Source organism: Fulvivirga ulvae (assembly GCF_021389975.1).
Lineage (GTDB): Bacteria > Bacteroidota > Bacteroidia > Cytophagales > Cyclobacteriaceae > Fulvivirga > Fulvivirga ulvae.
Genome location: NZ_CP089981.1, coordinates 4,977,768 through 5,035,438, shown reverse-complemented (window position 1 = coordinate 5,035,438; position 57,671 = coordinate 4,977,768). Strand labels below are relative to the sequence as shown.

Below are 57,671 nucleotides of genomic sequence, written 5' to 3'. Positions count from 1 at the left end.
TACCTTATTGAACGCAATGTTCACCTGCCGACCGCCTGGTTTGGCAAAGCCTGGTGTTTACAGAATCAGGAGATGTATAAAAAGGCAGCTGAAACATACTCCAAGGTTATTGAACTGAACCCAAAGCATGCCATGTCTTACTACTACAGAGGAATGAATGAAATTAGTTACTCCGATAGTACCGCGGCCTGCCATGATTTTGCCAAAGCACTTGAACTTGGATATGAAAAGGCAGCGATTTTATATAGATATCATTGTGAATAAGAGTAACTGCTTAATATTTCTCTGGCTGCAATATCCAGTTTTAAGTTTTGGTTCTTTGGTCGTTTCTGAATCACCCCGAATAAACACGACAGGCAAACTGTAACAGGTTTGACATGAATATCAGATAAAAAAATTAAGCTAAAAAGCAGTGGAGCAAACGGATCGGAGATAAAATTCACAACGTAAAGTTTACCGTGAAAATAAGTAAATCACGCCTATTACTGTTTTAATCCTGATTTTGCTGATAGCTGTCGAAGAGTCAGTGTCCTCCCGATAATTCCGCTTGATCAAAAAAAAGGACTCCACCGAAGCAGAGCCCTTTTTACCATGAAAAACCCCGATTAATTGTCTTTGTCGTTATCAGTAGTATATATACGCTGATTGCACTTTTCTCTTATAATATCATAGGCCTTCAAATCACCAAGCTCACCAGCCTTACTCAGATCAAGGCATCCCTGTTGCAGCTGCCCAAACTCCAACCTGAGCACGCCACGGAGGTAATAAGCATCCACGTTTTTCGGATTAAGTTCTATTATTTTCGAGCAGTCATTGATCGCATCCTGATAAGCCTCTAATTGTTGTTTGGCCTGCCCTCTTCTGTAGTAGGCATCCAGATTGTTAGGATCCATCTCTATGGTTGAAGAATAGTCTTCAATCGCTCCATAGTAATCCTGGAGACGGTATTTGATATTGCCTCTGGCAAAATAGGCCTCTGAATATTTAGTGTTCTTTTCAATGGCCGTATTGAAGTCCTTCATTGCTCCATGAATATCTTCAAAGGCCTCTTTGATTTTTCCTCGCATGTAGTATGCCTGGGCATAGTTGGGATCAATTTCAATGGCTTTATTGTAGTTGATAACAGCCTGCATATATTCGCGCTGTTCATAAAGCTTTTTTCCTTTGTCCGTAAATTCAGCGGCTGTTTGTCCGTACGAGGTAACTGAAAGGATCAGACCAACGGCCACAATCATAATTTTTCTCATTTTAGAATCTTATTGGTTTTTCAGGGGTAACAAAATCCAACCAAAAAGAATGCTAAAAATTTAAAATAAATGTAAATCAGTGAAATTGAGTAAAAATAGAAGGTGCTGACGACAGCGCCTCAGAAAAAAACCTTTTATCAAGTCCCAATTTGGGATTTTTTGTCTCTAAATAGGATACAATAGTTTCAGTAGCTATGTTTCCAACAAGATCATCCTTAGCCATAGGGCATCCGCCATATCCATTGATAGCACCATCAAAACGACGACAACCTGCCATATATGCGGCATCAATTTTTTCCAGTGCTGTATCTGGGTTAGAGTGCAAATGCGCCCCAAATTCAATTTTAGGGTATGCTTTTATAAGATTGTCATAAAGATAGGTGATGTTTTCCCGATTTGAGACCCCTATTGTATCAGCCAGAGAAACTATGTTTATTCCCATTGAAGACAGGATATCTGTAAACTTACCTACTATTTCCACATCATAGGGATCTCCGTAAGGATTGCCAAAGCCCATGGAAATATACGACACCAGTTGTTTGTTATACTTTATGCATATTTCCTGTATTTCGTTCAGGGTATTCAGTGCTTCTACGATAGATTTATTGGTATTTCTTTGCTGAAAAGTTTCTGAGATTGAAAAAGGAAAACCCAGATACGTGATAGCAGAATGCTGGGCGGCATCGTGAGCTCCCCTGGCGTTGGCTACTATGGCCAACAGTTTCGACTTTGTACTGGTCAAATCAAGCTCTCCTAATACCATAGCGGTATCTTTCATTTGGGGAATAGCTTTTGGAGATACAAAGCTTCCAAAATCAATGGTATCGAACCCGACTTTCAAAAGTTTATTTATATATTCAACCTTTAGTTCTGTTGGTATAAATTCTTTGATACCTTGCATGGCATCTCTGGGGCACTCAATTATTTTCATGTCTGTTTCAAAGTGAATATGCAAATGTATTGGTTCAACCTATAAAAGACAAAAACGTATCATTGAACGGTCAAATTGTTGATTTATCCTACATAATTAAAAAAGAATAGTTTTTAATTTTTAGATTGAGTATCCAAAACTGCTAAAACATTAACTAACATGCCATTAACAGCTTTAACTGGTTCACTGGGGGTGAAACGAGCTGCCCATTTATTGCGCAGGGCCACCTTTGGAGCGACTAAGCAGCAAATCGATTATTTTGCAAATCTAACCGCATCTCAAGCCGTAACACAACTTTTTGCTACTGATTTACCTGACCCAATATTGCCCATTGACCCTGCTACAGGACAAGAGTGGGTGGAAAGTGGTGTTGTAGAAGGAGCAAACAGCGGGGACGATGAGCTTAGAGCGTACTTCAAAGCCTGGTTTATCGGACAGATGATGAGCACCGATATTGCTGACAGCCACGAACTGGCCTATGCACTTAGGGAGAAAATCACGCTGTTTCTTCATACACATTTTACTACAATGGAGGAAAAAGTAGACGACAGCCGTGCACTTTATTTTCAAAATGCCCTTTTCAGGCTGTTTGCTTTTGACAAAGAGGATGAAAATGTGGTAATAGTCGATGAAGACACCGGAAGCTCTCAAAACGAAATAGCTCCAAGAAACTTCAAAGAACTAACTAAGAAAATTTGCATTGACAATGCCATGCTCATTTTTCTGGATGGTCGCCAGAATGTGAAAGGCAGTGTAAATGAAAACTATGCCCGTGAAATGTTTGAACTCTATACCATTGGCCGTGGACTTGAAGCCCGGGTAAACGGCATGACCCCTCCCGGGCCGGATGATTATTTTACATTTACGGAGCAGGATGTTCAGTCTGCGGCAAAAGTGCTTTCTGGATTTGATAGAGATGAAAATTTTGAAACTATCGATCAGTATACGGGCATTCCGAGAGGCCGGATCAAGGGCGGTGTAATCGCTACCCAACATGCTGAGGGCGTAAAACAATTCAGCGATTACTTCTCCGGATTTAATGATGGTAAAGTAACTCCCGATCCAACCCTTTTTCAGGGCGGACCTACAGAGGAAAGTGCCATCGATGAAATCAGCCAATTAATAGACATGATCTACAGCAGAGAAGAAACAGCACGGCATATCTGTCGCAGACTGTATCGCTTCTTTGTCTACTATGATATTGATGAAACGTTGGATGATGACGTCATAGCTCAAATGACAGCCACATTCACTGCCAATGACTTTAAAATACAGCCTGTACTGGAGGAGCTTTTTCAAAGTGAGCATTTCTATGACAACGTTTCCGGCGTTGAGGATGACAAATTTGGAGGCATCATCAAATCACCTCTTGACCTGATTCTGGGTACGCTTAAATTTTTGGAGATAAAGCTCCCATCATACCAGGCAAATCTTGAGAGTTTCTACATGATGACTGCTAGCTTGACAGACCTCATGGGACGCCAGGGAATGACATTTTATGAGCCCTATGAGGTTGCCGGCTATGTGGCATACCATCAATACCCGGTTTATAACAGAAACTGGATATCTACCAATTACCTTACTCAACGCTATGATTACATACGGCAGTTGATGAATCAAAATGAGGGCTTGCCAGCCTTTGATATCCTGGAATTTGTGAAGCTGAACTTCAATGCTCAGGCCACTGATGCAAAGCAGTTCATTACCACACTGGCTCCTTATATTTTCCCGTTTGCGGAGAATCTTGACTATGAAGTAGATGGTGGCGACCTGACCAAAGAGCGCATCAGATACTTTTTACAAGTATTTATACAATTTGATGACTATCAGAATACTGCAGCCGTAAACCAGGCCAATGCTGACTGGGGTAGTCTGTATGCAGATCCATCAAAATACCTTGAAGCCGGGGAATACCTTAGAAGGCTTTTTAATGCAATGATGCAGTCTCCTGAATACCAACTATTTTAAACCATGAAAAGAAGAAAATTCCTAAAACAGCTCCCCATGCTGGCGGGTGCTTCGCTGGCGTTGAATAATGTACCTATCCGTGTAATGGGTGAGTCGAGCCATTTCCTCAGGCTTGCAGATCAAAGCAACAGCGACCGGGTAATGGTGATTATTCAGCTTCATGGGGGAAATGACGGCTTAAACTCTGTTATTCCTGTAGAGCAATATGATCTGTATTACAGCAGAAGGGCCAATATTGCCATTCCGGCAAAAAACAGTGTAAGAAGATATATTCCGCTTGACTCTACCTTACCCTCTGCAGATCAGGTGGGTCTGCACCCGGATATGATTGGCGCAAAAGACCTGTATGACAGGGGCCGGATGGCTATTGTACAGGGTGTCTCCTACCCTAATAACAACGGATCTCATTTCAGAGGCCGTGACATATGGCATATGGGTGGAGGCTTTGATGATTACTATTCTTCTGGTTGGGTAGGCAGGTACCTGCAGAACAATTATTTACCCAAAGTCTATCCGAATGATTTTCCTAATGCTGATATGCCCGACCCCCTGGCTATAGAGGTAGGCAGCGACGTATCGCTAATGTTTCACCAACATGGCAACATACCGACCTCTATTTCAATACCAGGAGGACCTCAGGGGTTCGCGGACCTCGTAGAAAGTCTTGAAGGGTTTGAAGATAAGCTCATTGACCCACGAGGTAAACCACCTGTAGGTCTTGACAACTCTCCTTATGGTAAAGAACTCAACTGGATACTGGGTCTCGAAGACAAATCTGAAGATTATGCTGCCAGACTTCTGGAAGTGTGGAACAATGCCAGCGAAACCTCAGTGACGTATCCTGAAATTTACCCTTTCAATGCTCCCTCTGGCAGCCTGACCAACCGGTTAACACCTCAGTTACAGGTAGTTGCAAGGCTAATTGCCGGAGGTGCAAAAACAAAAGTCTACCTGGTGAGAATAGGTGGTTTTGACACCCACGCCGATCAGGTTGAGAGTTATGACCCTACTATGGGCTTACATGCTGCTTTGATGTATCATATCTCTTCTGCGATGAAGGCTTTTCAGGCCGATCTCAGATCCCGGGGTATTGAAGACCGTGTATTATCCCTGACCACTTCAGAGTTTGGACGAAGAATAGATTCTAACGGCAGCTATGGTACTGACCATGGTAAGGGTGGGCCGATGTTTATTTTCGGTAAGCATGTAAAACCGGGAGTATTGGGCACCAACCATGACTTATCTACCGGACGTGGAAATATAGATATGCAGCATGACTACAGACAGGTGTACGCAACTCTCCTGAAGGACTGGATGCAAGTGGATGAGGATGTGGTTAATAATGATATTTTCTTCGGAAACTTTATTGACGGGCCAAAAGAAGATGGCACCGGCAACTACGAACCGTTACAGTTAATTTCGGAAGAGGTAACAGGTACGGAGGCTTTCTTTAAAGACCGCTTCAGGCTTAATAACGCTTATCCCAATCCTGCATCAGGATCTACTCATATTTCCTTTTACATAAATACGGAAAACCAGGTAAATATTAAACTTATAGACCAGAAGGGACAGCTGGTGAAGTGGTTAATGCAGGAAAGAAAAGGTCCCGGAGAGCATAAGTTCAAAGCTAACCTTGCCGGTATCAAGCCAGGGATCTATTTTTACCAGATAGAATCGGGTATATTAAAAGACACTAAAAAACTGATTATAAGAGAGTAATAAGTCAAATGAAAAACCTAACCACTCTGATTTTGAGTACTGTACTGATCTTGGGATACCATGTTGCAGATGCTCAAAATAAAAGAAAAAGAGATAAAATGTATCCCGCTTACAACACTTCCAGGCCTAAAAAGGAAGATCGCTTTTTGCAAACTCAATGGTGGCTTGGCTTCAGAGCCGGTGCAAACCTAACGGAAGCTAATCCTATAAGACGTTTTTCAGGGTTCAGTCCTATCAATTATAACCAGGAGCTTACCGAGAAAACTTACAGTGGTTTTGAGCTGCCTGGTGCCCATGCAGGAATTGAGATCACCTTTTATCACAGAGGGTTTTCTTTTAGTCTGCAGCCCAACTATCGCAGGCAAAGGTTTTCTTACTATAACGAGTTTACCTGGGACGATGCTGAAAACGGTGATAACCAGCTTGATTTGAAGTATGACCAGGATCATCAACTGGATTATATTGAAATACCCTTTTTCGTCAAATATGACCTTACCAGAGGCAATCTAAGGCCTTTCATTCAAATTGGCGGCTACTATGCCAGACTGGCCAATGCGAACAAGGCAGTGGAAATTACAGGAACTGATTATGCCTCAGGAGACGCCGGTCCTTTTAATACTGAAAATATAGTAATAGGTGCCAAAGACCTCTTCATCAAAACTTCGGTTGGAGTCGCCGGTGGTGTAGGTGTGAGCTACGACTTCTGGAATATGAGGTTGGTACTGGATGCTACATATCGCTATGGTATGAATAACATTACCAATGCCAAAAACAGGTATTCGAAAAATGAATTGGCTGGGATTGGAGATGCGCTTGATGATGTTGAAATGCGAAATATCTCATTCGGCCTCGGTTTTCTGTTCCCTCTGAGGTTTATCAACAAACAGTTTGATGCAAATTAATCTTTCACCAACCATGAAGAATAAACTTAATGCATATATTGCCTTCATTTTTATAATGATGGCACTCCTTTCATCGTGCGATATTTCAGACAATGAGATCGCGCCTGATGCTTCATTTTTCAGAATTTATGACAATGACCTGTTTCAGGCATCTTTTATTCCAATAGATGTAAAGCAGACCGGAGACGGCGGTTATCTGATCTTAGGAGCCACAAGGCTGGATGACTCTGATTTTCTGGGTGTATACCTTTTAAAGGCAGATGAAAACGGACAATTTGTTTCCGAACAAAACCTTTCCTCTCAGTTTGTACATCCTGTCAACAGCCTGATAGAACTTGAAGACAAATTCTATTTTGTGGCCATGGAAGCCACCAGCCTCCAGGCACATTTGTTTACGCTGAACAGCGCAGGCCAGTTGACAGACACTGCTGCTATTGGTGGCAATGTGTACTATCCTTTATATGCTGCTGCCGATGAAAACAGCATCATACTCCACAGCTATGACAATGGAGATAAGCGATCAGTGCTATCGCTGGTCAGCACGTTAGGACAGGTGATGAACCAAATTGACTTTAGCATTGGCGCCGGGGATGAAGTAGAGGCGCCTATTATTGAACACTTTACCAGAACAGGCAGGCAACTCCCCTTCTCAGCGGGTAAAATGGACAACGGTTTATATTTCTTTAATGGGTTTTACAACTACACCATGTCGCTGGTATTCACTAATTTTTCCAGTGAAGACCCCAATGGCGTTACCCAGGGCCAGCATGATAATGGAGGGATAAGCGCTGTTTCGCACATAGCGGGAAATAACTTTGCTATTGCCAGGTTCAATTACGGGGATAATTATATTCTACCCAAAGTAGAGCTTAATGTAACCGGAACCACCTCGTCTTTTGATCTTGCAGGAAATTCGTTTCCTGAGCTTGTTCCTGACGCACCTGTAATAGTGAAGAAAATGAGCATTGATGGCAAGGATGTATCCTTATATGGCAGTCATACCAAAGCGGGTAAGATCATTTTAATGGCCTATAGTGCCAGTTCAGGTGAACTTTTGGGTACAAAACATCTTGGTTATGCCAACCCGTTTGAAATTGCAGGTTTTAATGCCACTGAAGACAATGGACTAATCGTAGCAGGCGCTACGTCAGTGGCAGACCGGTTTACACGTATTTGCCTCTTCAAGTTAACTGAGGATGAACTTGTTGAGCTTGTAAACTAAATCAATTCCGGAAGGCTCAACCTGATCCTTCCGGAACTTCTTACCATCTCTTTATCTCAATATTCTTGTGAAAACCTGTTTTAAGCTCGTTGAAAGGTAAAAAGACATTTAAAACACTACTTTCAAAAGAAGCAGATATATTTCTGAAATCTATTTCGGGTGACAATGGACACGTAGCTACTACATGAGGAACCATTACCGGCGAATCATTCCTCCCCATAAACTCAAGGTTATGATATACCATTAAGTTCTGATCTATGATCTCCACTTTTACTTTTTCTATATCTACTCCGGGAATGCGGGCCTTTATTAAATAGTGATCAGATTTCTTTTCGAGCTTCACCTTAGGTTCACTGATGCCCCCATTAAGAGTATTCACTATATCTGCCGTCTGTAGTACTCTTCTAACCCATTTTTTATCTTTATCATATTTCATAAAAATCTCCTTTCCATTTGGTGTTATAACAACAACCTTCATACCATTATCCGGGCGTTAGTTCTCGCATGCCATAATGACCTGATATAAGAAAGTTATTAGACAGAGTGACAGGAATTTTAAGTTTGCAAGTTGAGCTTTAGCGGGACGGTATCAACTAAACTTCTTACGGAGTACTACCCCCTGACAGGGTATCTGCTGCCTGTTCATGGAGCCACTGAAATGAAGTTTCGCAAACGAGATAGCACATTAACTTATACTTCTGGTTAAATACATTACCTTCTGCCTGTACTCCTGAATAGTTAAGGCTTTACCAAACTTTTGGAAGTTTAGTAAAGCCGGTATTTAGTACTGTCGGTAGATTTTTCGCAAGTTTAATCAAAATAGCTCCTTGGCTATATTCAATACTGAATTTGATTTACCCATCGAATAGTAATGCAATACGGGGACTCCAAATTTCACCAGTTCTTTTGACTGTTTTATAGTCCACTCTATGCCTACCTGACGCACTTGCTTGTCATCCTTGCATTTTTCTACAGCATCTGCCAGCTCTTCAGGCAAATCAATGTAGAAAATTCGTGGTAGTACATTTAACTGTCTCTTGGTAGTGAGCGGTTTTAATCCCGGAATAATAGGTACATTGATACCCATTTCCCTGCATTTTTTTACAAACTCAAAATACTTCTTGTTATCAAAAAACATCTGTGTTACAATATAATCAGCCCCCATGTCTACCTTCATTTTAAGGTATTTCATGTCTGTTTTCAGGTTGGGAGCTGCAAAGTGCTTCTCCGGATACCCTGCCACACCTATACAAAAATCAGTAGGATTGGCATTTAGCAAGTCCTCGTCAAGGTATTTCCCTTTGTTCATGTCCACCACCTGACCCAGCAGATCTGAGGCGTATTTATGTCCGCCGTTTTCCGCCACAAATACAGATTCCGTTTTTATTGCATCCCCCTGAAGTAATAACACATTATCAATACCTAAAAAGTTAAGGTCAATCAATGCATTCTCCGTCTCTTCTTTGTTGAAGCCTCCACATATGATGTGGGGAACGGTATCAACATTATATTTATTCTTGATAGCCGCACATATACCTACTGTTCCGGGGCGTTTTCTGATCGATTTTTTTTCGAGCAGACCGTTTTCCCTTTTCTTGTAAACAAACTCCTCTCTGTGGTACGTCACATCTATAAAAGGAGGTTTAAATTCCATAAGGGGATCAATATGATTGTAAAGGTTATCAATATTCTCTCCTTTTAACGGAGGCAGTATTTCAAATGAAAAAAGTGTTTTTTTTGCGTTCGAAAGATGTTCTGTTATCTTCATATTCGTTCTGGGATATTCCGGTAAATGCGGAAACTGTAAAAAATTTTCAAATCATAATTTTTAATAGGCTAGGTTCGGCCCAAGCCATTTTTCAATTTGTTCGGTTGACATACCCTTTCTCAGTGCATAATCCTCCACCTGGTCCTTTTCAATTTTACCCAATCCGAAGTATTTTGAGTCGGGATGGGAAAAGTAAAACCCGCTCACGGCAGCTGCCGGGTACATAGCATAAGAATCGGTAAGGGATATCGCCGTATTTTTTTCTACCTGCAACAGGTTAAACAGCAATGGCTTTTCCGTATGGTCAGGGCATGCAGGGTAACCCGGTGCCGGCCTGATACCGGCATATTTCTCTCTTATAAGTTCCTCGTTTGAAAGACTTTCCTCAGGTGAGTATCCCCAAAGGTCTGTCCTGATCTTGGCATGCATGAGCTCAGCAAAGGCCTCTGCAAGCCGGTCAGCTATGGCCTTAACCATGATCTCGTTATAGTCGTCATGGGCCTTTTTGTATTTTTCAATAAGCGGCTCTATGCCAATACCTGTAGTAACGGCAAAGCCTCCGATATAATCCGTAATGCCTGTATCTTCCGGAGCTACAAAATCAGCCAGGCACAAATTAGGGATTCCTTTACCTTTTTTGCCCTGCTGTCTTAAAAAATGAAATGTTTCCACATGCTCACCCTCAGCAAAAACCTTCACATCATCCCCAACTCTTTTGGCTTCGTAAAGGCCTATAACACCATTAGCATGGAGCAAATTGCCCGCAATGATCTCATCGAGCAACTGATTGGCATCATCATACAGCTTCCTGGCTTCGGTACCAATAACTTTGTCATCAAATATCTTGGGAAACTTGCCTTTCAGCATCCAGGTCTGGAAAAACGGAGTCCAGTCTATGTATTCCCTGATTTCGGCCAGTGGATAATCATTAAACACTTTGTTGCCCAACTCCCTGGGTTTAACCGGCTTGTACGCTGTCCAATTTATGGGTGTCTGGTTTGCACGGGCTTCGGCCAGACTGATATAAGTTTTGTCTGATTTGCGGGAGGCATGTCCTTCTCTCAGCTCTTTATACTCCTGTTTAATTCTCTTATGAAAGGCGTCGCGCGTGTTTTTGCTTATTAGTTCTCCGACTACAGGCACACTTCGCGAAGCATCGAGAACATGAACTACAGAGCCACTGTAATTTTCATCAATCTTCACCGCCGTATGTACGCGTGAGGTCGTGGCTCCTCCTATAAGTAAAGGAAGTTTCAGTTTTTTCTTCTCCATTTCCTGGGCTACATATACCATCTCATCCAGAGATGGGGTGATCAATCCGCTAAGGCCAATAGCGACCACATTTTCTTTAATAGCTGTTTCCAGAATTTTTTCTGCAGGCACCATAACTCCAAGGTCTACGATCTGGTAATTGTTGCAAGCTAAAACCACACCTACAATGTTTTTCCCGATATCATGAACGTCACCTTTTACAGTGGCCAATAGTATCTTGGCGGCTGATTCAGTAGATTTGTTGCGCCTTTTCTCTTCCTCCATGAATGGCTCGAGATAAGCTACCGCTTTTTTCATAACACGGGCGCTTTTCACTACCTGAGGCAGAAACATTTTACCAGCGCCAAAGAGATCCCCCACTATATTCATACCATCCATTAAGGGGCCCTCTATTACCTGCAATGGCTGACCATATTTCATCCGCGCCTCTTCGGTATCTGCATCTATAAACTCGATTATTCCCTTTACCAAAGCATGTGATATACGCTCTTCAACAGTACCCTGCCTCCAGGCATCATCGCGCTGTTTCTTTTTCGCTCCGCCTTTTACTTTTTCTGCAAAATCCAGCAGTCTTTCGGTAGCATCATCACGCCTGTCCAGCAGCACATCTTCTACATACTCCAGCAGGTCTTTAGGAATTTCATCGTATACTTCGAGCATGGTCGGGTTTACTATGCCCATGTCCATACCATTTTTTATCGCGTGATACAAAAAGGCCGAATGCATGGCCTCCCTAACTGCGTTATTTCCTCTGAAAGAAAAGGAAACATTACTTACCCCACCGCTCACATGGACCCCGGGCAGATTTTCCCTGATCCATTTAGTGGCATTGAAGAAGTCCAGTGCATTTTTCCTGTGCTCTTCCATACCGGTGGCCACCGGGAAAATGTTCGGATCAAAAATAATATCCTGCGGAGGAAATTTAACTTTGTTGACAAGGATGTCATATGATCGCTTACAGATATCTATTCTTCGCTGATAGTTATCGGCCTGACCATCCTCATCGAAAGCCATAACCACCACCGCAGCTCCATACTGCTTGATCTTTTTAGCCTGTCTTGTAAATTCTTCCTCCCCTCCTTTCAGGCTTATGGAATTGACTATGCCTTTACCCTGAATGCATTTAAGGCCTGCCTCAATAATGTGCCACTTCGAGGAGTCAATCATGATCGGGATCTTCGATATCTCCGGCTCTGAGGCTATCAGGTTTAGAAATTTGGTCATTGCCTCTTCCCCATCTAGCATCCCCTCGTCCATATTGACATCCAATACCTGTGCACCACCTTCTACCTGGTCACGCGCTACTTCAAGTGCTTCTTCATAGTTATCTTCCTGTATTAATTTCAGAAATTTCCTGGAACCCGTTACGTTGGTTCGCTCACCGATGTTAATAAAATTAGCATCCGGTGTAACAATCAAAGGCTCTAACCCACTTAATCTTAAATACGGTATCTTCTTTCCGTTGATATTCATCAATTAAAAAATGTTATAAACAAAAAAAGCTCTCCCGATAAATCGGAAGAGCTTCTATATATTTTAATGTATCTCGATAGCTTTACCAACTTATCTGCCCTCACACAAGTGTGAAGATGGATTTAGCACCTTTTTCCTAATGATCAGGAACGGTTGCTAAGGCTTCGCCGGGCCATATCCCTCAGCCTTTCTTGATAAGAATATTAAAAGAACAAACTTTGTACAAATGTAGAATATTTTTTTTAACAACAAATTTAAATGTTCATTTTAGTGACCTAAAAAATATTAAGCATTATGAACACTAACACGGAAGTGATCAGGAAGTTTTACGATGCCTTTAAGGCAGGTGATGCTGAAGCCATGGCCTCATGCTATCATGCTGATATTCAGTTTGAAGATCCCGTTTTCAGGAAGTTAAAGGGTGACGAAGCCGGAGATATGTGGAGAATGTTGCTATCTGGCGCCAAAAATCTTCACATCGAATATTTTGAGGCTGTTGCAGATGGAGATGAAGGATCTGCCCGATGGCATGCTACTTACACATTTTCAAAAACCGGCAGAACAGTAAACAACAAGATCAAAGCACGCTTCAAGTTTAAAGACGGAAAGATCATAGTACATAAAGACAGTTTTAACTTCTGGAAATGGAGCAGTATGGCGCTAGGTCCGGTGGGTACATTTTTGGGCTTCACTCCTTTCCTGAGAAACAAAGTGTCCGCACAAACATTAAAATTGTTAAAATCTTACAGGGAAAAACGAAAATAAATATACCCCTCTACTCCTCTAACCCGGCTCACGCCCCAGAGCTGTTTGTTTTATTCTAAACTTTCCTATATTAGCATCGGCCGCATGCTTTGCCGCTGTTCCGCACGAGGTTCAACACTTCGCTATCCTATCGTGATAGCTTGCCTAATAATTATTAAAAAACAAATTTTAAGAAATGCGTATCTGGAAAAAACTTACCCACGGTGAAATTCAGGAGCGGGTATTTGGTGCTCTAAAACAAAATGTAAATTATTACGAAGCCAATATTCTGGGCATACCTGCCTCACACCTCGATGACAAGGTATTTTATCAGGATGCGCCATTTCTGGATCACGCTCCTTACCTGTCAACCCTGATCCATAATCCTAACCACATTGGCTGCCACACGCTGGGTAAGTCTGAAAGTTTCTTTAAAGGCACTCAGGAGATCGAAAAGGAGCTGGTGAGAATATGCTCAGAGGAAATACTTAAAGGTGCCCCGGATAGCTTTGATGGTTATGTGGCATCAGGTGGTACAGAGGCCAACATGCAGGCAATATGGGTTTACAGAAATTACTTTAAAGAAGAGCTGGGTGCCCGGCAGGAAGAAATCTGCATCTTATGCTCAGAAGACAGCCACTACTCTACCAGCAAAGCGGCGAATGTGCTTAACATCGGCATTGCTTATGTGAAGGTGGATGATAACAACCGATCGCTGAGTAAAGAAGAGATAAAACAGGCTATTAAAACTCAGCAGGATAAGGGGCATAAATATTTCATCGTAATCGCTAATATGATGACCACTATGTTCGGGTCTGTTGATGATGTAAATCTGTATACTGAAACCCTTGACCAGTTGGGCAGCAAATATAAGCTCCATATCGATGGTGCCTATGGTGGTTTTTTCTTTCCCTTTTCAACGGATATTCACCTTTTGAATTTTTCAAACCCTAAAGTTGATTCCATCACACTGGATGCGCACAAAATGCTACAGGCTCCATATGGAACAGGTATCTTTCTTTGTAGAAAAGGACTGATTTCGTACGCTAACACCAAAGAGGCCAGCTATGTGGAAGGTGAAGATTACACTTTGATAGGAAGCCGCAGTGGTGCGAATGCCATCGCAGTATGGATGATTTTGATGACCTATGGCCCTTATGGCTGGAAAGAGAAGATCCTTGTTTTGCTAAACCGGGCAGACTGGCTGTGCAACCGGCTAAATGAAAAGGGCATTGCACATTATCGTCAGCAGGGCTCCAATATTGTGACCATTAAAAGCAGTGACATCAAAGCTGAAGTAGCTAAAAAATATGGCCTGGTACCTGATAATCATAAAAAACCGAAATGGTTTAAAGTGGTGATCATGGAGCATGTTACCATCGAAAAACTGGAGCCTTTGGTCGGTGAATTATAACAGGCTAATTGCATTTGCCGGTTTCCACGAGTTCACAAAATAAAGCTGTTCTTAAGCTGTTATCATTTTCTTTTGTATAATCGCTGATATTTTTCGGAAACCAACTTAACCTAAGCTTATGCAAATAGTCGACCTGTCCAAAACCATTGAATATAACCGCAATGACCCATGGTTTATGCGGATCAAGATCAAGCACAAACCACATAACAAAGCTCATTGGCTGATACGCCTGTTTCTTGGCCTGCCCAAACGGCTGTTTCCAGATAAATTTAACGGCTGGGCTGATGATACCATAAAAAACATGGGTGTTCACTCTGCCACGCATATCGATGCCCCGTGGCATTATAGCCCGATCTGCAATGGTGAACGCGCAAAAACCATCGATGAGGTGCCTTTGGATTGGTGCTATGGTCCGGGTGTCGTTATCAATATGACCCATAAAGAGGATAATGACCCTATTACTGCTGAGGACATCAGCAGGCAGGTGGAGAAGGACAACCTTAACATCAGCCAGGGTACCATTGCTCTTATCCGGACTGACAGGGACAAGTATATGGGCACAAAGGAGTTTCCTGATCGCGGTACAGGTATGAGTGCCGAAGCTACCAGGTGGCTGATTGGCAAAGGGGTAAAAGTAATGGGAATTGACCAGTGGGGCTGGGATCTGCCTTTGAAGTACATGGTGAAACGGGCTAAAGAAGAAAATAATTCCAGGCTCTTTTGGGAGGGACACCTTGTAGGGCAAGACAAGGAATATTGCCATATGGAGCAGTTAACCAACCTTAAATCACTACCTCTCCAAGGCTTTAAGGTGGCAGTATTTCCTTTGAAGATCAAAGGTGCATCTGCCGCTCCTGCAAGGGTGGTTGCCATGATTGATTAGAATCCTTTTCCCGGTGTTTTGATTATAGCTTCACTCCTATGATCAAAACATCATCGGTCTGTTCATTTCTGCCGCACCATTCGCTAAAGGTGTGCTCTATCACACGCTTTTGATCTGATGCCCTCATGTGATGATTGTTAAACAGAAGTTCGCGAAAGCGTTTGCTCATAAAGCGTTTGAAGTCACCTCCCCCATATTGATCCCTGAAACCATCGGTAAACATGTAGAAATCAGAGATCTTGGCAAGCTCAAACTTATGGTTTCGGAACTTATGATCGGGCCTGGTCAGCATTCCACCAATGGAAACCCTGTCAGCTTCAACTTTCCTCATTTCTCCATTTTCAATTAATAACAGCGGATGTTTGGCTCCGGCAAATTCTAATACCTGCTGCTCCTTGTCAATTACGCATATGGAAATATCCATGCCATCGCGGTTATCGGTTTGTTGCTGCCTCAGGGCATAGACAATCCTTTGTTGCAGGTAATCCAGTATTTTGGCGGGTTCAAAAATAAAGTTGAGTTCGATGGCTTCCAGCAGCAGGTTATAGCCTATCATGCTCATAAATGCCCCGGGTACACCATGACCTGTACAGTCTACTGCAGCAATAAAAACCCTTTCCCTGATCTTGGTTACAAAGTAGAAATCCCCGCTCACCAAATCCCTGGGTTTGAAGAAAAGGAAATGGTCGGGCATCATCTCCCGCATTTCTTCTTTCAAAGGGAGTATAGATTGTTGTATAGTCTGAGCGTATTTGGTCTGCTCATTGATCAGACGCACCGACTCTTTCAGATCGTTATGTAACCTGAGCAATTGGGAATGCTGATAGGTGATCTGGTTGTTTTTCTTCTGTATGCTCTTTTGATATTTTTCATTCTCTTTTCTGAAAATAGCAGAGATAACGGCCAGAAGGATGATCGTGATCATAATATTGATCACATAGGCCAGTTTTAGCTGTTCTGTCTGGTAAAATGACTCATGATCGAAATTATACATCTCTACGGTAATGATGCACAAACCTCCGAGTGCAATGAGCAGGTAAACGTATACCGTACGGTCAAAGAACAGCACTGCAAGCCCTGAGCAGGCAAATATGATCAGTTGTGATCCTCTTTCGCTGCCCCAGTACAACGTAAGTGAGCTCAAATAAAAGAATGGGATAAGCAGACAAAGCAACCGTGCAGCATCGTACTTTTTCAATTTATTGAGCAATATAGGGATGGGAAAAAGCAATGCCCCAACAAGTTGAACGGACCACTCTTCGGGAACCTGCATGATCAGGCTCTTGATAATGATGACCAGAAACAGGATCTCCCCTGTGAGCAGTATTCCGTTAATCAGCCGAACCTTCCGTACTTCAAAGGGAGACAGGTTCTCATCAACACCAATATTTACCAGATGCTCCCTGACGGAAGATATTTTATTTTTTAAATTCATTTATAACATTTCAGGGTTCGGATAAGGTAATCAGGGGCTTTAACTAATCCATAAAAAAATCGTAAGTACCTACAAGCTGTTCAATTTCGATAAATATAATTAGTCAGCTAAATTATAAAACTTAAATAATTATCCATGACAACAGATCAAATAGAATCTTTAAAATATCCTATTGGCAAATTTCAATGGCCTGAAAACATATCTCCCAATCAGCTAAAGGACTGTATTGAGCAAATAGAGGCTCTTCCTGCAAGGCTCCGCCAACTTGTAAATAAACTTTCAAACGATCAGCTGGATACCCCATACCGCCCGGAAGGCTGGACAGTCAGACAGGTTATTCATCATATTCCCGATAGCCATGTTAATGGGTATGTACGGTTTAAATGGGCGCTAACTGAGGATAGACCGGTGATCAAGGTGTACGAAGAGCAGCACTGGGCGGAGTTAACGGATTCCAAATCAGCACCTGTTGAACATTCACTACTGCTACTTGAAGCCCTTCACTCTAAGTGGACATACCTGCTGAAAGGCTTGTCAGTTGAAGATTTTGGCAGGGAGTATATTCACCCAGAAACCGGACGTGGTATATCCCTGGCCGCAGGTACGGCCCTTTATGCATGGCACGGTGAGCATCATTGTATGCATATTAAACGACTTTTGGAGGTGAATGGGTGGTAGGTGTCGGTATTCAGTATCAGTAAGTGGTAATCGGTGTATTTGGCTGATAAATTATTTTTTAGAATGGCAACTTACAGAGCTAAATTGCGGCTTTACCAAACTTCATAAAGTATCTAACTCAGTTTCCTGCATAGGCAGAACTGTTCGCAGCAACTACTTAGGTAGATCCTTCCTGCCGTCAGGACGACTGCGGGGGTGGACTGTAGAGTGGCTTTGGCTGTTCGTCAATGATTAGAGTTGACCTGTTTAAACTAAAACTTATTTACTGTTCACTGCTTATCAGTTTAAACACTCCTATAATCCCCTCAAGGGGATAGCAGTGCCGTGGAAATATTTAAAATTTCGATTCTTTAATACACTTTCTTTCCACCGTTTACTGTTTACCAACCGTTTTTCCGATTATCAAATCCTGAGCACCGATTACTCCTCTTTCACCAACAAATCCACTTTAGTATTGGATATTTAAATCCACTAAAATTAGATTTACGGTATGCTAATTAATCTTAATGATCAGGATGATTTCACCATTGAAAGGTTGAGGTTGCTGATTGGTTCTGAGGATGATACGGTAAATACGCAATTTCGGGTAACGGATGGCGGCATGCTGTTTCTTTCCAGGGTTACGGGGAATCGGGACCTTGAGGGGGTCAGGTTTTGTTTGGAAACCAATGCGCGTGGGAATGGTTATGTGGGTGAAGTGGCTGCCAGGGATGATGTTTGGGTGAACAGGGTGTACGAGGTAATCAAAAGGAACTGGCCAGAGCCGGTTGCGCCTTATATTGATAATTTTTGAGGAGCTGTTTAAACATTGGGTTTTTCTTTTAGAGTCCGATAACTTGTCTTGAATGGCGTAGAACTCACTTTAAGAGATATGTTAGCTCAGACTCCTGCTGTTGGTGGGTGATTTGGGGCAGCTTTTCATAGATTAGGAAAGCTTAGTAAGGCAATGCTTGAAATCAGGAATTCAAATCTATTGTTTTACCCCAGTTTGCCGATTGCTTTTGCCGATTGCCGTTAACAGGTGTCTATCAAACAAAGATTTGAAACGTTGATATCTCCCCGGAAAATTCAGTTTGATTCGTTGGGCTTGGGTCAGCTTTCTATAGGTTTGGCAAGCTTTACTAGTCTTGAAAAGCTTAGTAAAGCTGTGCTGCTCCATTGCTGGAACCTTTTCGACGATATTTATACTTTTGCATTTCCCAATCTTTTTGCTTTGAAATAGTAAAACGGCAAAAATGCTTATTACTCTTATTTGCCAACTGCTTTTGCCGATTGCCGTTAACAGGTGTCTATCAAACAAAGATTCGAAACGTTGGTATCTACCCGGAATTTCAATTTGATCTGTGGGCTTGGGTCAGCTTTCTATAGGTTTGGCAAGCTTTACTGGTCTTGAAAAGCTTAGTAAAGCCTGCTGCTCCATTGCTGAAGCTTTTTCGACAATAATTATACTTTTGGGTTATCCAATTTTCTTTCTTTGAAGTAGTAAAACAATAAAGCGCTGAGGCCAATTAAAAGGCCGAGGAACTCCCGGCTTTCTTCTATGTATGGTTTGGTTGCTTTCATTTCCTGGGCCAGCTCCTGTGGTGTGCCATGTTGCAGCCAGTCCAGCACTCCGGGGATGTAGAAAAAGCTGTAGATCAGTCCGGCTACAATGGATATGAGGATTAAACGTACCGGATAAATCTTGAAAAGGTATAATATTGGGATAAGCGCTACGTACCCGTAGATCACTATCCAGAGCCATGGGTCGGGATCGTTGTATTGTAATGCAGCAAATACAAGAAATGTCAATGCCAGAATAATGCTCGTGATTTTCATGTGTAATAGGTCTATTTTCAATCTCCAGATAAACTTAGTCACCCTTGCTTTACAGCCGGTATATTAACGGACTCTAAGTTTATGCTCATTTCATGTATTTAAATCTCAAAATTCGACTTTGTAAACCAGCACCGGGATTATTCCCAGTTGTTTTTTGACCTCTGCTTTTTGTTTCCGGAAGTCATAATATCGAAAACCGTCATTTTCAACAGATAACATATTTTGGATATCGATGGCAAACATTCTGCTATAGCCGGCTTTTTCCTTTTTAAAGCTCACCCTGAAATCCATTCTGAAATAATCACCCAGTTGATCTGAAAAAGCCCTGTTTTCCTCAAATATAGTTTCTCCATTGGCCTGTGACATCGGCTCTGAAATTGGGGTTGAACGCAGGCCTCCCGCGTAAAATAGACGGCCATTAAGTCCGGTAACCCTAACGGCCTCTGCACCCTTCTCTTTGGTATATTCCTTACCGGCGGTAAAGCTGAAGGTATAATTATTATTGAACCTCGAATCTCGCTCTACACCGTCGCTGCCCTCATAGGTGGACTCAAACAAGGAGCCACTTGCGATGTAGTAAAACCCGTTGCTCATTGGCTTTTCATAGGAAAGGTTTAACCCGTAGATCTCTCCACTGCCCTGATTACTTAAGGGCTCAAGGATATAATCATTTAAATGGTTTACTAATGAAAAAGAGCTCTGACGAGCAGCGCTGACAGGGATGTCATACAGCCGCTCGTAAAACAACTGGGTGGTTAGCAAGGATTTGATAAATATGTGGTTATAACCCAGGCCGGTGTGGTGTGATTTGCTCATTTCCAGGTGCTTGTTGCCTGAAGAAAAATAAACCTCAGGATTTTGCAAACGGGCTTGATGGCTATAATTGAGACTAATAGTGCCCTGCGATGTGACGTTGTAGTTTACTACCGCGGAAGGCAGCCACGACGTACTGTTATTAAAAGTGTAATACATGTGCCTGAGGCCTATCTGAGAAGTCCATTTCGGAGCCAGCAGCGTATTCGCCTGAATATAGGGTTGGAACAGTAACCCGTCTGCACTTTCATCCATTAACCTGCCGCGTCCTGTATATATCTCTTCTGCAAAAACCTCATGGGTAGTATAATTAGCTGTAATCCCTGTCACTAAGCGGGTATGCCCAAGGGTTGAAGCAAACTCTGCATTGGATGAAAGCTGGTAGCTCTCTGTTTCAAAATGCTCTGCATCTAAGTCTGTTCCTTGCCGGGTTAAGCCCCTGGAGGTACGCTCATTTTGAAATGCAGAAAAGGCCGTACCTAAAGACAATGATGATCGCTGCCCTATTGACAGGATTTCTTTAAAACCAAAGGCTCCGGTTGCCGATGAGTAGTCAACCGCAGTACTGTCCTTGTCAATTTCCCATTCTTTGGGTTCGTCAATACCTTCAAACTCGTTTTTGGACTTTCCTCCATAACCAAAAACAGACAGCCTGCCTCCTTTCTTCTGATCAAAGGAGATATGAAAGGCGGCATCATGATAGTTGATCTCTTCACCTCCAAAGTCAACGCCCAATTGGCTGAGTAAGCCCACTGTAGAATATCTGTAATTGACGAGAAATGAGGACTTGTCCTGCTTCAAAGGTCCTTCGGCGGCCAAGTCTAAGCCTATCAGACTGGCCTGGCCGGTATAGTGGTTTTCCTTTTTATCTCCACTTCGAAAATTCATACCCATAACACCAGACATTACATTTCCATATTGCGCTCCAAAGGGTGCTGTAATGAACGCCGTTGCTCCCAGCATTTGTGCACTCAGTACGTTCACTCCTCCTCCATTTGAAGTTGGCCGGTCACTTAGAGTTCCTGCATTTGAAAGGTGATTGGGGTTAAGCACGTCCAGTCCCTCTACACGCCATAGTAGCCCATTAGGTGATTTTCCATTGATGATGATGTTATTGTTCTGATCATTTTGTGGCACTACTCCGGGGAACGAGATCATTACCCGTGCCGGGTCAAGATAGTTGGCAGCAAAGCGTGTAGTTTGCTCGATAGATATACTTCGTTTTCCGACAGCATCAACATCAGCTATAAATGGCTGACTACTTACGGTTACCGCCTCCAGCTCATTGTAAGCGGGGGCCAGCTCCATTTCGATGTAGGCAGGCTTCCCTCCTTCCACCACCAGATCAACGTACTTGCGGTCATAGCCAATATGGCTAATTACCAAAACGTACCTGCCAACAGGTACACTTTCTATTTCGAAGGCTCCCTGCTCATTCGTAGCAGTTCCCAGCAATGGATCTGTATCCTTTAGATATACCTGCACACCTTCTACAGGCTGCCTGGATATCTGATCAAAAACACAGCCCCTTACCTGTTGCCTTGGCTTCTGAGCGCGTAGCAAAAAACCTGAAACCATCAGTAAAAGTAAGAGGTACGTTCTCAACAAAAGCATTCCCGGTTTATGCAATGATCTCCTGCAGGTTGTTGTAGCTGGTTTTTACATTTTCAAAAGGGTCTCCTTCTATTCTGTCCTGCTCAACAAAAAAGTGCTTCAGGCCTGCTTTGTCTCTATTGGCAAATATTTGATCAAAATCAATCACTCCGGTACCTACTGCCGTAAACTCACCGGCTTCATTCATGTCCTTTACATGAAAGAGTGGGAAACGTCCCTCGTTTTCTTTGAACAATTGTATGGGATCAACACCCGCCTTCCGGGTCCAATACAGGTCCAGTTCCATTTTTATCAGTTCTTTATCTGTTTCTGAAAGTAAAATATCATAAGGCACTTCGCCCTGAAGTGTTTCAAATTCAAAGGCATGGTTGTGGTAACAAAGCTGAATACCGTTTTCTTTGGCAATCTCACCGCATTTGTTGAGCAATGCGGCAGTTTCTTTATAGGCATCCAGGGTTTCCCTTTCGAAATCAAAAAGGTAGGCGCACACCATAAATTTTTGCCCCACTTCAAGTGCGTCTTCTACGGCCTGCTCCCAGCCATTGGTCAGAGAGCCTTGTTTCTCTGGTGCCTGTTTCCCGCTGAGGTAGTGGCCACTTACAGCTTTTAACCCATTATCATCCAGCAGCTTTCTGAACTCTTTGGCAGATAAACCATAGTACTGCCGCTCTCCATATCCGGCTGATTCCACTTCCTTATAACCCATAGCCGCTATTCTGCCAAGCGTGGCTGCCGGATCTTCCGCCATCCGGTCGCGCAGGGTGTAAAGCTGAATACCTGTAGCTGGAGCCGCCTGGGACAGACAGGAAGGTATGACCATCAGGCCAACGCCTGCCAATGCACTGTATTTTATGAAGCTTCTTCTGGTATGGTTTTTCATCTTTGTTTGGTTTTGGGCTGCCTCTTACTGCCTTGCCGGATGGCAAGGCAGTATGGAACAACAGTTTCTGATTATGATATAGTTTTTATTTCATGGTAAGCCACTCCGGCACACATCCTATCCCTTGGTTAAGCCTTTGAACTTACAATTCCTTGATCTTAATGTTTCTGAACCACACTTTATCACCGTGGTCCTGCAGCGAAATATGGCCTTTTTTAGCTTTACCGAAGGCTGGCATATCCTTGAACTTACTGCCTTTAATCATTTCTTCCCATTCGGGTGTGTGCATCCGGAACTCCACCAGTTTATAACCATTCAGCCAATGCTCCACATGGCCATCTTTTGAAACGATCCTGGCATGGTTCCACTCCCCTCCCGGATTAACGGTAACGAACCGGGTGGCTATCATATCGTAAAGATCACCAGCCCTATGCATTTCAATACGTCCGTCGGGATGCTTGAGGTTATCAAGGATCTGCATCTCAGGTCCCGTCTGCCATACATACTCGTAATCGTCGTTTTCAACTACATTATAGATGACACCGCTATTACCTCCTTCTTCAACTTTCCAGTCCAGCATCAGTTCATAATCCTGATATTCCTTATCGGTGATGATATCTCCTCCACCTACTACCTGCCAGTCTTTTTTCTTCGAATTGTCAAGGTAAAGTGTACCATTGCCGGCTTTCCATGCTGAGCCAATCTTATCTTCTTTGAAGGTTCTCCATCCTGCTGTAGTCTTGCCATCAAAAAGCAGTTTCCATCCTTCGCTTTTCTCTTTTTCTGTTAACTGATTATGGGTCACTGGTTTTACCGGGTTTACAAAGCCGGGTTTATCCTGCGGGATATTGTTCATGGTGTACCAGCCTTCTGTAGTCCACAATGATTGCTTTTCATTGCTTGTGAATGGATTGACTATTCTGAAATGGACGACATGGTTAGCTTCCATTCCTTCAAGTTCGAGGAATATTTTTGTTCTGTCGTCAGACATATGCAGCGATTTAATATTCAACGTTTTGAGGTCAAGCTTAGGGCCTCCGTAATCTTCGGTAGGTTTGTAATACCATTGTTTGACCACATAATCATGAATATTCTGTCCCTGATCTGCCGCAATAGGCTGGGTAAACTCTACTTCAATACCGTTAGTCCTGGCTCTGATGGCCAACGGCTCAAATGCAGTTTTTCCGTTGTAGTGAAGCCTTTGTAAACCATGCCACAGCTTATCATTTTGCTGCCAGTTGCCGGGGTTACCAATGCCTCCGATATAAAGGTCACCATCAGGCCCCCACGTCAGGCGATTAACACCGGCTTCGAGTCCCTGAATAAACCTGAATACTGCTCCCTGATATTTTCCTTCTACCTGCTCTACGAACACTCTTTTCACACCTCCGTGAGTAACTTCTCCATGGATCATCTGGCCTTTGTAAGGGCCAAGATCGAGGTATGATGGTGTACTTGGTGAGTTGCCTATCTCATCCTGTGGGAGCCAAACCAAAGGTAATGTTTCCTGCAGATTGGCGGTACCTTCGAAATCGACAGCCCTGGAGCCATACCATGCACCTTCCTTTACATGTACAATCTTACTGGAAGGCAGCCAGTCTCCCTGATTATCGGCCACGAACAATTCTCCGTCAACACCAATGCCTATGCCATTGGGCGTTCTCAGTCCGTGGGCAATAAACTCTATGGAACCATCATCTTTTGATATTTTGATTACCTTGCCCCTGTCTGGGATCTGAGGGTGTGCACTGGCTCCTCCGGGCATAATGGCAATGGCCAGGGCGGCATAGAAATGGCCATCTTTGTATTCAAGACCAAAGGCAAACTCATGGAAGTTGGCTGATACTTTCCAATCATCGCTTACCGTCTGGTATTCATCGATCATCTCGTCGCCATTATGGTCTATAAGTTTGGTGAGTTCGTGCTTTTGAAGTACATATATCTCATCGTCAACTACTTTCAGGCCCAGTGGTTCGGCAAGTCCCGAGGCTATTTGTTTCACTTTCATTTGGGCAGGGTCTCCGGTGGCTACGCCTTCAACAATGTAGACAGGACCTACGGAGTCCCAGGTACATACAACAAGGCGGCCATCGGAAAGGAAGTCCATACCTCCGACACGAGGCTCAAAATCATCCGGACGTGCCTGGAACAGGTCAAATGCAGGGTGTACATCAACCAAAGGCTTCTGATCGCCAGGTATGCTCTTTTTCAGTTTTTCAGGTGCTATATAGGGTATCACTTCTTTAAACATATCATTGCGATGCTTTAGTGCGGAAGCGGGCACGACTGAAAATTTGTTATCTCCATATTTGGCCCACTGGAATGACAGTACTGCATTCCCTTTACCCTGGTTATACTCTATTTTCAGCTTGTTGGGCCCTTTTTGCAGGTAAACCTCTCCATCTTTAGCTTCAGGGTCATGAAAACCTGAATTATCTATAACCAGTTTGTCGTTTATATAAAGTTTTGAACCGTCATCAGAGACTAACCTGAATACATAGTTGGAAGTTTCTGCTACATCAACAAAGCCTTTGAATTCGATGTAAACATCTTCCCGAAGCTCTCCCATATCGCTGGCATTGTCGAAATGAATAGCGGGAACAACTCCTGAAGCCACAGGAGCAGTGGTTTTTACCAACTCATCAAACCCTGTGTTGTAATCATTCCAGATATAGGCATTTGCAGCCAGGCCGTCATTTAGCTCTTCTCCTCCGGCTTTAAAGGCTTCGTTCTGCTCATTGAGCTGTAGTTTTATTGATGCCACTCCCAACATAAGATCTTCTTCTTTGGCCTCTTGTTGTTCTTTGGGTGGCTCATTATCCAGAGAAAGGACATATGCCATCATTTTTTTGGCGTCAACCTCCTGCAAGTCAGGGTGGGCCGTCATGGGTACTTCACCCCAGTTGCCACTGCCTCCGTTTATTACCTTTTGGGCCAGGTCAATTGCCGAGGCCTCTGAGTTATCATATCGCTTGGCAATATCCAGGTAAGCAGGGCCTACGGTTTTTTTGGTTTCGTTATGGCAGGTTTTACAATCGCTGTTCTCGATAAGCTGCTTACCTTCCATTATCGGTCCTTCGGCCACAGCAGCTTTGGGCTCTGTTTCCTCTCCGGCCATTTCCTGATCAAATCCGGGATGGTAGTATACAGAAAGCTCGGTTTCACCATCGTTGCTAAGTACCAAAAGCCCGTCAACAGTGTGCGTAGAGCCGCTGGTATACATATCTTTCTTTTGATCAGTAACCTTAAATTCACCGGAAGTTTCATAATCCTTATCTTCCTTCATATTGGTAAGGCTGGTTTTCATGCCTACCTGTACGCCCTGGGGTACATTGGCTACCGAAAAGGTTCTTGACAGTCCATTTTGTCCTTTTTTAGAAGTATACTCAGGCACTTCTTCTACCTGAATAGCATTCCCCTGATCATCTTTCAGTTCATATTTAAAGTATACCTGACCATTTTTGAACTGGTATCCTTTAAAGTCTACTTCGGGTTTAACTTCTGCGCCATTTTTCAGAAGTACCCATTGGGTATCATTCAGCTTATTAGCATAGTAGGCATAGCCTTTGGCAGTTGGCTGCGGGCCATGTTTGGTGGTGTAGACGGCGCCATCAAAATTGACCCCTCCTTTCCATGCCTTATACAAGCCTCCATACCGGGCATCATAGGCCACATAAAGTTCATCATGCAGGGCTACTGTTATTATTCGGGGTTGTTCATCCAGTACCGAACGGAAGACCCACGGATTCCGGGGCCTTTCCCTTATCTTTTCTTCTTTGGTACATGAAATCAATGAAAATAGGGCGACAACAATTAGAAGTGTTTTCTTCATAGGTATAGTATTTTGCCACTTTTAATGGCAGTATTGTTGGTGATGGTATTTATAAATTTTGTCAGATACCAAGTATCTTGCGGTTCAGCTCGTCATTCGATTCCCCTCCTGCAAAATCATCAAATGCTTTTTGGGTAACCTCAATAATGTGGCTTTGAATAAACGGCGCTCCTTCTCTGGCTCCCTGCTCCGGGGACTTGATGCAACACTCCCACTCCATCACTGCCCATCCTCCGTAGCCGTATTGGGATAGTTTGCTAAATATTCCTGTAAAATCTACCTGACCGTCTCCCAATGACCTGAAACGTCCGGGACGATCTCCCCAGGACTGATATCCTCCATAAACACCACTTTTACCGTTGTAGTTATACTCGGCATCTTTAACATGGAACATGCGGATGAACGCATGGTAGTGATCAATAAGCTGGAGGTAGTCTAACTGCTGTAAAACAAAATGGCTTGGGTCAAACAGCAACTTCACGCGAGGGTGTTTGTTGGTGGCTTCTACAAACCGCTCGAAGGTGATGCCATCGTGCAGATCTTCACCTGCATGCACTTCGTAGCAAAGGTCTACGCCATGTTCGTCAAATACATTCAGAATAGGCTCCCATCGTTTGGCCAATTCCTTAAAACCGGCCTCCACCAACCCGTCAGGTCTTTGGGGCCATGGGTACATGAACGGCCAGAGCAAAGCTCCTGAAAAGGTCGCATGCACGTCAATACCCAGGTTCTGACTGGCTTTCGCGGCCATTTTCACCTGATCAGCAGCCCATTTTTGTCTTTCCGCAGGATTGCCTCTCAGCTCCGCAGGTGCGAATACATCAAACATGGTGTCATATGCCGGGTGCACTGCTACCAACTGCCCCTGTTGATGGGTGGAAAGCTCAGTTACCTGCATACCACATTGCTCTACAGTACCTTTAATTTCATCGGTATAGGTCTTGCTTTCGGCAGCCTTTTTCAGGTCAAAGCAGCGCTTGTCCCAGGTAGGGATCTGCACTCCTTTGTAGCCTAACTCCGATGCCCATTTACAAATGTTGTTGAGATTGTTGAATGGTGGCTCGTCATCAAGAAATTGTGCCAGAAATATTGCCGGTCCTTGTATGGTTTTCATCATTGTTGTTGGTTTTGAAGTGGTTTACATCTTAATCCACTGGTTCTTCTTTTCTGTTGATTCAACTACTTTATCTATAAAGGTCATGCCCATTACACCATCGTTCACATCAGGGAAGTCATAAATCTCCAGATCAGGTTTTTCTCCTGCGCTTACTGCCCTGATGGCAAAGGCAAAATTTCTGTAGATGTTGGCAAATGCCTCCAGATAGCCTTCGGGATGTCCGGAGGGAAGCCTTGTGTTTTTCCGTGAGGCTTCTGACAGGTACTCATTATTTACACCGGTACGCAGTATTTCTTTGGGCCTGTCTGTCCATTTTAACTGTAGTGTGTTGGCATCGGTGTGGTTCCACTCCACTCCTCCTTTTTCTCCATAAACGCGAAGTTTCAGGTTATTTTCTTCTCCGGCAGCTACCTGGCTTGCAATCAATACACCGGATGCGCCGTTGTCAAACCGAAGGAGAACGGCACCGTCATCATCCAGCTCGCGGCCATCAACTACTTTATTGAGGTCTGCACATACATTGCTTATGGCCAGTCCACTCACATATTCGGCAAGGTGAGCGGCATGCGTGCCAATATCCCCCATACAGCCACTTTTTCCAGATCGGGAAGGATCTGTCCTCCACGACGCCTGTTTTTGACCCTCTTTCTCGATATTATCGGTAAGCCAGCCCTGAGGGTATTCAACATATATTTTCCTGATTTCCCCCAGCCTGCCCTGTTTTATAAGGTTTCTGGCTTCTTTGACCATAGGATAACCGCTATAGGTGTGGGTTAGTCCGAAAAGCAGGCCTGTTTTATCCACGAGTTCTTTAAGTTCGAGGGCTTCATCCAGAGAAAAGCATAAAGGTTTGTCGGACATGACATGGAACCCGTGCTCCAGGGCCATTTTGGCTGGCCCGAAATGCAGGTGGTTGGGTGTAACTATAGATATGAAGTCCATTCGTTCTCCTTCCGGCAACCGGCTTTCTTTTTCTATCATTTGCTCCCAGCTATCATATACCCGCTGCTCATCCAGGTACAATGCCTGACCGGTTTGTTTTGACTTTTCGGGATTGCTGCTGAAAGCCCCGCAAACCAGTTCTATTTCCTGATCCAGTGCGGCAGCATTTCTATGTACTGCTCCAATAAAAGCATCTGCTCCGCCCCCTACCATACCCATTTTAATCTTGCGGTTTTTCTTTGCCATAGGCTTGTTTTAGGAATAAAAAATTAGGTAAAAAAACAGGCGTTTTTCAGCCGTTACCGGGTCAATATAAAAATTATGAGTGACTTTAAAAATGTAATTTCTGATGCAAACGTTTGCGGCAGATGATGAATTTGCAGATTTTAAAATTAAAGGTTATTATCCGGTTCAAAACCTCTAAAACTATGAATAAAACGATCCTTCCCAGGCTAAGTACCATGATGTTTTTGCAGTTTTTTGTATGGGGCGCCTGGTATGTAACTATTGGAAATTATATGACTGCCCATGGTATGGCAGACCTTACTCACTGGCCATATACCGTTAACCCTATAGCTGCCATCATTGCTCCCTTTTTCCTGGGCATGATCGCTGACAGGTATTTTGCTACAGAGCGGGTGCTGGGCGTGCTACACTTGCTGGGGGCAGCTATTATGTTCTATGTACCGCAGACTACGGATAACCCTACCCTTTTCATTACCATGCTGCTGGCCTATAATTTATGTTATATGCCTACGCTGGGACTGACTAATTCCCTTGCATTTCATAATATTCAGGACCAGGAAAGACAGTTTCCGGTAGTAAGGGTGTTTGGGACCATCGGGTGGATTGCGGCCGGTCTTTTTATTAGCTATGTTCTTATATATTTTGTAACGGACAGGTTGCCTGATACTACTCCGCTACCACTTTACACAACAGCGTTTTCCAGTGTATTGCTGGGACTTTATAGCTTCACTTTGCCTCATACGCCTCCACCGGCAAAAGGCGAAAAAACTTCATTGAGAAGTATACTGGGGATTGATGCTTACCATTATTTAAAGAGTAAATCTTTCATTGTATTCCTGATCAGTTCTTTTCTGATCAGTATTCCTTTAGCGGCTTATTACAATTTCGCTCCCATTTTTGTGAACTACACCGGTTTTGAGCGTCCTGCGGCTACCATGTCTCTTGGGCAGGTTTCCGAGGTGGTTTTTATGCTTTTGATGCCTTTGTTTTTTGTGAGGCTGGGTGTTAAAAAGATGTTGCTCCTGGGTATGGGTGCCTGGGTGTTACGCTATGCATTTTTTGCTTTTTCAGCACCTGATGGTGTATTCTGGATGGTAATAACCGGTGTTTTGCTTCATGGTATCTGCTATGATTTCTTCTTTGTTACCGGCCAGGTGTATGTGGATAAAAAATCGACGGCCAAAATCCGTGGGCAGGCTCAGGGATTTTTGGTGTTTATCACGTATGGTGTGGGTATGCTTATTGGCGCCCAGATTGCGGGTGAGGTATATAATAGTTTCCTCGGTACAGCGGAAGCTCTTACTCCGTCTCAATGGAATAATTTCTGGCTGATCCCTTGTGCTTTTGCCGGGACTATTATGTTGTTTTTCGGATTGTTGTTTAAGGATAAGGTTGATAAGAAGCAGTAGCCAGTAGGCAATCGGCAGGGGCGGTAGGAAAAATTGATGGTATCGGAGAAAAGTGGACTGCCTGAGGACAGTCCACGGTGTGGGTGGTATGGCCACACCCGGTAGCGGGCTTTAGGTTAGCTTTTGCACGAATGCCCTCTCCGACACGGAGATGGAGTTTTGACTTTTGTTATTGTTCTGTTTTTTGACGTATGATGTTTATCATACTCTATAAAATGACACGAATTACGCCTAGAACCCGTCATTCCTGAATTTTCGTGTATGCGTGTGATTTTATGCAGAAGTACATTGAAAATATCAGGAATCTCCCGGATCGTAGCAGTGCAAAAACCTTCGTCAGTACACTTAATGGAGGGATTCCAAATATTCGCTGCGCTGCATTTGGAATGACTTGGTAGGCGTTAGGCGGTGGTGAGCCTAACCCACCAGTAAAGCTGCGCCGAAAACTCCTGCACTATCGCCTAGTTTGGGCTTCACTATCGGGGTTTTGAGACCGGTGTTGAAGGTGTATTTTTCGGCTTCTTTAACGCCTTCGGTGTAAAGTATGCCTATGTTCCCTACTCCTCCTCCGAGTACAATCACGTCAGGGTCCAGTATATTGATGATGTTGGAAATGCCCAGGCCAAAGAAATGAGCGAGCCTTTCCTGAGTGGCTACAGCATGTTTGTCTCCGTCTCGCCGGGTTACGATGTCTTTTAGTTTTACGTGTGTGCCTGATATTTGCTCGTAGTATCGCTCCAGGGCCGGGCCGGAAATAACAGTTTCCACGCAGCCTGTTTTGCCACAGTAGCATTTCCCTCCGGTGGCATCCAGGAAGTTGTGCCCCCACTCTCCTGCTATACCCTGATGCCCGTTGATGACTTTGCCGTTCACCACTATGCCTCCTCCTACTCCTGTTCCCATGATCACACCGAAAACAACTTCTGCATCTGGGTTGACATCCTGCACCACTCCTAGTTTGGTTTCTGCCAGGGCAAAACAGTTTGCATCATTGGCCATTTTCACTTCAATACCTAAAACATCCTCCAAATCTTGCTTGAAGGGCTGTCCGTTAAGGCTTGTGGAATTGCTGTTTTTCAATAACCTGGTTTGTGGATCCAGATTTCCCGGGGTGCCTATGCCCAGGATTGAGGGAGAGCTTTTCACTTCAGCAGACATCAGATCGATCAGCTCTTTGATCCTGTTCAGGATGTGCTTGTACCCTTTAGAAGCCTCGGTGGCTATACGGGTGCGGCACAGCACTTCTGATATGTTGACAGAATCAATAACCACTCCTTCTATTTTAGTGCCGCCAAGGTCAATGCCCCATAGTTTGTTGTTGTCTTTTGCCATTTTTTATATAATGATAACCCTGTTCAAATATAATATCCGATACAGGAGTTACTTGTAATTTTTAATATTAAGCTTAATTCACTTTGAACAGTTTGGCTTCCCACGGTCTCATCACAGGGGTTTCATTTACACTCTGATAGTTGTTCATTTGTAATTCCAGACTCTTTCCAACTTTTTCAGTGAATGATCGCTCGTTATCTGAAAAGTTTAAAACTACAAGAAAATGTCCATCACTATCAAATCTTTCATAGGCGTATATGTTCGGATTATCCTTGAGCAAACATTTGTAATCACCATAAATTAATGTTGGATGTTCCTTTCTAAAGGCTATCATTTTACGGTAGTAATTCAGGATGGAATCATCATCATTTTGCTGAGCCTCCACATTGATATCTTTACGGTTAGGGTTTGCTTTTAACCAGGGTTCAACGGCTGAAAATCCACCATGTTCTGTGGCATCCCATTGCATTGGGGTTCTTGCATTGTCTCTGCTTTGCAGATGAACCAGCTTCATAAAATCATCCATGGGCTTACCTGCCGCTTCGGCTTCTTTCCAACTGTTCAGGGTTTCGATATCGCGATAGTCGTCGATGGAGAGGTGGGCCACATTGGTCATACCGATCTCGTCTCCCTGATAGATGTAGGTAGTGCCGCGCATAGAGAGTAAGAGGGTAGCCAATAGCTTGGCTGACTGCTTCCAATAGGCTTTATCGTTTCCAAAACGAGATACTATCCTCGGGAAATCGTGATTGCCCAGAAATATGCTTCCCCATCCTTTGCCTTTGAGCTTTTCGTCCCAGGCAGTGAATACATTCTTAAAATCTACGAGATCCCATTCCACAGGGTCATATTTCCCGCCGGGGCCGTTATCCATAAACATGTGGCCAAAGTGGAAGATCATATTCAGCTCTTCTCCCGATTCCTCCACATAGTTGATGCCATGATCAAGATCAATACCAGGGCCTTCACCCACAGTCATGATATCATATTTGGAAAGAACTTCCCGATGCATTTCTTTTAGAAACTCGTGTACCCGCGGGCCGTTGGCATAGTAGCGGTTAATAATAGTATTGAAATCTTTGATGTCCGAATCAGGAAAATCAGTCCTTTTGGACAATAGCGATACAACATCCATTCTGAATCCATCAATGCCCTTATCGAACCAGAATTTCATAATGTCATGCATTTCCTGCCGTACTTTAGGGTTTTCCCAGTTGAGGTCAGGTTGTTTCTTTGAGAAAAGGTGCAGGTAGTATTCTTCCGTGGCAGGATCATATTCCCAAACGCTGCCACCAAAGAATGAAGGCCAGTTGGTGGGCGGCTGCCCGTTTTTGGCAGGCTTCCAATAGTAATAGTCACGGTAAGGGTTATCTTTTGACTTCCTCGATTCCCGGAACCAGAAGTGCTCGTCAGAGCTATGGTTAGGCACAATATCCATCACCAGTTTCATGTTCCGTTGGTGGACACCTTTGAGCAGACTCTCAAAATCGCTCATAGTGCCGAATTCATCCATAATATCACGATAATCACTGATATCATATCCATTGTCATCATTTGGAGACTTGTAGACCGGACATACCCATATAATATCCACGCCGAGTGATTTGATATAATCCAGCTTATTTATTATTCCGGGAATGTCACCGACTCCATCGTTATTGGAATCGTTGAAACTCCGTGGGTAGATCTGGTATACTACACTTTCCTTCCACCAGGTTCTTTGCATATTACTTCAGTTATTTAATGGGATCAAAATGTGAGGCTTCATGAATCGCCTGCTCTATGTTCTTAATTTCTGTAACAAGCCTCTCCCCACTCCAGCTAAATTGGTTCTGCATGTATTTGGACAGGAGCTTGTAATTAGCCTTAACACTTTCAATGTCAAAGTAAAGTTTGCCAGTCCTTCGTATGAAAAAATCACATAGCGTATTGACGAGCTCATTTTCTATGCAATATTGACACTCTGCCTCCAACAATGCATACGGGGTTTTATCTCTTCGTTTTTTTAATATCTCCTCGGTTTGGGTACCATAATTTCCGACAAGGTAATTTGCCTCTGCCTGGTCTATTTCGTCCTCCAGCGATTGGGTGTAGCGTTTAATGGACAGGGCATCCATAAACTTTCCTCCTCCCAAAGGGATCTCATTGGTGCGACATGATCCAAGTTCTTTCGAGAGGCCTTTATCTTTGAGTTTTTTAATGGCCAGATCGGTGACCCTTTCTGCCATTTTCCTGTAGCCGGTGAGCTTCCCTCCTGCAATAGAGATCAGGCCGGTATCCGAAACAAAAATTTCGTCTTTGCGCGACAATTCAGAAGCTGATTTCCCCTCTTCGTGGATTAACGGACGCAATCCGGCCCAACTGGATCTGACATCCCTAATGTTAATATCCGAGTCAGGAAAAGCATGATTTACAGCATCAATGAGATACTCTACATCTTCCCTGTTAGTCAATACATGCTCTTTGTTGCCAAAATAATCGGTATCAGTGGTTCCGATATAGGTAATTTTTCCTCTGGGTATGGCGAAGATCATACGGCCATCCGGCACATCAAAATATACGGCTTGCTTTACGGGCAGCTTTTCATGATCGACCACAATATGTACTCCTTTAGTAAGATGGAGTCGTTTTCCTTCCAGAGAGTGATCCTTCTTTCTTATCTCGTCGACCCAGGGGCCGGTGGCACTTACCACGAGGTCGGCACTGATTTCAAAGCTATTGCCATTGAGTTTATCACTGGCTTTTACACCTGTCACCCGGTTGTTGTGGTAAGTTAACTCAAGGGCTTCTACATAGTTGAGGCATGTGGCACCAAAATGGGCTGCGGCTTTCATCACTTCTATCGTGAGCCGGGCATCGTCAGTGCGATATTCTGCATAAATGCCAGCTCCCTCCAGGTTTTTCTTATCCAGTAAGGGCTCCTTCGACAAAGCCTCTTCCCTGTCCAGCATTTTCCTTTGGTCTGCACTTTGTACATCGGCCAGCACATCGTAGACCATGAGGCCAAATGAGGTAAGCAGTTTGCCAAAATTGCCTCCTTTGATCAGGGGTAGGAGCATTTTTTCGGCTGTTACCAGATGTGGGGCCAGCCGGTGAAGTGTGGCCCGTTCCCTGCCTACTTCTCTCACAAGGGCTATTTCAAATTGCTTGAGGTATCTTAAACCTCCGTGGATCAGCTTTGTGGAGCGGCTACTGGTACCGGATGCAAAGTCTTCCTTTTCTACCAAAGCCACTCTAATGCCTCTTGAAGCAGCATCCAGAGCTATCCCCACACCGGTTATTCCTCCTCCGATAACCAGCAGGTCAAACCGGGAGGATTGCAGGTCATTTAATAAGATAGAGCGATCCAGCGCTGACAAGGTGATCATAACTACTCTTCTTCAATCCAGTTCATCGTACGTTTAACGGCCTCCTGCCATTTTTTGTATAATCTTTCACGGGTCTTGTTATCAAGCATGGGCTTAAAAACCCGGTCTATTTTCTGGAGCTTTGCCAGATCTTCCTGTTTCCACATCCCAATACCAATACCTGCCAGGTAAGCCGCACCCTGAGCCGTAGATTCGATTACTTCTGGCCTCACCACTTCCACGCCTAGTATATCTGCCTGAAATTGCATCAGATAATTATTGGCAACTGCGCCGCCATCAACTTTCAAGGATTTGAGGTCAACTTTAGAGTCTTTTTGCATGGCTTCCAGTATATCACGCGTCTGATAGGCAAGTGAATCCAGTGTTGCTTTTACCAGGTGCCGTGTATCGGTATCACGGGTAAGGCCGAAAATGGCCCCGCGCGCGTACATGTCCCAATAAGGTGCCCCCAGACCTACGAAGGCCGGTACTACAAACACATCTTCTGTTTCTTTGACTTCTTCTGCCATGGCTTCGGTTTCCATGGTATCTTTAATCAACTTCAGACCGTCACGTAGCCATTGCACTGCTGCTCCGGCCACAAACACACTACCCTCCAGTGCGTAGTGAACTTTTCCGTCAACACCATAAGCTATGGTGGTAATCAACCCGTTTTCCGACAGTTGCAACTTGTCTCCGGTATTCATGAGCATAAAACAGCCGGTGCCGTATGTATTCTTTGCCATACCTACCTCACAGCAGGCCTGACCAAACAGGGCTGCCTGCTGATCTCCCGCAATACCTGTTATGGGTATCTCCTCTCCGCCAAATTCCCATACGCCAAAATGTGCTGCTGAGGGTTTAACCTCCGGAAGCAAAGATTTGTTTACCCTGAGTAAATCTGTCAGCTCTGTATCCCACTTTAGCAGGTTGATATCGTAAAGCATTGTGCGGGAGGCGTTTGTATAATCCGTTACGTGTTGTTTGCCTTTGGTAAGGTTCCATACAAGCCAGGTGTCTACAGTGCCGAACAGCAGTTCCCCGGCATCTGCTTTATCCCGTGCTCCGGGTACATTGTCCAGTATCCACTGGATCTTGGTGGCGGAAAAATAGGAGTCAATTACCAAACCGGTCTTTTCTCTGACCATATTTTCCAGGCCTTTTTGCTTTAGTTCGTTGCATATGGAGCTGGTACGCTTATCCTGCCATACAATGGCTTTATGGATCGGCTTACCGGTGGCTTTCTCCCAGACTATGGCGGTTTCACGCTGGTTGGTAATGCCTAATGCTGCAATTTGATTTGGCTTGACCTTTTGATTGGTGATCAGTGCAGTTAATACTTCAAGCTGGGTCTCCCATATTTCCCGGGCATCGTGCTCGACCCACCCCGGCTTTGGAAAGTACTGTTTAAACTCTTGCTGCTCAATGGCCAACAATTCTCCTTTATCATTAAAAAGCACGGCCCTCGAACTGGTAGTACCCTGATCCAGGGCTATGATGTATTTGTCCGCCATAAACTATTTTATTTTTGCATTTTAACTTTTTTCTTCTGATCCTGTACTATGGCATAAACTGCCGACAAAACGGCCAGGCCTATTATTACAAAATATGCCGGTTCCATTTGCTGATCAAACAATATCCTGTATAGTACGGCACCCAATATGCCTCCTAAAACAGGAGCAATGACCGGCACCCAGGCGTAGGCCCAATCGGAGGTTCCTTTGCCTCTAATGGGCAGGAAAAAATGGGCTAATCGCGGCCCCAGATCCCTTGCCGGGTTGATGGCAAAACCGGTAGTGCCGCCAAGTCCAAGCCCAATCACCATTACCAGGCCACCTATGACTAATGGGTTCAGCCCTTCCGTGAATTTATTGGCTCCTACGAACAGTATCCCCATCACCAGGATCATGGTTGCGATCATTTCACTTACAAAGTTGGCTGCGTAGGAGCGAATGGCCGGGGCTGTACAAAACACGGCCAGCTTGGCTGCCTTATCCTCCGTTTTGTTCCAGTGCGGCAGGTAATGAAGCCAGACAATAACCCCTCCCGTAAATGCGCCAAGGATTTGAGACAGGACATAGCCGGGCACCTTGCTCCAGGGAAACTCTCCTATGAACGCCAGCCCGACGGTGACTGCCGGATTGATATGAGCGGCACTGATATTTCCTACAGCATAGATGGCAAAGGCAACGGCCAGCCCCCAGGCTACGACTATTACCAGCCATCCGGCTCCTTCCGAAATTGTACCTTTTAAAACAACACCTGCTACTACACCTCCACCAAAGATGATTAGCAACATGGTTCCGATAAATTCTCCCAGATATACAGACATAGCGATCAATTTACCAAAAGGAAATGAAAAATACCCGGGTCACCTAAATTAATCTGCATAACGACTTTCATATCTGATGCCATTGCTCTGAGCCTCTAATAGACGATCAAAATTATACCTACTATAATAACCAGGATCAAAGCGTGTATCCTGTAATTCTTGTACCACGCCAGCTTGCTCAGCTCCAGCGTTTCCGCCCTGTACTCGCCTATTGACCAGACAGTATTTTTCAGCACCTCATCAGACTGGCGCTTCCCAAACATTGACCCCACTACCATAGCTATACAACTCAAAAAGAAGTGCAAACCGGTCATGTAAAGGAAGTGTGGTTTCCATGCGGCATCGTTGAATATAATGGAAAAGAGCGTAATTACTGAGCCTACCATTATAGTCCAGCGGGCACCGGTGGTATTGGCACCTTTCCAGAACAGTCCCATTATGAAAAGGGCAATGATCGGTGGGCAGAACCATGACAATGCCTGCTGCAGGTAATCCCACAATTTCTCAAAATGGATAATTTGTGGTGCCCAGGCTGTAGCAATCACCATAACTATAAAAGTTACCCAGCGCCCCATTTTCATAAGTTGTTCCGTAGTTTTTTCAGGCCATATTTTGGTAATAAAGTCCATAGTTACCAATGTGGATACCGAGTTAAGTCCTGAATCTATGCTGGACATTAAAGCTGCGATAAAGCCCGCGAGCACGAGTCCTAATATTCCGGTAGGTAACAGGTCGAACAGCATGGTTGGGTATAAGGTATCTACTTTATCAATTTCCGGGTAGATGACTCTGGCAAATGCTCCGGGAAATATCATGATAAACAAAATGGAAATCTTCAAAAGACCGGCAAACATAGATCCCCACTGACCATGCAGTGTGGTTCTGGAAGCCAGGGCCCTTTGGGTAATGTATTGGTTGGTGCCCCAAAAATAGAAGCCTAACAGAAATACTCCTGTAAACAATCCCGGCCAGGGTAGCTCAGGGTCTGAAGTTGACCTGACAATATCAAAATGATCAGGGTCGGTAACCTTCATCACTTCTGCAAAACCACCTGAGGCATCCCATGCATAATAGGTAATAAGCATACTGCCAAAAATCAGGATCACGGCCTGAATGGCATCGGTGTAAACCACGGCGCTTAAACCTCCTGAGATAGTGTACAAACCGGCAATTACTGCCAAAACAGATATGATCACCCAGAGCTCAAACTGTGGAAATATAAGCTGAATGAGTATACCTCCGGCGTATAATGTGGCTGCTACATCCACTATTACATTAAGTATAATGGCTATGGCTGACGCATAAGCACGGGTAAAGTAATCAAAACGGTTGTTGAGGTATTCGGGTACAGTATAAATTTTATTTTTAAGGTAGAACGGAAGAAAAAAAACAGCAAATATGATCAGTACAAATACGGCCATCCATTCGTAGCTAAAAACGGAAAAACCGGTCACGTAACCGGAACCGGTGAGACCCACCAGCGAGTTACTGCTCATGTTTGATGCAAAAAGAGAAAAGCCAATCAGCGGCCAGGTGAGATTTCTGCCAGCGAGAAAGTAGTCTTCGGCATCTTTATGCTTTGACCCGAAGTAGAGCCCAAGCAGGACAACAAACAGCAGGTAAAAGACAACAATGCCTATGTCTACGGGCTGTAGTTTATCGTAAAAGTTCATTTCCATAACATGTAAGGGTAAGTTGAAAAATGGTGGCAGGCTTCAGGTTAAACAATGAGATGAAATGCATTAAAATAAAGGTTATGTACAAAAACATTATCCAGCCTCAAAGCCCGACCCGAATGTTAATAATAAGAATAATAAGCAGGTTTTCATAAATATTGGACCTACAATTTTAGCATCATAAAAACGCAATCGTTTGCGGAAAAAATATGAGTTTTTGCCTGAGTCTATTTAGAAAAAATACTTTTATATTTCGTTTTTCGAGCTTAGGACAGCACCTACATTCGAAATAAAAAGTATAACCAATAATTAAATAAATACAATAAAATCCGGGTGGATCCTGTATGAGGGAGGCCTATTTAAATCAAGTGAATGTTTGAATTATCGCAATACCGTTTTGGCAAATTTGAAGTTATTAAATTGTTTCATCAGGAGAAGAATATAGGGTTAGAGGTCATACCTGAATTCGGAGCCCGCCTGAACAGCCTGAAAGTATCTTCTGATTCCGTCTCCGGCATTGAGGTGATTGATGGGTTTTCTTCTGAAGAAGATATTTTTAATGATACTTATTACAAAAGCGCTTTCCTGTTCCCTTTCCCTAACCGCCTTAAGGACGGTACATTTTCGGAAAACGGTGTGACCTACAGCTTCCCTCTTAACGAAAGGATAAGGCATAATGCCATACACGGCTTTATTGCTGATCTGCCTTTTGAGGTAGAATACATCAATACTACTGTAGAACATGCGGAAATCAGGCTGATTCTCAACCAAACAACTCCATTAAAATATTATCCTTTTACTTTCAGGTTTACTGTAACCTATAAAATCAACAGCAGATCTGATTTTGAAGTAAGCATAAACGTGAAGAATACTTCCTCCTCCAATATGCCTTTTGGGCTAGGCTGGCATCCTTACTTTACATTCCCTGAGTGGACCGGCGTAAAGCTTAAGGTTAGTGAAGTAGACCAGGTAGAGCTCAATGAAAGGGCGCTTCCATCAGGCAATGTAAAAAGCTACTCTGCCCTCTCTACTTTTAAGGAGGTTGATGAAATTCAACTTGACGATTGCTTTGTGCTAAAATGCAAAGACCGCAATATAGCCCACCTGCAAAACGGGCTGGCCTGCCTGACCATGTGGCGCGATGTAGACACTATTCCTTATCTGCAATTGTACACTCCTGGTAGAAATTGCATCGCCATTGAACCTATGACATGTAATGTTGATGCCCTGAACAATAAAATGGGCATGATAAGCCTTGAATCTGGCGGTAGTTATACTACGTCTTTCGGGACTTCGGTTTGTTAATTGGTTTTCTGGTTTCTGATTACTGGTTGAAAGTTCACTTGGTTACTCTATAACAGTTCACTGATTACTGGACGCTATCTGGCTGCCGCTTCTGCAGATTGTCTGCTTATTTTCACCCGCCTACCCAATTTCAATTGATAATTATTTATAGTGGTTTTCAAATCTTTCAAGTGTAAGTTTATATTAACTTAAATATATATACTATACAAATATTTTGTAAATTTATAATTAAACATATTAAATTTATAATTCACCTAACCACTCCAATTATGAAAACCTCCAGAATTCTTATTTTAATGACTGCTCTGTTATGCGGCATATTGTCATCATGTGATGATGAAGAACACGCTCAACCGGCAGGTTTGGTCAATGTTCAGTTCTCGGGTACTTTAAGTGCTTCAGATATCAATGGGAGAACCCACGATGATGTTGAAGAACCCACGCATCTGGTAATCAATGTAATACCGCTAGCAGGTGGTGAACCCCATCTGGACATGGAAAAAATTGAGCTGTATAAAATGGGAGACAGCTATATAGCAAAAGCTGTGGCACTACCAAAAGGAACTCATATAATTACAGATTTCCTTTTGGTCAGTGCATCAAATAAAGTAGTCTATGCAGTACCTAAAGCTGGTTCAGCTCTTGAAAAGGCAGTTTCCAAACCCCTTCCTCATCAGTTTTACATTGGAAAAGATGATGTGTTTCATCATGACCTCCAGGTAATAAAGGCTGCACCTTACTCTCCCCGGGATTTTGGCTATGCATCTTTCACTGGGCAGGTTGTCAACCCCCTCCGCGTAGCAGCTTTCGCGGCAGATGATCCGGCCTTACCTACTAATGCCTATGGTTACATCTATCATAATGGCGACAGAATCAAAGGGTTTTCACTCAGCTCTCAAAAGATAAGCCTCATTTCTTTTCCGGGTGAGGAAGACGCTGACTATACTATTGAAATAAATAAAACAGGTTATGCTTCTTATGTGAAAGACTTCGATTATAGTCAGCTTATTGACTCTCTCGGTGATGATATGTTGCTGGAGGTAAAACTCCAAAAGTCTTTTACCATGTTAGCATATATTGATTTTTCCTTTAGCAATATATTCAGTATATCATTAAATGGTGATTCCGGCCACCTTAACATAGATTTTGGGGACGGCACGTCAACCACTCACGCATTGAGTAACGATGTAACCCAGTCAGAAATACAGCATAGTTATTCTTCTGAGGGCAATTTCCTGATAACCATTACCGGTGATATACATTTGATAGAGCAGTTTTACTCATATTACAATGGTGGTATGGTCGATGAAATAGATTTTAGCGGATTAACATCACTCTCGGATCTAAGTCTCGGACTTACCAGAGGCCCGTCCTCGGTTGATCTTAGCCATTGCGAAAAACTGAAACATGTAAATATGGCCGGAATTCCGCAATTAGAGGAGCTTATATTGCCTGACATAAACTTTATCAATAACATCATGGTAAGTGGACCTAACTTGTTGAATACAACTGATATTGATGATATAGTCGACAAGGTTTATCAGAATGCTGTTTTAAATGATGAAATGAACGGGTATTTCATATACAGTCTTATATGGTATAATGAGACAGGAGCCCCTATAGGCCCGCCTTCAGGTTCTTCCCTCGCCAAATTAGCGGAATTAAGAGATCTATATGGGTGGAATATTTTACCTGCTTTGTAAAGTACGTCATTAATCATTTCGCAAAAGCTGTATCAAAATTTCAACAGTCAGCTGATTGGTAATTTCAGATGATCGCTAAGATTTTGATACAGCTTTTAATTGCTTTCAACGATAAAATTATTGCATGCTGGCCTTTTGGGGCGCCATGGCTTTCATAGCACTGACAGTGTCTCTGTCTGACAAAATTTTCTGCAAGGCAATCGCCACCCCGTTGGTCCAGCCGAAGCCGTCCTGCAAAGGGTACTCCCCTCCTCCTGCCAGTAGCATGGTGTCCAGCACGTTGTACTTTTCCATCATCTTGCCTGTGGCTTTGTAAACTTCCTTGTTTCTGTTCAGCCACCTTTCTGCTGCATCATTACCTTCATCGCCATAGCCATAGTAATACAGTCCGTTGATTGTAATCCACTGCAGAGGTGCCCAGCCATTGGGTGCATCCCATTGTTGCCCTGTTTCATTGAGTGTAGTTACAAATCCTCCGGGTTTCAGAAAGTCAGACAGTAGTCGTTCTGCCACAGGCTTGGCCTGGGCTTTTGTGGCCAGTCTAAAGAAAAGAGGATAGGCACCGGCAAGTGACAATACTCCCGTTTTCCGGCCTTTCACGAAGTCATAATCCACATAAAACTGGTCGGCTTCATCCCATAGGTATTTGTTGATGGCCAGCTTTCTTTTTTCAGCTTTATTGAGGAAGAGGTCAGCATTCTGCAAATCCCCTTTCCAGTTATATCCCTGAGCAATCTTCAATTCGAGGTGATAGAGTAAGGCATTAAGGTCGACTGGAATGATGTCTGTTGTATGAATGCTTTTAAGTGATTTGTGGTCTTCAAACCACCGGCTGCTGTAGTCCCATCCTGACTCTGCCCCGGCTCTCAGGTGGCGATAGGTGGTTTCAGCAGAGAGATTGTTTTCATGAACAAGTTCGTAGTCCGGTTTGAATGACTCCGGTCTCGGCAAGGCATAGTTATCCCAGTACCTGTTTAGCAAACTGCCATCGGGCATTAAAACTACTCTCTGATGTGCAGGGTAATTGCTCTTTAGGGTGTCTGCTCCGTTCATCCAGAAGTTGTACTCTGCAAGTAACTGAGGCAGATAACCTATAAACTGCTCACGCTGTCCGGATGCTACAAGATCAACCATCAGCGAGTAAAAAGGAGGCTGAGACCTTCCTACATAGTAGTTTCTGTTTCCATTGGGAATAAAGCCGATGGAGTCGATAAGAAAGGAGAAATTATCAACCATATTTACTGCCATCTCTGCCTGGCCAGACTCCACCAGTCCTTCCATGGTAAAGTAACTATCCCAGTAGTATATCTCTCTGAATCGTCCGCCCGGCACAATGTAAGACTCCGGCAGCGGTATCAAAGATGATAACGGATCGTACTCATCGGGCTGACGGGTAAGTACAGGCCAGAGGTCAGTGCAATGCTCCACAACGGTTTTGGAGGTATCTGACTTAAAACCGGTTACGGGGGTTACCGGTAGTTCGAAATGTTGCAAGACAAAGTCTCTCAGCACGAACCCTTCTTCCCCTTTCTTTGCCTCGTACAAATTATTGATCTCACCAAGAGGCTGCTTCGGAATACAGTCTACAAAGGTTTTGGAATCCGGAAAAATGCCGGAAAGCTGCACTTCTTTAAAAAATGGGGACTGATAAAAATCAAACTGCTCGCTCTTCTGTTCCGCAGCCTGGTTACATGCCGACAAAACAGCCAACGAGACAATTATTGCCTTATACAAGTAGGGGATTCGCTTCATATTGGTCTTATTTTAAATATGGTCAGGATTTATTTGCTGGCCGTCGCTTTAGGTTTTTCTTCGGGTTTGGTCATTTGAATATTTTCAACAACAAACCGTCCCAATGCTCTGCCCTGCTTCACACCATTTCTAATGGCCGGCATATAGTGTATGCCTCCATAAAGCCTGCTGATCGCAGCCTCGTCGGAAGCCTCTGTAAATGAATCAAATTCTCTGATTGCCAGGCCGTATTTGGCCTCAGTGCTGTCAGTAAAATGGAAAGACTCTCCGTAAATGGAGGTTAGCGCTACGCCCGCAGCTCCTGAGATAACACTATGGCCGCTGGAGTATTCGGGAAAAGGCGGTGTTTGCAGCAAAGGGGCCCAATCCTCATCGATAAATTTGTTGATCACAGTTTCGGGACGTACCAGGTTACTTCTGTATTTCTCGTCCCAACAGCTGATAAACCCATCAGCAAGGGCAATGGAGGTAAGTGCATAGGCTTGTGAGCTTTTCATCAGGTCCGCCTGCGATACCTGGCTGGCAATTTTTGCTATACCTATCCAGTGGCCTCCAGGGGTAATTTTTTTGGTAGCAAACATCACGTGACCGTGTACGTTCATTACATACGGGTTGCAGTCCCAGAAGCTGGCAATTTCCCTTTGTTCTGCATCGAGCTTTTTTCCTGTCTCATAAACCTCATAAGCTTCTTTATAGAACGGACTTCCCTCAGTCATGTCGTACGCCGTTGGAGGCTCTGGCTTAAACTGAGAGGCTGAATCGATAATGAACGGTCTGATTTTAGCCCAGTGGGGTTCGATGGCTTCAATATAAGCCGGTGGCGTTGGCTGCCACTTATCAGGGTCATCGCTGAGAGAGTACTTCTGGAAGGTACGGGTTTCTTTATAGTTATCTTTATCAGCCCATTTAAAAATATGATCTACAACCTGCTGGGCATAGGCTAATGAGTTATCATAAATAGCCTTATCCAGTCCCATATCAAGCAGTTCCTTATGCCATTGCTGACGATACTCTTCGATCTTATCTTCTGAAAAGATCAGCTTTCTGGATGCTAAAAGAAACCCCTCAACAGCAGCTACATCATAGTCAACTACTGCTGTAGGTTCCGGTATGCTTTCCAGACCATTAAGCTGGCCCGCCAATGATCGGTAGCTCGAATCATTTTGGGCCAAAATTTCATACGCTGTTATGCTTGTATAGGCATAGATCCGGCTTGCAACGGGTGGCGAAAAGATATCATGGACGATAACATCACTAAGTAACTGCATAGAATCGTGAAGCTTGTCTGCTTCAATAGATACATCCTGCTTCGAATCACGACAGGAAACTGCCACGATCATCATTAAGACCAAAAAATACTTTTTAAACATAACTTCTTTATTTTAAATCTTAGCTGAAGTCAGAAGACTTCGTTAGTGTAAGGTCCGAGTCACCGCTGCGCTAAAGACTTGAACCATTGTTTCTTTACTTCCACCCTTTTATTTCCAGGGATTTCCATTGTTTAGGTACGTGCTTATCCTTTTGCTCTATACCTTCATCCGTTATTTCCAAACCGCCAAATCCGGAAAGTACTGCCTGAAGCATGCCTCCGGCTCCGGTGGCAAAGTAAGGGTTCGTACCGCCTGCTGTCTCTGAAATAACACCAAATGGCGGTACTTCATTCGGCCTGTAGCTTTTCAGAAAAAGCTCATAGGCTTTGTCCATATCCCCCAGCCTGGCATAAAGTGCTGCCAGCACGGACTGTCCCATTGCCGGTCCGTCAGCGGCCATCCTTGGTTCATAGTACTTCAAATCCTTTCTTATCTGTGCTTCATCCGAAATTACATCAAGCGGAAAGGCAAGTAAATTAACATCAGCCTGCTTAATCGTTTCACCATTGTAAGTTGCATTTTCCTTTGTAGTCCCATCGGGAAATTGCAAAAGAGGGATATTCTCTGCCACATGCATCCAGTCCGGATCGGGTTGGACACCAAGGGCTTTTGCCGCCTCCGTTGCATACCTGAGGGTCACTTTGGCCATACCGTTGGTAAAGGCATTGTTGTCGATATTTTCCTGCCACTCATTCGCCCCGATCACATTTTTAATGTCATACTGCCCCGGCCCGTTTCTTTCCACCCTGCTGGTCCAGAAATCAGCCACTTCTTTCAGCACGGGATAGCCCCTTGTCCTGAGCCACTCCTTGTCACGGGTAACCTGGTAGTATTTCCAGAAAGCCCAGCCAACATCGCCACTGATATGATGCTGAAAGGGACCTGTCAAAGCCCATACAGGTGTGTCTTCCGAACCGTCATCAGATGACTCCCACGGATACATGGCTCCATCATACCCATGGGCGAAGGCGTTTTGCCTGGCAGCATCCAGTCTCTGAAACCTATACTCGAGTAAAGATTTAGCAATTTCGGGCTGTAATATCAATAAAGGAGGGTACATCCACATTTCGGTATCCCAAAATACGTGGCCATTGTAGCCCAAACCCGATAAGCCCATTGGTGACAGGCTATAGGCAGTACCTTCCCGGGCAAAGGAATATAAATGATAAAGAGCCGAACGTACATCTTTTTGTACCTGCAGCTCTCCTTCAATAACTATGTCACTTTGCCAAAGCTCTTCCCAGGCTGCCTCATGACGCCTCAACAACCTTTCTTTTCCTTCCAACATAGCGAAGATAGTCAGCCTTTCTGCTTCATTGTGAGGGTCTTCGTAGTGCTCACTAGAAACGGCTGAGGAGACAATTGAAAATTCATACGATTCACCGGCTTTCAGCTTTTTATAAAATTTTGTCAGGTGCATGTTGTAGTCCCAATCTTCATGGATAATATCTGGTTCCTGGCCATGTTTATCAGGGAAGATAAAACTGTTGCTGGCAGCCACTTTGTGTTTGCCTGAAGGGCTTTGTGCTACGGAAGTAAGCAAGGGTACTTTCACATGAGGACGGTCTATTTCGCTGTAGTAATTTCTCACATCAACCAAATGGATTGGCGCTTCTATTACGCTCATAGGCACCACTTCAACTACTTTTTTGGCTTTGATTTTAACCACTGTCAGTGCGGTATATGGCAAATGCCTTAACGACATCATGGTATGCTCCACACTTACTTTATCACCTACATCAAAAGTAGTGGTCAGTACAGCTTTTTTCATATCCAATACCTGACGGTAGTTACTTATACCTCCGGCAGTTACTCTTCTGCCATCTACATCGAGGTTCATGTTCACATGGTTGAAGGTTTTGAGGATATTGGAAACCCTGCCTCTCTGATAGTAGTCATAAACGCCATTAAGCACCACATCCGAGACTTTCATGGGCTCGGGAGAGGAAACTATGCCGACCATACCATTGGCTATTGTAACTCCATAGTAATTATTGGGATCGATGTCTTTGGCTACAATGTGCCACGGTGATTTTTCGGGGGATTGAGCGTTTACATTAATTGTATGAAGGATTATTAAAACGGCTATCAGGTTTTTCATTGATCACTATTTTTTAAGCGTTAAAACCCTTATTGACTCATCATTTCTTGCCACAAGGATGATCTCTCTATCTCCTACTTTTATCTTTTTGATATCTCGAATTTGTCCTTTTATTTCCAGGCCAGACTGTGCATTAGGCACGGCAATAAATTTTCCATTAGTGTTTTTTAATAAAAGTCCGTAGCTCGCATCATATCGACCTCTTTGAATATTCACATCAAAATAATTACCTCCTGCAAGCAAATCATTTTGCCCATCTGCATTGTAGTCAATAAGATTGAATGCACTAATTGGAGCCATTTGAGCTTCAGTAGGTAAGGGCTCAAATTTGAAAGACATATCACCGTTATTAATAAAGATACCAGATCTAAATTCAACCGCACTTAACTTAGCAGCACCCTCAAGCTGATTCACAGGTATTATTTCTTCATTTTTGGCTTTAGCAAACTCGGCGTAGCTAACATATTTACTCTTTATGGCAGTAAGTTGGCTTCCTAATTCATCCTTAGTTGCAAAAAGATATCTTTTACCATTTTTATAATGATAAAGCAGATGATCTACCTTTCCATTACCATCAAAATCCTTGACATACAAATCAACAGGCTCCTTTATTGAGGCTTTTAATTTAGAATTAAGACCCAGATTACCACAGATAAGATCTAAATCCCCGTCACTATCAGCATCATCCACTTGAATGGCATTCCACCATCCATTAGAATTTTCTATTGAAACAGCATTATTTTGACTCAACTGACCATCTTTGTTCAGAAAAACAGTTACCGGGAACCATTCTCCAACAACAATTAAATCATCAAAGCCATCACCATCCATATCTGCCCAAGCAGCATCTTTAACCATGCCTACCTCTTTTAATCCTGGCGGTGTTAAATCTGAGAAGTTTCCTTTTCCATCATTAACAAGTAGAAAACTCTCAGGGGTAAAGCCATAATTCCAAGGCACAACTCTCCCTCCTACAAATACATCCTGGTCTCCATCTTTATCAAAATCACATTTTTTAACTATTGAACCTGTTAAAAAGATATTTTCAAATGCTTCCTTCTTTCTTGAAAACTGACCTCTTCCATCATTGGTATATAGCCTCAATTGTAATGGGTTATCATGAGATCTAAACTCGTTACCTCCACTAACTATAACCAGATCAAGATCATTATCATTATCAACATCAATAAACTCAGCACCAATATCTTCACTAAGGCTGTCCAAGCGGAAAATCGCCTGTTCAGAAACTTCGAAACCATTTGAAGCCTGAATAAATAATTTAGCTAGCTGCCGTTTCGCTCCTCCTATAAAAAAATCATCTTTTCCATCTCCATTTACATCTCCAACAGCGATTCTCGGACCTTCAGTAGATGACATGTGAGGTATCAGAGCCTCCCTATTGAACTCTATATATTTATTTTCTTCATGCTTGTAGTTAATTTTCAAACTATCTGTAATATCAGACAGTAACGCTAGGTTTTCCTGCCCCTTATAGCTATACCTTCCTTTTGCCTCTGTTTGTTTTATAATGAGTTCCTGATTGGCTTTAACTTTTAGTTTCACATCGAAGGAATGATCCGGCCAAATGACAATTAGTGAATCAACTGTAGATTTATCGCCAAGTCCTATTACTATATTTGCAGGCACTGCTGACTGGTACCCTCTGGTAGTGTATACCTCATTGACTATTTTCTGTCCATTCGACAGGGGGATAATGACCTTAGCACCAATACCTTGTGTATTTCCCCCTTCTCCCTCTAGCCTAATTTTAAGATAGTTATTGTTGTTATTTTTTTTATCGGCAGCACTGTTTTTGTAGATAAAAGCAGGTTGATCCGCATTGTTTGTCACAAGGTCAAGATCGCCATCATTATCAAGGTCTACATAAGCCGCTCCATTCGAAAATGATTCCTGGTTAAGCCCCCACTCTTTCGATACATTTTTAAACGTTAGATCACCCTTATTTTTAAACACGTAATTGGGTATTTTAACCACTGGCATCTGTTCGATTAATGCCAAATCTTCATTGCTTATGTCTCCCTCCAAACGATGCTGAATAGCCTCACTCGATATGTAGTTGATATAGTCCAAGTCATTAGATCTGCGCTTTATCCCATTGGCTATGTATATATCCTTATACCCATCAAGATCAAGATCTGCCAACAGCCCTGACCAGCTCCAATCTGTAGCAGCTACACCGGCCAGTAAACCAATCTCACTAAAATTATTATTCCCGAGGTTAAGCTGAAGTGTATTTCGTGCAAATTGGTGTCCATAACCATACTTCAATTTATAGTTATAGATATTAAAGGGGTCTTCGGCTGCTGAGGCTTTCAACATTACGGGATCTTCAGGTAGCATATCCAGGGATAAGATATCTGGAAGTCCATCATTATTAAAATCGGCCACATCATTACCCATAGAAAAACGGCTTGTATGATTTATCTGGTTCCCCAGTTGCTCACTAAAGGTACCATCACCATTGTTGATATATAGATAGTCATTTTCATGAAAATCATTGCCTATATAAATATCCGGAAAGCCATCCCAATTAACATCACCAAATCCTATCCCCAATCCATAACCTAAAGCACTGCTATAAATACCACTTTCTCTTGTAACATCGACAAATTTTCCATTATCATTTCTCATGAGTTTGTCCCCGGCAAGAGGGTGGTATTCATCACGAATAGTAGATTTTCCAAAGGTACCATTTGAATGCACTGAATGATTAAGCATGTACATATCCAGGTCTCCATCCAAATCATAATCAAAAAAAGCTGCCTGTGTTGAAAAACCTACCAAATCAAGACCATATTTTTTTGCTTCTTCACTGAAGATAGGTCTTCCTTTTTCATCATTTCCTTTATTGATATAAAGTTGATTTCTACCTCTGATATTCTGATAATCTCCCAACTGGCTAACATAAATATCAAGCCTGCTATCTCCATTGACATCAGCCATTGTCACACCTGTAGTCCAGCCTTTATGTCCGGCAACTTTTGAAATGGATGTTATATCTTCAAACTTAAAATTTCCCTTATTGAGATAAAGATGATTTTCATGTTGGTTAGAAGTAAAATATAAGTCCGCCAAACCATCTCCATTTAAATCACCTGCAGCAACACCTCCTCCATTGTAAAAATAGAGATAGGTGAAAATATTAAGTTGTGGTGTTTCCTCGAGTGAATTAGTAAAATTCACACCTGTTCTTTCCGGTTCCATTAATTTAAAATAAGTAGAGCCGGTATCCTGTTTTGTACAACTACAAATACTGATAATAATAAGTGTAACTGCACTTGATAAAAAGTGCTTAATATGTATAGAATTCCAATTCATTATCATTTTTTGCAATTATTAGTAGTTTCTTTTCTCCGATGGTTCTCAGACTGCGCGTAGCTCTTACTTCTCCTTTGATATTTAACCCTATGTTAAATCCTGAAAATTCCAGAAGCCCAGAGGAATCAGAATTAAGCATAACACCATGATTAGCTGTATATTTACCCTCCTCGGGTTTTACTCCTGAGAAGTTTCCGGTAAAAAGGTATTCATTAATAGCATCATGATTAAAATCCTGCTCATAAATATCAAATACAGGAGAATATTGGGTTTCCTGAGGTAATGGAGAGATACTATATGAACCATCTCCATTATTTAAGACTATAACTGATTGGAAATTATGTACTTCTAGTTTAACAGCCTTCTCCAGCTCTTCCTGACTAAAAACTTCCTGAATAGTTTTTCCTGCATAATCTTTGAAATAGGTGAATTTTTTCTTTAAATGAGGTAACTGCTTTATCAGGTCATTCTTTAAAGCGGTTGGATATTGCTTATCACCTTCATAATATGCATATATGTGATCGACGGTTTTATTATTGTCAAAATCGTTAACAAATAGCGTAAACGGATGGTCTACTGAAGCGCTAAACTTTGAGTTTAGTCCCCAATTCCCAAGCAATAAGTCCACCTCTCCATCACCGTTTACATCAGAAGCGATTACCGATTGATACCAGCCATTAGAATTGGCAAGACCTGGCACATTAGACAAACGTTCAAGGTTGGCTCCATTGTTCTTGAATATTGTCAAAGGCAGCCACTCTCCAACTGCCACAAGATCCAGATCATTATCATTATCAATATCAACCCAAGCTCCTGCTGTTACCATCCCCAAATTTGCCAATCTGGGAGCAACTCTTGCCGTGGCATCATCAAACTTGCCCGTCCCGTCATTTTGTAAAATACGACTACTACCTGCAGAACCATAATTACCTGGAGTAGCACGACCACCTATAAAAAGGTCTAAATCCCCATCACTATCATAATCACCGACCCTCACACATGAGCCCATATCATATAAACGCGGTAAACCCTCAGTCGATTTTTCATAGGTTATATTTCTACCATCACCCTTTTGCAGGTATAACCGATCTTGTAATTCCATAGAATGCTCCCTAAACTCATACCCTCCACTTACTACATATAAATCAAGCTTTCCGTCACCATTTGCATCAAATAGAATAGCATCAACATCCTCTGAATTTTTGTCCTTTTCAAAGGCTGGAATATTTGCAGCACTAAAACCACCTTGTCTATTTTGAATGTATAGCCTTCCCGCCTGTCCTAAAGCCCCACCTATATAAAAATCATCAAGACTATCTCTATTAACATCACCTACGGCAAGGGCCGGTCCTTCTTTTGAAAGCATATGATAAATGAGGCGTTCACGATCAAAGTCTACATACCCATTTTCAATGTGTTTATATTTTGGGGTTAAATCCACATTAACCTGACTAAACAATGATTTCCTTTGGGTTGAATCTTTACCAAATGGCCTGGCATCTGCTACATCAAGTGTTATTTGCTGATTAGCTGGTACATTTATCATCAACTGCCTCTTACCTTGACCCCAATAGACTATAACACTATCGATTGATGTAGCACTACCTACACCAAATAAAGCCTCATAATTCATAGAAGACTGAAACCCCTTTGTAGGAACGTTTTCCAGCATCTGCCTGATGTTATCATGATAGATTTCAACTCTTGCGCCGACACCAAAAACATTACCTTTCTCCCCTTTGAACCTTACTTTCAGATAGTTCCTGCTATTGGTTTCATTGGCATTGTTTCTATATACAAATAATTCCTGGTTAACATTATTAACTATCAGGTCTAAATCACCATCATTATCAAGATCACCATAAGCAGCTCCATTTGAATGGGAAGGGACGGATAAGCCCCAGTCTTCTGCTACATCTTCAAAATGTAAAAGCGAATCACTTTTGAACATGTAGTTTGAGATAGGGTTTGAAGGCATTTTTTCCACCAATTTTTCAAAATCAACTGTCTCTTGCCTCATTGCAGTTACCAGGTTTTCTTCACTGGCTAAAAAATCAATAAAGTCCTGGTCCGTGACATCTCTATAAACTCCGTTTGTCACAAAAACTTCTTTTCTGGAATCATTATCAAAATCAGCAATAAGAGTGCCCCAACTCCAGTCAGTGGCATGCACACCAGCATATTGTCCTACCTCAACAAACCCTCCTCTACCATTATTTAGCTGCAGAGTATTACGCATAAACTGCTCATAGTAATCATTAGCCAGCATCAATTGGTGTTTATCATAATTCTCAAAATTCGTAGTAGATTTCAACCGTTCATCTGTTGCAGGTAGCATATCCGTAACAAAAATATCCGGAGCTCCGTCATTATTTAAATCAGCAGCATCTGTCCCCATCGAGAACTGGCTAATATGGTCTATTCTCGATGGCAACTCATCCTGAAAAGTTCCATCCCTTTGATTAATGTAGAGGTAATCCCTCTCAAAAAAGTCGTTTGAAATATAAAGGTCCATCCAGCCATCAAGGTTAGCATCTGTTATGGTCACCCCCAATCCAAAACCAATAACACTACCATTAATACCTGCCTGCTGACTAATGTCGACGAATTTACCATTATCATTTCTATACAGTTTATCACCACCAGTGCTATCTCTTACATGTCGAATATTTTCAAGCCCGAGTGAGGACACAGGCCTAAATGAATTATTCAAAACATAACAATCCAGGTCACCATCCTGGTCAAAATCAAAAAATACTGCATGGGTGCTAAATCCTTTGTCAGCCAGGCCATACTCCTCTGCCTTTTCAGTAAAGGTCAAATCCCCATTGTTTATAAACAACTCATTCTCTCTTTTCCCGCCTTTTACATCTCCTGAATTACAGACATAAATATCTAATAAACCATCTCCGTTAACATCTGCCATGCTCACTCCTGTGGACCACTCCTTACTACCACCCGTTCCTGATGATTCAGTGATGTCTTCAAACCTAAAACCACCCTTATTAATAAAAAGTCGATTGGATTGCATATTCGCAGATAAGTATACATCCGGAAGATTATCATTATTAATATCTCCAATAGCTACCCCTCCCCCGTTATAATAGTTTCTGTATCGAAATACATCAAGATCTTTTGTTAACTCCAATTTATTTACAAATAACAGTCCGCTGGTTTCGTGACTTATAGGGGTAAAAAGAGTAGTTTTCTTTTTATCTGATTCTGGAGTGCTGCATGATACTAATAAAATTGTGAAATAAGCTAATGTGCACAGTCTATACATATAGATAATACTTTTATCATCAAAATGATAAAAATCAAAAAATAAAGCAAGTAACCTAATAAGCTACTTGCTCTATTCTATCATATCATTTGAGTTTTAATAACCTGTATTTTGCTCAAGATTGGGGTTTGAATCCAGGGCTTGTTGTGGTATTGGAAATAATACCCTGTGGCTATCTGTTACTTCTTTCTCTTCCCATGTAGTAGTAAAGGTTCCAAAACGAATTTGATCGTTCCTTCTCCAGCCTTCCCAATAAAGCTCTCTTCCCCTTTCATCAAGTATTACATCTAATGAAACAGTAAGGGCACTGGCTCCTCGAATTGTTCTCAAATCGTCCAACATACTCTGAGCTGTTTGTGCCATAGTAGGGGTTCCTCCTCGTAAAATAGCCTCCAGTTTCATGAGATAAACATCAGCATATCTGAATAAAATATAATCTCCGGCATCACTGGGATGGTATTTAATAACTCTGATTCCCGCTCTCTCATTATTCCCGGCAAGATCAATCTCAGGAGTAAAAACCAAGGGATTGCCTCCTCTATCTTTTAATGCAGTCCCATCAGGGCCATATTGCTGACCTATAAGAAACCCTGTTCCCAAGCCGGTTGTTCGAACTTCTCCAATCCTTTGTTCATCAGACTCAAACTTGTTATAAAAATCGGCAAGCGTAGTAAAACCATTCCACCCATCAGGAGTTTGATTATAGTGTAGGGTCATCCTGAATCTATTTTCAGGACTTCCTTCCGGGCTGGTAAATATAATTTCAGAGGAAACAGGTGTTGCGAAAATATCAAAATAGTTACCAGTTTCGAGGGTATATCCAGCAGCAGTAACAGCATCAGCATGCTCAATCACTTTATTCATATCTGCAGCATCAAAGGTATATGGTCCGGCAGGATTGTCAGCAAAATAGACAGCTTTATTCAGATATAACTTAGCCAATAGTGCATGAGCAGTTGCTTTATTTGCCTCGGTTGTTGCCGTAGAATTCCCATCTGCCAAATCTGGTAACGCTTCAGTTAAATCTTTTACGATAAAATTAAAAGCTTCTTCTCTGTTAAATACTTCCGGGCTAACTTCCACTCCATCGTTAACTCCTCTAAAAGGAACCTGCCCATAGAAATCCATAATATAAAACATATAAAAGGCTCTTAGAAATTTAGCCTGTGCTGCCTGATTGGCACTTGGATTAGATGCCAATACTTGATTACAGGTGAAGACCCCAGTATTAAGGTCATTCCATGAGCCTAGAACATAAGCATGAGTAGCATCCCATGTATGTGCATGGAGTGTTCTCCAGATCCCGTTGTCACCCCAATCCGTACCCCTGGTAGGCCCGATCATCTCATCAGAAGTGTGCTCCATGAGGGCATATATGTTTGTTTGGTCTGGAAACCTACCTAAACGATTATAGGCAGAACTTAATAATTCTGTTGGATCTCCTTCAAACTCTCCCGATTCAGTTTCAACAGGAACTGAATCGGTTAACTCTGTTTCCAAATCGGAGCAGCCTACAATAAAGCTAAAGCTGCCAACAATTAGTAATAATTTTGAAATGTCAATTATATTTTTCATAACGTTGATATCTTAGAATGTAACATTAAGCCCGAAAGAAATAGTTCTTGCTCTGGGGTAAGATGTATAATCAATACCGAGAGAAGGTACCCCTGCGGGTACTCCACTTGCTCCATCTGCCACAGCTAAGGTTTTATCTGTATTGACTTCTGGGTCAAGTCCACTATAATCAGTTATTACAAACAAGTTCTGAGCTGTCATAAATAACCTAAGACTATTAATAGCAGATACATTCGAAACATTAAAGTTGTATCCCAAAGTAAGGTTTTCTAATCTCACAAAATCACCGTCCTCCAAAAACCTTGTCGATACATCTGGTGCATTAAGGTTAGATTCTCCACTACTTAAAACTTCCTCCGAAACGTTTCTGCCGTTGCCCAAAGCACCAGCCGTAAAGTATGCATTGGCAGTGTTGTTATATATTTTATGACCAAACTGACCTGTAAAGAAGATACTCAGGTCGAAATTTTTATAGCCAAACCGATTAGTAAACCCTGCTGTCAATTTAGGAAGTGGGCTATCTCCGGTAAACTGTTGAAAATCTCCATCTGCATAAATAGATTGACCATTTTCATCAAACCCTACAAAATCACGTAAAAAATAAGCAAACAACGGCTGCCCGTCTGCAATTCTTTGTGCGTACGCCCCGGTTAAACCCTGCCCATTAATAACGCCAGTATTAATAATACTATTAAAATTCTCGACTGTATTTTTATTGTAGGCAAAATTGGCTATTACAGTCCAGGAAAAATCACTGGATGTAACAGCATCTGCTTCTACAGAAAACTCCAGACCTTTATTAATTATATCAGCATCAAGATTAGTATAAACAAACGGCTGAGCCGCAGGTTGAGCACTTGTCACCTGAATTAACAAATCATTAGTTTTCTTATAATAGTATTCTAATGAACCTCTGATCCTGTTATCAACAAAACCATAATCAATACCAACATTTAATTGTCCAGTCGTTTCCCATTTCAAATCAGGGTTGGCAAATGCCACATCTCCCAGTGCTCCACCGGTTATCTCTCCATTATCATTAAAGCCAAAGTCTGCATAGCGCTGTCGTTGTATGACCTGATTATTTGGTATCTCCTGATTACCAGTAATACCATACCCTACTCTTAACTTTAAATCAGAGAAGACTGCAGGCGCAAAACTTTCATCTGAAATCCTCCATGCCGCAGCAAAAGATGGGAAATAGCCATACTTATTATTTTCCCCAAATCTTGTCGATCCATCAGCCCTTAAAGTGGCCGTTAACAAGTACCTGTCCATAAAATTGTAGTTTATCCTACCAAAGAAAGATTGTATTGCATCCTTCGTTCTGGTGGTATTGGCTATAAGCGGTACTTTGTTATATGGGAAATCCTGTCTGGTATCATCAATATTCTCAGATCTGAACAAGTCTACAGAAGCCAGATTGTTCAACATGATATCCAGGTCACTAGTCCTGAAGTTCTGCGCATTAAGAACCTTTGTCTCCGCTTCAAAAGATTGATATGAGTAACCTAAAATTGCACTTATCTTACTATCGGCATTTAGCTCCTTATTGTAAGACAAATAATTCTCAATCAATCGATTATCACTGATTATATCTACAAAACTTGCACGACCTCCTAAATAGTCAACATCTCCATCTCCATCGCTATCCTTTGGTCCAGCAATTCCATTGGCGACTAAATCTCTGGAATAAGCTGCCTTTCTGGATGAGGTAGACCTATCAAAGCCAATGTTAGTTTTGAATGACAGCTCTGGGATAATTTTATATTCACCGGAAAAACTTCCCAAAAGTCGCAGCGTCTTTGTGTTGTCTTCACTCAAAGCCAGTAAGGCAACTGGGTTTAGTTGATCAGTACCCGGTTGATTATAACTACCATCAGGATTAAAGACAGGTCGTGTGGGATTTGCAGATATCATTGCTCCAATAAGATCACCTTCAAATCCGGAATTATTGGTAATTGGAACATTTTCGTCCCTTATATCCGCCAATGTAAATTGTCCACTTACACGGAGTTTATCGTCAAAAAAATTCTGACTCCCATTAAAGCGTGCTGTATATCTTTTCAACCCACTTTCTTCAATGATACCTTCCTGATCAAAATAGCTAAGAGAAACTCTAAAATCACCATTACCGGCCCCTCCTCCGTAAGATAAATTATGAGATTGAGAGATGCCGGTTCTAAAAATCTCATCCTGCCAATCGGTTTCTGATCCCATGTCCAGAGC

At 42.8% G+C, this 57,671-nt stretch carries 38 protein-coding genes and 1 riboswitch (2 of these 39 cut by a window edge); of the genes, 13 read left to right on the top strand and 25 right to left on the bottom strand.

Features of this window, described 5'->3' with window-relative positions:
- Nucleotides 1-264, top strand: the 3' end of a protein-coding gene (locus tag LVD17_RS21260) for a J domain-containing protein (RefSeq protein ID WP_233761077.1). The gene continues 774 nt to the left of window position 1, outside the view; the window shows 264 of its 1,038 coding nt (coding positions 775-1,038); the start codon falls outside the window, past its left edge; it ends in the stop codon at nt 262-264.
- Nucleotides 265-605: 341 nt separating this feature from the next.
- Here LVD17_RS21260 and LVD17_RS21255 read toward each other — a convergent pair whose 3' ends face one another.
- Both LVD17_RS21255 and LVD17_RS21250 read right to left on the bottom strand, forming a co-directional pair.
- Nucleotides 606-1,247, bottom strand: coding sequence for a tetratricopeptide repeat protein (locus tag LVD17_RS21255; protein WP_233761075.1), 642 nt, complete (start codon nt 1,245-1,247; stop codon nt 606-608).
- Between the two features lie 76 nt (nt 1,248-1,323).
- A complete protein-coding gene (locus tag LVD17_RS21250) occupies nt 1,324-2,178 on the bottom strand; it encodes a hydroxymethylglutaryl-CoA lyase (RefSeq protein ID WP_233761072.1) in 855 nt (284 codons plus the stop codon).
- A gap of 159 nt (nt 2,179-2,337) precedes the next feature.
- On the opposite strand from LVD17_RS21250, the gene LVD17_RS21245 reads away from it, so the two are divergent.
- From LVD17_RS21245 to LVD17_RS21230, 4 genes are read left to right on the top strand one after another with little or no spacing between them, the layout of a single operon-like run.
- Entirely contained in the window at nt 2,338-4,146 is a 1,809-nt protein-coding gene (locus LVD17_RS21245) for a DUF1800 domain-containing protein (protein WP_233761070.1), read from the top strand.
- Nucleotides 4,147-4,149: 3 nt separating this feature from the next.
- Nucleotides 4,150-5,865, top strand: coding sequence for a DUF1501 domain-containing protein (locus LVD17_RS21240; RefSeq protein WP_233761069.1), 1,716 nt, complete (start codon nt 4,150-4,152; stop codon nt 5,863-5,865).
- A gap of 32 nt (nt 5,866-5,897) precedes the next feature.
- Nucleotides 5,898-6,767 (top strand): outer membrane beta-barrel protein, encoded by an 870-nt coding sequence (locus LVD17_RS21235; protein WP_233761067.1) that lies wholly within the window; start codon nt 5,898-5,900, stop codon nt 6,765-6,767.
- A 13-nt stretch (nt 6,768-6,780) separates the two neighbouring features.
- The gene (locus tag LVD17_RS21230; RefSeq protein WP_233761058.1) at nt 6,781-7,989 is read left to right on the top strand and encodes a hypothetical protein; all 1,209 of its coding nucleotides are present in this window, start codon (nt 6,781-6,783) and stop codon (nt 7,987-7,989) included.
- A 40-nt stretch (nt 7,990-8,029) separates the two neighbouring features.
- Here LVD17_RS21230 and LVD17_RS21225 read toward each other — a convergent pair whose 3' ends face one another.
- The 3 genes from LVD17_RS21225 to metH all read right to left on the bottom strand — a co-directional run bounded on the left by LVD17_RS21225 (nt 8,030) and on the right by metH (nt 12,502).
- Nucleotides 8,030-8,467 (bottom strand): Hsp20/alpha crystallin family protein, encoded by a 438-nt coding sequence (locus LVD17_RS21225; protein WP_233761056.1) that lies wholly within the window; start codon nt 8,465-8,467, stop codon nt 8,030-8,032.
- A gap of 336 nt (nt 8,468-8,803) precedes the next feature.
- On the bottom strand, nt 8,804-9,757 hold the full coding sequence (metF, locus tag LVD17_RS21220) for a methylenetetrahydrofolate reductase [NAD(P)H] (protein ID WP_233761054.1): 954 nt from the start codon (nt 9,755-9,757) through the stop codon (nt 8,804-8,806).
- 60 nt (nt 9,758-9,817) lie between these two features.
- The gene (gene metH / locus LVD17_RS21215) at nt 9,818-12,502 is read right to left on the bottom strand and encodes a methionine synthase (RefSeq protein WP_233761052.1); all 2,685 of its coding nucleotides are present in this window, start codon (nt 12,500-12,502) and stop codon (nt 9,818-9,820) included.
- 87 nt (nt 12,503-12,589) lie between these two features.
- Nucleotides 12,590-12,703: riboswitch (SAM riboswitch) on the bottom strand.
- A 93-nt stretch (nt 12,704-12,796) separates the two neighbouring features.
- Here metH and LVD17_RS21210 point away from each other — a divergent pair.
- The 3 genes from LVD17_RS21210 (at nt 12,797) to LVD17_RS21200 (ending at nt 15,543) form a co-directional block, all read left to right on the top strand.
- Nucleotides 12,797-13,267 carry a nuclear transport factor 2 family protein gene (locus LVD17_RS21210; RefSeq protein ID WP_233761050.1) on the top strand — a complete coding sequence of 157 codons (471 nt, stop codon included), beginning with the start codon at nt 12,797-12,799 and terminating at the stop codon, nt 13,265-13,267.
- Between the two features lie 175 nt (nt 13,268-13,442).
- On the top strand, nt 13,443-14,660 hold the full coding sequence (locus LVD17_RS21205) for a pyridoxal phosphate-dependent decarboxylase family protein (RefSeq protein WP_233761048.1): 1,218 nt from the start codon (nt 13,443-13,445) through the stop codon (nt 14,658-14,660).
- A 118-nt stretch (nt 14,661-14,778) separates the two neighbouring features.
- Nucleotides 14,779-15,543 carry a cyclase family protein gene (locus LVD17_RS21200; RefSeq protein ID WP_233761045.1) on the top strand — a complete coding sequence of 255 codons (765 nt, stop codon included), beginning with the start codon at nt 14,779-14,781 and terminating at the stop codon, nt 15,541-15,543.
- A gap of 22 nt (nt 15,544-15,565) precedes the next feature.
- Here LVD17_RS21200 and LVD17_RS21195 read toward each other — a convergent pair whose 3' ends face one another.
- Nucleotides 15,566-16,978, bottom strand: a complete 1,413-nt coding sequence (locus LVD17_RS21195; RefSeq protein ID WP_233761043.1) for a PP2C family protein-serine/threonine phosphatase — start codon at nt 16,976-16,978, stop codon at nt 15,566-15,568.
- A gap of 135 nt (nt 16,979-17,113) precedes the next feature.
- On the opposite strand from LVD17_RS21195, the gene LVD17_RS21190 reads away from it, so the two are divergent.
- Together LVD17_RS21190 and LVD17_RS21185 are read left to right on the top strand one after the other, a co-directional pair.
- Nucleotides 17,114-17,656 (top strand): YfiT family bacillithiol transferase, encoded by a 543-nt coding sequence (locus tag LVD17_RS21190; protein WP_233761041.1) that lies wholly within the window; start codon nt 17,114-17,116, stop codon nt 17,654-17,656.
- Between the two features lie 490 nt (nt 17,657-18,146).
- A complete protein-coding gene (locus LVD17_RS21185; protein WP_233761039.1) occupies nt 18,147-18,449 on the top strand; it encodes a hypothetical protein in 303 nt (100 codons plus the stop codon).
- A gap of 650 nt (nt 18,450-19,099) precedes the next feature.
- On the opposite strand, the gene LVD17_RS21180 is transcribed toward LVD17_RS21185, so the two are convergent.
- From LVD17_RS21180 to LVD17_RS21155, 6 genes are all read right to left on the bottom strand, one after another.
- Nucleotides 19,100-19,474 carry a transmembrane 220 family protein gene (locus LVD17_RS21180; protein WP_233761037.1) on the bottom strand — a complete coding sequence of 125 codons (375 nt, stop codon included), beginning with the start codon at nt 19,472-19,474 and terminating at the stop codon, nt 19,100-19,102.
- Nucleotides 19,475-19,579: 105 nt separating this feature from the next.
- Nucleotides 19,580-21,892, bottom strand: coding sequence for a TonB-dependent receptor (locus LVD17_RS21175; protein WP_233761035.1), 2,313 nt, complete (start codon nt 21,890-21,892; stop codon nt 19,580-19,582).
- Between the two features lie 16 nt (nt 21,893-21,908).
- On the bottom strand, nt 21,909-22,781 hold the full coding sequence (locus tag LVD17_RS21170) for a sugar phosphate isomerase/epimerase family protein (RefSeq protein ID WP_233761033.1): 873 nt from the start codon (nt 22,779-22,781) through the stop codon (nt 21,909-21,911).
- A 142-nt stretch (nt 22,782-22,923) separates the two neighbouring features.
- Nucleotides 22,924-26,613, bottom strand: a complete 3,690-nt coding sequence (locus LVD17_RS21165) for a 3-keto-alpha-glucoside-1,2-lyase-like domain-containing protein (protein WP_233761031.1) — start codon at nt 26,611-26,613, stop codon at nt 22,924-22,926.
- Between the two features lie 61 nt (nt 26,614-26,674).
- Complete coding sequence (locus LVD17_RS21160; protein WP_233767979.1) at nt 26,675-27,727, bottom strand: sugar phosphate isomerase/epimerase family protein; 1,053 nt, start codon at nt 27,725-27,727, stop codon at nt 26,675-26,677.
- Between the two features lie 24 nt (nt 27,728-27,751).
- On the bottom strand, nt 27,752-28,891 hold the full coding sequence (locus LVD17_RS21155) for a Gfo/Idh/MocA family protein (protein WP_233767978.1): 1,140 nt from the start codon (nt 28,889-28,891) through the stop codon (nt 27,752-27,754).
- A gap of 209 nt (nt 28,892-29,100) precedes the next feature.
- Between LVD17_RS21155 and LVD17_RS21150 the strand changes: the two genes are divergently transcribed.
- A complete protein-coding gene (locus LVD17_RS21150) occupies nt 29,101-30,327 on the top strand; it encodes a nucleoside permease (protein WP_233761029.1) in 1,227 nt (408 codons plus the stop codon).
- Between the two features lie 417 nt (nt 30,328-30,744).
- On the opposite strand, the gene LVD17_RS21145 is transcribed toward LVD17_RS21150, so the two are convergent.
- From LVD17_RS21145 to LVD17_RS21120, 6 genes are all read right to left on the bottom strand, one after another.
- Complete coding sequence (locus LVD17_RS21145) at nt 30,745-31,659, bottom strand: ROK family protein (RefSeq protein ID WP_233761027.1); 915 nt, start codon at nt 31,657-31,659, stop codon at nt 30,745-30,747.
- Between the two features lie 73 nt (nt 31,660-31,732).
- Complete coding sequence (locus LVD17_RS21140; RefSeq protein ID WP_233761025.1) at nt 31,733-33,385, bottom strand: glycoside hydrolase family 13 protein; 1,653 nt, start codon at nt 33,383-33,385, stop codon at nt 31,733-31,735.
- Nucleotides 33,386-33,395: 10 nt separating this feature from the next.
- The gene (locus LVD17_RS21135) at nt 33,396-35,027 is read right to left on the bottom strand and encodes a glycerol-3-phosphate dehydrogenase/oxidase (protein WP_233761023.1); all 1,632 of its coding nucleotides are present in this window, start codon (nt 35,025-35,027) and stop codon (nt 33,396-33,398) included.
- A gap of 2 nt (nt 35,028-35,029) precedes the next feature.
- The gene (glpK, locus tag LVD17_RS21130; protein WP_233761021.1) at nt 35,030-36,520 is read right to left on the bottom strand and encodes a glycerol kinase GlpK; all 1,491 of its coding nucleotides are present in this window, start codon (nt 36,518-36,520) and stop codon (nt 35,030-35,032) included.
- A gap of 8 nt (nt 36,521-36,528) precedes the next feature.
- Nucleotides 36,529-37,338, bottom strand: a complete 810-nt coding sequence (locus tag LVD17_RS21125) for an MIP/aquaporin family protein (protein WP_233761019.1) — start codon at nt 37,336-37,338, stop codon at nt 36,529-36,531.
- Between the two features lie 95 nt (nt 37,339-37,433).
- Complete coding sequence (locus tag LVD17_RS21120) at nt 37,434-39,017, bottom strand: sodium:solute symporter (protein WP_233761017.1); 1,584 nt, start codon at nt 39,015-39,017, stop codon at nt 37,434-37,436.
- A gap of 369 nt (nt 39,018-39,386) precedes the next feature.
- On the opposite strand from LVD17_RS21120, the gene LVD17_RS21115 reads away from it, so the two are divergent.
- Both LVD17_RS21115 and LVD17_RS21110 read left to right on the top strand, forming a co-directional pair.
- Nucleotides 39,387-40,319: an aldose 1-epimerase gene (locus LVD17_RS21115; protein ID WP_233761015.1), complete on the top strand. Its 933-nt coding sequence runs from the start codon at nt 39,387-39,389 to the stop codon at nt 40,317-40,319.
- A gap of 269 nt (nt 40,320-40,588) precedes the next feature.
- Nucleotides 40,589-42,022: a hypothetical protein gene (locus LVD17_RS21110; protein ID WP_233761013.1), complete on the top strand. Its 1,434-nt coding sequence runs from the start codon at nt 40,589-40,591 to the stop codon at nt 42,020-42,022.
- Nucleotides 42,023-42,139: 117 nt separating this feature from the next.
- Here LVD17_RS21110 and treF read toward each other — a convergent pair whose 3' ends face one another.
- From treF to LVD17_RS21075, 7 genes are all read right to left on the bottom strand, one after another.
- Nucleotides 42,140-43,774 carry an alpha,alpha-trehalase TreF gene (gene treF / locus LVD17_RS21105; protein ID WP_233761011.1) on the bottom strand — a complete coding sequence of 545 codons (1,635 nt, stop codon included), beginning with the start codon at nt 43,772-43,774 and terminating at the stop codon, nt 42,140-42,142.
- A gap of 29 nt (nt 43,775-43,803) precedes the next feature.
- Nucleotides 43,804-45,144: a vanadium-dependent haloperoxidase gene (locus LVD17_RS21100; RefSeq protein ID WP_233761009.1), complete on the bottom strand. Its 1,341-nt coding sequence runs from the start codon at nt 45,142-45,144 to the stop codon at nt 43,804-43,806.
- 94 nt (nt 45,145-45,238) lie between these two features.
- On the bottom strand, nt 45,239-47,245 hold the full coding sequence (locus LVD17_RS21095; protein ID WP_233761007.1) for a kojibiose hydrolase: 2,007 nt from the start codon (nt 47,243-47,245) through the stop codon (nt 45,239-45,241).
- Nucleotides 47,246-47,251: 6 nt separating this feature from the next.
- Complete coding sequence (locus LVD17_RS21090) at nt 47,252-50,470, bottom strand: VCBS repeat-containing protein (RefSeq protein ID WP_233761005.1); 3,219 nt, start codon at nt 50,468-50,470, stop codon at nt 47,252-47,254.
- Between the two features lie 88 nt (nt 50,471-50,558).
- The gene (locus tag LVD17_RS21085; protein ID WP_233761002.1) at nt 50,559-53,732 is read right to left on the bottom strand and encodes a VCBS repeat-containing protein; all 3,174 of its coding nucleotides are present in this window, start codon (nt 53,730-53,732) and stop codon (nt 50,559-50,561) included.
- Between the two features lie 231 nt (nt 53,733-53,963).
- Nucleotides 53,964-55,442 (bottom strand): RagB/SusD family nutrient uptake outer membrane protein, encoded by a 1,479-nt coding sequence (locus LVD17_RS21080; protein ID WP_233761000.1) that lies wholly within the window; start codon nt 55,440-55,442, stop codon nt 53,964-53,966.
- 12 nt (nt 55,443-55,454) lie between these two features.
- Nucleotides 55,455-57,671 carry the 3' portion of a SusC/RagA family TonB-linked outer membrane protein gene (locus tag LVD17_RS21075; protein WP_233760998.1) on the bottom strand. The gene runs 867 nt beyond the window's last position, so only the last 2,217 of its 3,084 coding nucleotides appear in the window; its start codon lies beyond the right edge, outside the window; the stop codon is at nt 55,455-55,457.

What these genes read in the sequence shown, in the direction of transcription:
- LVD17_RS21255 (WP_233761075.1), bottom strand. Translation starts at nt 1,247, where the DNA reads ATGAGAAAAATTATGATTGTGGCCGTTGGTCTGATCCTTTCAGTTACC.
- LVD17_RS21250 (WP_233761072.1), bottom strand. Translation starts at nt 2,178, where the DNA reads ATGAAAATAATTGAGTGCCCCAGAGATGCCATGCAAGGTATCAAAGAA.
- LVD17_RS21245 (WP_233761070.1), top strand. Translation starts at nt 2,338, where the DNA reads ATGCCATTAACAGCTTTAACTGGTTCACTGGGGGTGAAACGAGCTGCC.
- LVD17_RS21240 (WP_233761069.1), top strand. Translation starts at nt 4,150, where the DNA reads ATGAAAAGAAGAAAATTCCTAAAACAGCTCCCCATGCTGGCGGGTGCT.
- LVD17_RS21230 (WP_233761058.1), top strand. Translation starts at nt 6,781, where the DNA reads ATGAAGAATAAACTTAATGCATATATTGCCTTCATTTTTATAATGATG.
- LVD17_RS21225 (WP_233761056.1), bottom strand. Translation starts at nt 8,467, where the DNA reads ATGAAGGTTGTTGTTATAACACCAAATGGAAAGGAGATTTTTATGAAA.
- metF (WP_233761054.1), bottom strand. Translation starts at nt 9,757, where the DNA reads ATGAAGATAACAGAACATCTTTCGAACGCAAAAAAAACACTTTTTTCA.
- metH (WP_233761052.1), bottom strand. Translation starts at nt 12,502, where the DNA reads ATGAATATCAACGGAAAGAAGATACCGTATTTAAGATTAAGTGGGTTA.
- LVD17_RS21210 (WP_233761050.1), top strand. Translation starts at nt 12,797, where the DNA reads ATGAACACTAACACGGAAGTGATCAGGAAGTTTTACGATGCCTTTAAG.
- LVD17_RS21205 (WP_233761048.1), top strand. Translation starts at nt 13,443, where the DNA reads ATGCGTATCTGGAAAAAACTTACCCACGGTGAAATTCAGGAGCGGGTA.
- LVD17_RS21200 (WP_233761045.1), top strand. Translation starts at nt 14,779, where the DNA reads ATGCAAATAGTCGACCTGTCCAAAACCATTGAATATAACCGCAATGAC.
- LVD17_RS21195 (WP_233761043.1), bottom strand. Translation starts at nt 16,978, where the DNA reads ATGAATTTAAAAAATAAAATATCTTCCGTCAGGGAGCATCTGGTAAAT.
- LVD17_RS21190 (WP_233761041.1), top strand. Translation starts at nt 17,114, where the DNA reads ATGACAACAGATCAAATAGAATCTTTAAAATATCCTATTGGCAAATTT.
- LVD17_RS21185 (WP_233761039.1), top strand. Translation starts at nt 18,147, where the DNA reads ATGCTAATTAATCTTAATGATCAGGATGATTTCACCATTGAAAGGTTG.
- LVD17_RS21180 (WP_233761037.1), bottom strand. Translation starts at nt 19,474, where the DNA reads ATGAAAATCACGAGCATTATTCTGGCATTGACATTTCTTGTATTTGCT.
- LVD17_RS21170 (WP_233761033.1), bottom strand. Translation starts at nt 22,781, where the DNA reads ATGAAAAACCATACCAGAAGAAGCTTCATAAAATACAGTGCATTGGCA.
- LVD17_RS21165 (WP_233761031.1), bottom strand. Translation starts at nt 26,613, where the DNA reads ATGAAGAAAACACTTCTAATTGTTGTCGCCCTATTTTCATTGATTTCA.
- LVD17_RS21160 (WP_233767979.1), bottom strand. Translation starts at nt 27,727, where the DNA reads ATGAAAACCATACAAGGACCGGCAATATTTCTGGCACAATTTCTTGAT.
- LVD17_RS21155 (WP_233767978.1), bottom strand. Translation starts at nt 28,891, where the DNA reads ATGGGTATGGTAGGGGGCGGAGCAGATGCTTTTATTGGAGCAGTACAT.
- LVD17_RS21150 (WP_233761029.1), top strand. Translation starts at nt 29,101, where the DNA reads ATGAATAAAACGATCCTTCCCAGGCTAAGTACCATGATGTTTTTGCAG.
- LVD17_RS21145 (WP_233761027.1), bottom strand. Translation starts at nt 31,659, where the DNA reads ATGGCAAAAGACAACAACAAACTATGGGGCATTGACCTTGGCGGCACT.
- LVD17_RS21140 (WP_233761025.1), bottom strand. Translation starts at nt 33,385, where the DNA reads ATGCAAAGAACCTGGTGGAAGGAAAGTGTAGTATACCAGATCTACCCA.
- LVD17_RS21135 (WP_233761023.1), bottom strand. Translation starts at nt 35,027, where the DNA reads ATGATCACCTTGTCAGCGCTGGATCGCTCTATCTTATTAAATGACCTG.
- glpK (WP_233761021.1), bottom strand. Translation starts at nt 36,520, where the DNA reads ATGGCGGACAAATACATCATAGCCCTGGATCAGGGTACTACCAGTTCG.
- LVD17_RS21125 (WP_233761019.1), bottom strand. Translation starts at nt 37,338, where the DNA reads ATGTCTGTATATCTGGGAGAATTTATCGGAACCATGTTGCTAATCATC.
- LVD17_RS21120 (WP_233761017.1), bottom strand. Translation starts at nt 39,017, where the DNA reads ATGGAAATGAACTTTTACGATAAACTACAGCCCGTAGACATAGGCATT.
- LVD17_RS21115 (WP_233761015.1), top strand. Translation starts at nt 39,387, where the DNA reads ATGTTTGAATTATCGCAATACCGTTTTGGCAAATTTGAAGTTATTAAA.
- LVD17_RS21110 (WP_233761013.1), top strand. Translation starts at nt 40,589, where the DNA reads ATGAAAACCTCCAGAATTCTTATTTTAATGACTGCTCTGTTATGCGGC.
- treF (WP_233761011.1), bottom strand. Translation starts at nt 43,774, where the DNA reads ATGAAGCGAATCCCCTACTTGTATAAGGCAATAATTGTCTCGTTGGCT.
- LVD17_RS21100 (WP_233761009.1), bottom strand. Translation starts at nt 45,144, where the DNA reads ATGTTTAAAAAGTATTTTTTGGTCTTAATGATGATCGTGGCAGTTTCC.
- LVD17_RS21095 (WP_233761007.1), bottom strand. Translation starts at nt 47,245, where the DNA reads ATGAAAAACCTGATAGCCGTTTTAATAATCCTTCATACAATTAATGTA.
- LVD17_RS21090 (WP_233761005.1), bottom strand. Translation starts at nt 50,470, where the DNA reads ATGGAACCGGAAAGAACAGGTGTGAATTTTACTAATTCACTCGAGGAA.
- LVD17_RS21080 (WP_233761000.1), bottom strand. Translation starts at nt 55,442, where the DNA reads ATGAAAAATATAATTGACATTTCAAAATTATTACTAATTGTTGGCAGC.